The 55,924-nt window shown below is 69.4% G+C and carries 57 protein-coding genes and 2 pseudogenes (1 of these 59 running past the window's edge); 20 read left to right on the top strand and 39 right to left on the bottom strand.

The genetic code is table 11. The features are described 5' to 3' along the window. A protein-coding gene (locus ACFQ7Q_RS16670) for a hypothetical protein (protein ID WP_383555193.1) crosses the window boundary here: on the top strand, positions 1-497 show its 3' portion. Its footprint begins 61 nt before the window's first position; 497 of the gene's 558 nt are visible here — the last part of the coding sequence; its start codon lies off the left edge, out of view; the stop codon is at positions 495-497. Between the two features lie 74 nt (positions 498-571). Here the strand turns inward: ACFQ7Q_RS16670 and ACFQ7Q_RS16665 are convergent, their stop codons facing one another. The 7 genes and pseudogenes from ACFQ7Q_RS16665 to ACFQ7Q_RS16635 form a co-directional block, all read right to left on the bottom strand. Next, positions 572-1,084 carry a hypothetical protein gene (locus ACFQ7Q_RS16665; RefSeq protein WP_383555191.1) on the bottom strand — a complete coding sequence of 171 codons (513 nt, stop codon included), beginning with the start codon at positions 1,082-1,084 and terminating at the stop codon, positions 572-574. Between the two features lie 136 nt (positions 1,085-1,220). Then, a pseudogene (locus ACFQ7Q_RS16660) lies at positions 1,221-1,382 on the bottom strand (LexA family protein); the annotation flags it as partial. 474 nt (positions 1,383-1,856) lie between these two features. Beyond that, positions 1,857-2,723 (bottom strand): SDR family oxidoreductase, encoded by an 867-nt coding sequence (locus ACFQ7Q_RS16655; RefSeq protein WP_383555189.1) that lies wholly within the window; start codon positions 2,721-2,723, stop codon positions 1,857-1,859. A gap of 67 nt (positions 2,724-2,790) precedes the next feature. Then, the gene (locus ACFQ7Q_RS16650; RefSeq protein ID WP_383555187.1) at positions 2,791-3,258 is read right to left on the bottom strand and encodes a GNAT family N-acetyltransferase; all 468 of its coding nucleotides are present in this window, start codon (positions 3,256-3,258) and stop codon (positions 2,791-2,793) included. A gap of 69 nt (positions 3,259-3,327) precedes the next feature. Further along, positions 3,328-4,649: pseudogene (locus ACFQ7Q_RS16645) on the bottom strand (UDP-glucose dehydrogenase family protein). A 145-nt stretch (positions 4,650-4,794) separates the two neighbouring features. After that, positions 4,795-6,096 carry an aminotransferase class III-fold pyridoxal phosphate-dependent enzyme gene (locus ACFQ7Q_RS16640; protein ID WP_383555184.1) on the bottom strand — a complete coding sequence of 434 codons (1,302 nt, stop codon included), beginning with the start codon at positions 6,094-6,096 and terminating at the stop codon, positions 4,795-4,797. Between the two features lie 74 nt (positions 6,097-6,170). After that, the gene (locus ACFQ7Q_RS16635; RefSeq protein ID WP_383555181.1) at positions 6,171-7,433 is read right to left on the bottom strand and encodes a hypothetical protein; all 1,263 of its coding nucleotides are present in this window, start codon (positions 7,431-7,433) and stop codon (positions 6,171-6,173) included. A gap of 367 nt (positions 7,434-7,800) precedes the next feature. On the opposite strand from ACFQ7Q_RS16635, the gene ACFQ7Q_RS16630 reads away from it, so the two are divergent. Beyond that, entirely contained in the window at positions 7,801-9,096 is a 1,296-nt protein-coding gene (locus ACFQ7Q_RS16630; RefSeq protein ID WP_383555178.1) for a sporulation protein, read from the top strand. 38 nt (positions 9,097-9,134) lie between these two features. Here the strand turns inward: ACFQ7Q_RS16630 and ACFQ7Q_RS16625 are convergent, their stop codons facing one another. Continuing rightward, complete coding sequence (locus ACFQ7Q_RS16625; protein ID WP_383555175.1) at positions 9,135-9,806, bottom strand: hypothetical protein; 672 nt, start codon at positions 9,804-9,806, stop codon at positions 9,135-9,137. A gap of 112 nt (positions 9,807-9,918) precedes the next feature. On the opposite strand from ACFQ7Q_RS16625, the gene ACFQ7Q_RS16620 reads away from it, so the two are divergent. Next, entirely contained in the window at positions 9,919-10,071 is a 153-nt protein-coding gene (locus tag ACFQ7Q_RS16620) for a hypothetical protein (RefSeq protein WP_383555174.1), read from the top strand. 48 nt (positions 10,072-10,119) lie between these two features. Then, entirely contained in the window at positions 10,120-10,335 is a 216-nt protein-coding gene (locus ACFQ7Q_RS16615) for a hypothetical protein (RefSeq protein ID WP_383555172.1), read from the top strand. A 53-nt stretch (positions 10,336-10,388) separates the two neighbouring features. On the opposite strand, the gene ACFQ7Q_RS16610 is transcribed toward ACFQ7Q_RS16615, so the two are convergent. Then, a complete protein-coding gene (locus tag ACFQ7Q_RS16610; protein WP_383555170.1) occupies positions 10,389-10,664 on the bottom strand; it encodes a hypothetical protein in 276 nt (91 codons plus the stop codon). Between the two features lie 181 nt (positions 10,665-10,845). Here ACFQ7Q_RS16610 and ACFQ7Q_RS16605 point away from each other — a divergent pair, with 181 nt between their 5' ends. Both ACFQ7Q_RS16605 and ACFQ7Q_RS16600 read left to right on the top strand, forming a co-directional pair. Further along, complete coding sequence (locus tag ACFQ7Q_RS16605) at positions 10,846-11,781, top strand: Ku protein (RefSeq protein ID WP_383555167.1); 936 nt, start codon at positions 10,846-10,848, stop codon at positions 11,779-11,781. A 380-nt stretch (positions 11,782-12,161) separates the two neighbouring features. Next, the gene (locus ACFQ7Q_RS16600) at positions 12,162-12,515 is read left to right on the top strand and encodes a ferrous iron transport protein A (protein WP_383555165.1); all 354 of its coding nucleotides are present in this window, start codon (positions 12,162-12,164) and stop codon (positions 12,513-12,515) included. 118 nt (positions 12,516-12,633) lie between these two features. Here ACFQ7Q_RS16600 and ACFQ7Q_RS16595 read toward each other — a convergent pair whose 3' ends face one another. The 4 genes from ACFQ7Q_RS16595 to ACFQ7Q_RS16580 form a co-directional block, all read right to left on the bottom strand. Further along, positions 12,634-13,086 carry a lamin tail domain-containing protein gene (locus ACFQ7Q_RS16595; RefSeq protein ID WP_383555162.1) on the bottom strand — a complete coding sequence of 151 codons (453 nt, stop codon included), beginning with the start codon at positions 13,084-13,086 and terminating at the stop codon, positions 12,634-12,636. A 648-nt stretch (positions 13,087-13,734) separates the two neighbouring features. Further along, positions 13,735-14,145 carry a YcaO-like family protein gene (locus ACFQ7Q_RS16590; RefSeq protein WP_383555159.1) on the bottom strand — a complete coding sequence of 137 codons (411 nt, stop codon included), beginning with the start codon at positions 14,143-14,145 and terminating at the stop codon, positions 13,735-13,737. Between the two features lie 62 nt (positions 14,146-14,207). Next, positions 14,208-14,618: a DUF6415 family natural product biosynthesis protein gene (locus ACFQ7Q_RS16585; protein ID WP_383555156.1), complete on the bottom strand. Its 411-nt coding sequence runs from the start codon at positions 14,616-14,618 to the stop codon at positions 14,208-14,210. Beyond that, the gene (locus ACFQ7Q_RS16580; protein ID WP_383555153.1) at positions 14,615-15,019 is read right to left on the bottom strand and encodes a hypothetical protein; all 405 of its coding nucleotides are present in this window, start codon (positions 15,017-15,019) and stop codon (positions 14,615-14,617) included. The genes ACFQ7Q_RS16585 and ACFQ7Q_RS16580 overlap by 4 nt, the downstream gene beginning before the upstream one ends. Before the next feature lie 160 nt (positions 15,020-15,179). Here ACFQ7Q_RS16580 and ACFQ7Q_RS16575 point away from each other — a divergent pair, with 160 nt between their 5' ends. Both ACFQ7Q_RS16575 and ACFQ7Q_RS16570 read left to right on the top strand, forming a co-directional pair. Then, a complete protein-coding gene (locus tag ACFQ7Q_RS16575; protein ID WP_383555151.1) occupies positions 15,180-16,457 on the top strand; it encodes an XRE family transcriptional regulator in 1,278 nt (425 codons plus the stop codon). Next, positions 16,454-16,975: a GNAT family N-acetyltransferase gene (locus ACFQ7Q_RS16570; protein WP_383555149.1), complete on the top strand. Its 522-nt coding sequence runs from the start codon at positions 16,454-16,456 to the stop codon at positions 16,973-16,975. The genes ACFQ7Q_RS16575 and ACFQ7Q_RS16570 overlap by 4 nt, the downstream gene beginning before the upstream one ends. Before the next feature lie 3 nt (positions 16,976-16,978). On the opposite strand, the gene ACFQ7Q_RS16565 is transcribed toward ACFQ7Q_RS16570, so the two are convergent. After that, on the bottom strand, positions 16,979-17,413 hold the full coding sequence (locus tag ACFQ7Q_RS16565) for a hypothetical protein (RefSeq protein WP_383555147.1): 435 nt from the start codon (positions 17,411-17,413) through the stop codon (positions 16,979-16,981). Positions 17,414-17,933: 520 nt separating this feature from the next. Here ACFQ7Q_RS16565 and ACFQ7Q_RS16560 point away from each other — a divergent pair. Then, positions 17,934-21,395, top strand: coding sequence for a DNA polymerase III subunit alpha (locus ACFQ7Q_RS16560; protein ID WP_383555144.1), 3,462 nt, complete (start codon positions 17,934-17,936; stop codon positions 21,393-21,395). Next, a complete protein-coding gene (locus ACFQ7Q_RS16555) occupies positions 21,392-22,408 on the top strand; it encodes a hypothetical protein (RefSeq protein WP_383555141.1) in 1,017 nt (338 codons plus the stop codon). Before ACFQ7Q_RS16560 ends, ACFQ7Q_RS16555 begins: the two co-directional genes overlap by 4 nt. Before the next feature lie 305 nt (positions 22,409-22,713). Here ACFQ7Q_RS16555 and ACFQ7Q_RS16550 read toward each other — a convergent pair whose 3' ends face one another. The 4 genes from ACFQ7Q_RS16550 to ACFQ7Q_RS16535 all read right to left on the bottom strand — a co-directional run bounded on the left by ACFQ7Q_RS16550 (position 22,714) and on the right by ACFQ7Q_RS16535 (position 26,800). Next, a complete protein-coding gene (locus ACFQ7Q_RS16550) occupies positions 22,714-23,202 on the bottom strand; it encodes a hypothetical protein (protein ID WP_383555139.1) in 489 nt (162 codons plus the stop codon). A gap of 233 nt (positions 23,203-23,435) precedes the next feature. Next, on the bottom strand, positions 23,436-25,013 hold the full coding sequence (locus ACFQ7Q_RS16545) for a hypothetical protein (protein WP_383555137.1): 1,578 nt from the start codon (positions 25,011-25,013) through the stop codon (positions 23,436-23,438). A 279-nt stretch (positions 25,014-25,292) separates the two neighbouring features. Then, positions 25,293-26,261 carry a hypothetical protein gene (locus tag ACFQ7Q_RS16540; RefSeq protein ID WP_383555135.1) on the bottom strand — a complete coding sequence of 323 codons (969 nt, stop codon included), beginning with the start codon at positions 26,259-26,261 and terminating at the stop codon, positions 25,293-25,295. Then, complete coding sequence (locus tag ACFQ7Q_RS16535) at positions 26,258-26,800, bottom strand: hypothetical protein (protein WP_383555132.1); 543 nt, start codon at positions 26,798-26,800, stop codon at positions 26,258-26,260. The genes ACFQ7Q_RS16540 and ACFQ7Q_RS16535 overlap by 4 nt, the downstream gene beginning before the upstream one ends. Before the next feature lie 838 nt (positions 26,801-27,638). Between ACFQ7Q_RS16535 and ACFQ7Q_RS16530 the strand changes: the two genes are divergently transcribed. Beyond that, positions 27,639-28,496 carry a hypothetical protein gene (locus ACFQ7Q_RS16530; protein WP_383555129.1) on the top strand — a complete coding sequence of 286 codons (858 nt, stop codon included), beginning with the start codon at positions 27,639-27,641 and terminating at the stop codon, positions 28,494-28,496. A gap of 436 nt (positions 28,497-28,932) precedes the next feature. Here ACFQ7Q_RS16530 and ACFQ7Q_RS16525 read toward each other — a convergent pair whose 3' ends face one another. The 17 genes from ACFQ7Q_RS16525 to ACFQ7Q_RS16445 form a co-directional block, all read right to left on the bottom strand. Next, complete coding sequence (locus ACFQ7Q_RS16525; protein ID WP_383555127.1) at positions 28,933-29,538, bottom strand: hypothetical protein; 606 nt, start codon at positions 29,536-29,538, stop codon at positions 28,933-28,935. Positions 29,539-29,685: 147 nt separating this feature from the next. Beyond that, a complete protein-coding gene (locus ACFQ7Q_RS16520) occupies positions 29,686-33,186 on the bottom strand; it encodes a LysM peptidoglycan-binding domain-containing protein (RefSeq protein WP_383555125.1) in 3,501 nt (1,166 codons plus the stop codon). Positions 33,187-33,194: 8 nt separating this feature from the next. Next, complete coding sequence (locus ACFQ7Q_RS16515) at positions 33,195-33,656, bottom strand: TadE/TadG family type IV pilus assembly protein (protein WP_383555123.1); 462 nt, start codon at positions 33,654-33,656, stop codon at positions 33,195-33,197. Then, a complete protein-coding gene (locus tag ACFQ7Q_RS16510) occupies positions 33,653-34,111 on the bottom strand; it encodes a TadE/TadG family type IV pilus assembly protein (protein ID WP_383555120.1) in 459 nt (152 codons plus the stop codon). Before ACFQ7Q_RS16510 ends, ACFQ7Q_RS16515 begins: the two co-directional genes overlap by 4 nt. Then, positions 34,108-34,521, bottom strand: a complete 414-nt coding sequence (locus ACFQ7Q_RS16505; protein WP_383555118.1) for a TadE/TadG family type IV pilus assembly protein — start codon at positions 34,519-34,521, stop codon at positions 34,108-34,110. The genes ACFQ7Q_RS16510 and ACFQ7Q_RS16505 overlap by 4 nt, the downstream gene beginning before the upstream one ends. A gap of 50 nt (positions 34,522-34,571) precedes the next feature. Continuing rightward, the gene (locus ACFQ7Q_RS16500) at positions 34,572-34,760 is read right to left on the bottom strand and encodes a hypothetical protein (protein WP_351816449.1); all 189 of its coding nucleotides are present in this window, start codon (positions 34,758-34,760) and stop codon (positions 34,572-34,574) included. Positions 34,761-34,782: 22 nt separating this feature from the next. Beyond that, complete coding sequence (locus ACFQ7Q_RS16495; RefSeq protein ID WP_383555115.1) at positions 34,783-35,679, bottom strand: type II secretion system F family protein; 897 nt, start codon at positions 35,677-35,679, stop codon at positions 34,783-34,785. Next, positions 35,676-36,596 (bottom strand): type II secretion system F family protein, encoded by a 921-nt coding sequence (locus tag ACFQ7Q_RS16490; RefSeq protein WP_383555112.1) that lies wholly within the window; start codon positions 36,594-36,596, stop codon positions 35,676-35,678. The genes ACFQ7Q_RS16495 and ACFQ7Q_RS16490 overlap by 4 nt, the downstream gene beginning before the upstream one ends. Further along, positions 36,593-38,164 (bottom strand): CpaF family protein, encoded by a 1,572-nt coding sequence (locus ACFQ7Q_RS16485; RefSeq protein WP_383555109.1) that lies wholly within the window; start codon positions 38,162-38,164, stop codon positions 36,593-36,595. The genes ACFQ7Q_RS16490 and ACFQ7Q_RS16485 overlap by 4 nt, the downstream gene beginning before the upstream one ends. Next, complete coding sequence (locus tag ACFQ7Q_RS16480) at positions 38,157-39,026, bottom strand: hypothetical protein (protein WP_383555106.1); 870 nt, start codon at positions 39,024-39,026, stop codon at positions 38,157-38,159. The genes ACFQ7Q_RS16485 and ACFQ7Q_RS16480 overlap by 8 nt, the downstream gene beginning before the upstream one ends. Then, positions 39,026-39,715, bottom strand: coding sequence for an SAF domain-containing protein (locus ACFQ7Q_RS16475; RefSeq protein ID WP_383555103.1), 690 nt, complete (start codon positions 39,713-39,715; stop codon positions 39,026-39,028). The genes ACFQ7Q_RS16480 and ACFQ7Q_RS16475 overlap by 1 nt, the downstream gene beginning before the upstream one ends. A 35-nt stretch (positions 39,716-39,750) precedes the next feature. Then, complete coding sequence (locus ACFQ7Q_RS16470; RefSeq protein ID WP_383555101.1) at positions 39,751-40,575, bottom strand: ATP/GTP-binding protein; 825 nt, start codon at positions 40,573-40,575, stop codon at positions 39,751-39,753. Positions 40,576-40,601: 26 nt separating this feature from the next. Further along, on the bottom strand, positions 40,602-41,219 hold the full coding sequence (locus tag ACFQ7Q_RS16465; protein ID WP_383555099.1) for a hypothetical protein: 618 nt from the start codon (positions 41,217-41,219) through the stop codon (positions 40,602-40,604). Between the two features lie 628 nt (positions 41,220-41,847). Next, a complete protein-coding gene (locus ACFQ7Q_RS16460; RefSeq protein WP_383555096.1) occupies positions 41,848-42,348 on the bottom strand; it encodes a hypothetical protein in 501 nt (166 codons plus the stop codon). 102 nt (positions 42,349-42,450) lie between these two features. Beyond that, positions 42,451-44,118 carry an IclR family transcriptional regulator C-terminal domain-containing protein gene (locus ACFQ7Q_RS16455; RefSeq protein ID WP_383555094.1) on the bottom strand — a complete coding sequence of 556 codons (1,668 nt, stop codon included), beginning with the start codon at positions 44,116-44,118 and terminating at the stop codon, positions 42,451-42,453. A 5-nt stretch (positions 44,119-44,123) separates the two neighbouring features. Further along, on the bottom strand, positions 44,124-44,732 hold the full coding sequence (locus ACFQ7Q_RS16450; RefSeq protein ID WP_383555091.1) for an RNA polymerase sigma factor: 609 nt from the start codon (positions 44,730-44,732) through the stop codon (positions 44,124-44,126). Then, on the bottom strand, positions 44,726-45,034 hold the full coding sequence (locus tag ACFQ7Q_RS16445; RefSeq protein ID WP_383555089.1) for a hypothetical protein: 309 nt from the start codon (positions 45,032-45,034) through the stop codon (positions 44,726-44,728). Before ACFQ7Q_RS16445 ends, ACFQ7Q_RS16450 begins: the two co-directional genes overlap by 7 nt. 337 nt (positions 45,035-45,371) lie before the next feature. Here ACFQ7Q_RS16445 and ACFQ7Q_RS16440 point away from each other — a divergent pair, with 337 nt between their 5' ends. From ACFQ7Q_RS16440 to ACFQ7Q_RS16430, 3 genes are all read left to right on the top strand, one after another. Further along, the gene (locus ACFQ7Q_RS16440; protein ID WP_383555086.1) at positions 45,372-45,767 is read left to right on the top strand and encodes a hypothetical protein; all 396 of its coding nucleotides are present in this window, start codon (positions 45,372-45,374) and stop codon (positions 45,765-45,767) included. A 260-nt stretch (positions 45,768-46,027) separates the two neighbouring features. After that, positions 46,028-48,244, top strand: a complete 2,217-nt coding sequence (locus tag ACFQ7Q_RS16435; RefSeq protein WP_383555083.1) for an FG-GAP repeat domain-containing protein — start codon at positions 46,028-46,030, stop codon at positions 48,242-48,244. Positions 48,245-48,591: 347 nt separating this feature from the next. Further along, complete coding sequence (locus tag ACFQ7Q_RS16430) at positions 48,592-49,224, top strand: hypothetical protein (protein ID WP_383555080.1); 633 nt, start codon at positions 48,592-48,594, stop codon at positions 49,222-49,224. Between the two features lie 565 nt (positions 49,225-49,789). Here the strand turns inward: ACFQ7Q_RS16430 and ACFQ7Q_RS16425 are convergent. Next, positions 49,790-50,296 (bottom strand): hypothetical protein, encoded by a 507-nt coding sequence (locus ACFQ7Q_RS16425; protein WP_383555215.1) that lies wholly within the window; start codon positions 50,294-50,296, stop codon positions 49,790-49,792. Between ACFQ7Q_RS16425 and ACFQ7Q_RS16420 the strand changes: the two genes are divergently transcribed. Together ACFQ7Q_RS16420 and ACFQ7Q_RS16415 are read left to right on the top strand one after the other, a co-directional pair. Continuing rightward, positions 50,267-50,620: a hypothetical protein gene (locus ACFQ7Q_RS16420; RefSeq protein ID WP_383555221.1), complete on the top strand. Its 354-nt coding sequence runs from the start codon at positions 50,267-50,269 to the stop codon at positions 50,618-50,620. The two genes, ACFQ7Q_RS16425 and ACFQ7Q_RS16420, sit on opposite strands and share 30 nt — an antisense overlap. Before the next feature lie 68 nt (positions 50,621-50,688). Next, on the top strand, positions 50,689-51,576 hold the full coding sequence (locus ACFQ7Q_RS16415) for a replicative DNA helicase (RefSeq protein ID WP_383555077.1): 888 nt from the start codon (positions 50,689-50,691) through the stop codon (positions 51,574-51,576). Positions 51,577-51,701: 125 nt separating this feature from the next. On the opposite strand, the gene ACFQ7Q_RS16410 is transcribed toward ACFQ7Q_RS16415, so the two are convergent. Next, positions 51,702-52,145, bottom strand: coding sequence for a hypothetical protein (locus tag ACFQ7Q_RS16410; RefSeq protein WP_383555075.1), 444 nt, complete (start codon positions 52,143-52,145; stop codon positions 51,702-51,704). Between the two features lie 119 nt (positions 52,146-52,264). On the opposite strand from ACFQ7Q_RS16410, the gene ACFQ7Q_RS16405 reads away from it, so the two are divergent. The 4 genes from ACFQ7Q_RS16405 to ACFQ7Q_RS16390 all read left to right on the top strand — a co-directional run bounded on the left by ACFQ7Q_RS16405 (position 52,265) and on the right by ACFQ7Q_RS16390 (position 53,567). Beyond that, entirely contained in the window at positions 52,265-52,516 is a 252-nt protein-coding gene (locus ACFQ7Q_RS16405) for a hypothetical protein (RefSeq protein ID WP_383555072.1), read from the top strand. 123 nt (positions 52,517-52,639) lie between these two features. Then, positions 52,640-52,981, top strand: coding sequence for a hypothetical protein (locus tag ACFQ7Q_RS16400; protein WP_383555069.1), 342 nt, complete (start codon positions 52,640-52,642; stop codon positions 52,979-52,981). A 126-nt stretch (positions 52,982-53,107) separates the two neighbouring features. Further along, entirely contained in the window at positions 53,108-53,314 is a 207-nt protein-coding gene (locus tag ACFQ7Q_RS16395) for a hypothetical protein (RefSeq protein ID WP_383555066.1), read from the top strand. After that, positions 53,307-53,567 (top strand): hypothetical protein, encoded by a 261-nt coding sequence (locus ACFQ7Q_RS16390; RefSeq protein ID WP_383555063.1) that lies wholly within the window; start codon positions 53,307-53,309, stop codon positions 53,565-53,567. Before ACFQ7Q_RS16395 ends, ACFQ7Q_RS16390 begins: the two co-directional genes overlap by 8 nt. A gap of 272 nt (positions 53,568-53,839) precedes the next feature. Here the strand turns inward: ACFQ7Q_RS16390 and ACFQ7Q_RS16385 are convergent, their stop codons facing one another. Together ACFQ7Q_RS16385 and ACFQ7Q_RS16380 are read right to left on the bottom strand one after the other, a co-directional pair. Continuing rightward, entirely contained in the window at positions 53,840-54,520 is a 681-nt protein-coding gene (locus ACFQ7Q_RS16385; protein WP_383555060.1) for an HNH endonuclease family protein, read from the bottom strand. Between the two features lie 198 nt (positions 54,521-54,718). After that, on the bottom strand, positions 54,719-55,312 hold the full coding sequence (locus ACFQ7Q_RS16380; protein WP_383555057.1) for a hypothetical protein: 594 nt from the start codon (positions 55,310-55,312) through the stop codon (positions 54,719-54,721). Positions 55,313-55,924: the final 612 nt, after the last annotated feature.

Here is a 55,924-nt window from a genome sequence, read left to right as displayed (position 1 = left end):
GGGGCGTGACCGTCCGCCCAGGTACGGTCGCCGACACCATCGAGCGGAACATCCGCACCGTCGCCGAGCGGCTCGGGATCCAGGAGCGCTCCGCCTGGCGGTACTTCGACCCAGCCGGCCTCGCGGCAAGCATCGCCCAGCAGCGGCAGGCCGCCGAAGACAGCAGCGCGCCCGGCCAGGTGGGGCGTGCGCCGATGCCTCCCGTCGACAACCCCGAGCTCGCGCTGATCCTCGCAGGCGTGCCCGATGCCCTGGAGGAGAACGGCGGCGACCTCTACAGCGTCATCCTCAACGTCGCCGTCAACGCCTGGATGGCCGGACACATCCATGGCGAGGACGGCTGCACCGGCTGCCAGGACAAGCGACCCACCGGCACCGACTGGCAGGCCAGGATGGACACCATCACCGCGATGCAGCGGGACATCACCAAGTGGTTCAACCGCGAGGTCTGGACGGCCGCCCTCAACGACACCGGATACGGCGTGACCCGAACCTGACCCATTGCCCGTGAGCCGCCCTCCGCGCGCCCGTCTGAGCTGTGCCGGCTCGGGCGCTGGGCCCCGCGTCGGGCTCAGCTTCCCGAGCGGCGCTGCCGGTGGGCGCGGTGGAGGCGGCGGCGCCCCGGTGAAGGATCGGGCGGGGCCTCCGGTGAGGAGAATCCGCCCGGCACCGCGGCACGCTGCGTCGGCTGCTCCACGGCCGGGGCCGCAGGGGTGGGGAGTGCGGGCTTGCCCGCGGCCAGGATGGTGATGTGCTGGATGCTCTGGGCGCAGGCCTGGCAGACCTCGGCCAGGGTCCAGACCTGCCCGACGGCGGGGTTGTGGACGAGGACCAGGAGGCTGGGGCCAGCGCAGTGGACGCGGGTTTCATGGAGGGCACATTGGGTGCTGCCGCAGCTGCAGGCGGCGTTGGGGCGGGCGCCGGCGAGGCGGCCGTGGGCTTTGGCGTGTTCTGCGGCGAAGCGCCGCATGCTCGCGGCGTCTTTCGAGCGGGGCGGCATCCGGCACGCGGCGGTGCTGCAGGTGACGGACACGGTGTGATCGGGGTGGCCGGTGAGGCGGACCGTCCAGGTCCGTCCCGGCACGCGTGCTCCGGGCATCTGGGTCAAGTCGGGTCCCGTCGTCGTGCTGGTAGGGGCTGGCGTTCCTGGTGGCTCGTGAGGGAGCCGGGTGCGTACGCCGTTTCGCGGAAGGCCCGCCGACGGCGTGAGGCGCTCTGGGTCAGAGCGCGCGCAGGACGGCGATCACCTTGCCGAGAATAACTGCGCCGTCGCCGGGGATCGGCTGGTAGGCCGTGTTGTGCGGGACGAGCCAGACCTGGCCGTTCTCGCGACGCAGGCGTTTGACCGTGGCTTCGCCGTCCAGCATGGCCGCCACGATGTCGCGCAGCGCCTGCTCGCCCAGGCCGGTATCCGGCGCCAGTGCCTCGGCAGGGGCGCGGGTGCGGGTGCGGGGCGCAACGGCGGCCGGGTCCCGGCCGTCGCGCAGTACGGCGGCGAGCAGGTGGACCGTACGACTCGGCCTACTCATTCGTTGATCTCCAGGGCCGTGATTCCGCACGTTCCACCTGGCTACGGGGCGGGGCTTACGGGGCCATGGGGCCGTTCTTCCTTTCCGGGTGTGCCGACAGGACGTAGCGGGTGGCGGAGAGGCTTGGGACTGTTGATGATGTCAGCAGTGGTCTACGTGGCCCTGGTCCACCCGTCCGCGGCCGAGCCGCTGGCGGTAGGCGCGGCAGTTGTGGGTGTCCTGACCGGTGCCAGCGGCCTCATCGCCCGCGTACTCAGGCACTGGCGGTGATCCGCTTGGGCGGGCCTGAACCGTGTCTTTGGGCGATGCCGCAGTCAGAGAGTGGCGTCAATGCGGCACAGGGGCCGGCCTGCCCGTGGGCTTTGTCCTGGCGGGCATGGCACAGAACTGCCGGGCGCCGCGCAGCGTGGTCCGCAGGATCCGCTGTGTCGCCCGGCTGTCGAGGCGTACGTCGAGGGCGCCGGGCAGTGGGCTGTCGGCGCGTAGACCCGTGGGCAGCCGGGTGGCATCGAGTCCGTCGCGCTTGGCGATCAGGGTGCCAAGCTCATGGCGGCTGATGGCGTCCCGGCCCGCGAGGTGGTGGATACCGGCCGCGTCGGCCGCAGCCAGCTCCAGGAGGGCGGCGGCCAGGTCGGCAACATGCACCGGGCAGCGGATGTCGTCGGTGAACAGCACGCCGTCGCGGGTGCCCGCAGCGAGTTCGTGGACGAACTTCTCGTGGACCGAGCGGCCGTGGCCGATGATCAGCGATGTACGGGCGACGGCCGCCTTCGGGTGCACGGCGAGGATCCCGGTCTCGGCCGCCGCCTTGGCTGCGCCGTACGGGGTGACAGGGTCGGGAAGGCTGGACTCGTCGTAGTGGACTCCCGCACCGGAGAACACCGCGTCGCTCGACACGTGGACCATGCGGCATCCGTACCGTGCCGCCACCAGCGCGAGCCGGACAGGCCCCTCAGCCGTGGTCGCCCAGTCGGCCAGGCCGCTCGATGCGTTCACCACGAGCTGCGGGCGCACCTCGGCCATGACGGCGTCCACGCTTCCAGCATCCCGTAGGTCGAGGGGGCACCACCTAGTTGGGGAGGCTGGGCCGGGCCTGGTCGCGTAGGTCGCGACCGTCGTGTGCCCGGCTGCTGTCGTCTGTTGGACCAGCTCGGTCCCGAGGAAGCCGCTGCCGCCGACGATCAGAACTGTCATGGCGACACCGTAGACCGGCAGCACGGTTCAGGCGGTCACCCTGGAGTACGGGTGACCGCCTGCGTCGTCAGCGTGCCGGGTGGGGCTGCCAGATGTAGCGAACGTCCGGCTCACGCTCGTCGTTGCGCAGGCCATCCGTTCGCTCGACCTCGACAAAGCCGTGCCGCTGGTAGAACCGCTGTGCCGATTGGTTGACCTGGAACGTCCACAGCGTCAGTCCGTCAGGCTGCTGATCCTTGGCCAGGGACATGAACCGGTCGCCCAGCCCCCGCCCGCGCCAGGCCGGGTCGAGGTAGAGCTGCTTCATCTCCGCGCCGTTGAGGACCAGGACCCCCACCACAGTATTTTCGGTGGCTGCCACCCAGGTCTCGTACTGCGGCACGAGCACGCGCGAGAACCAGTCTCGGACTTCGGCGGCGTCGTGCGCGCAGCGCACTGACGGCAGTGCGGTGGCGAAGGACCGCAGCCACACGTTGGCCGCGGGGAGCGCGTCGGCGCTGCCCGCGCGGCGGAGAACGACGTCGTCACTGCTCACAACGCGAGACCTCCCATGCTTTCCAGGGTGTTGGTGACGTCTTGCCGGGCCTCCCCGCTCGGGGTTGGCCTACTTCTCGGGCCGGCCGATCTGCAGGATGCTCCAGCCCGTCGCACGCCATGGCGCGGGATCGAGGGTGGTGCGGCAGTCGACGAGCACGGGAGTTGCCGGGCGGTCCACCAGGGCCTGGGGGTCGACCTGGCGGTACTCCGGCCACTCGGTGGCCAGGACGACGAGGTCGGCACTGTCGAGGGAGCCGGCGAGGTCGTCGGTGTAGTCGAACTCGGGGTTGCGGATCATGGCTGTGGCCACGGCCTGCGGATCGTGGATGGTGACGGTTCCGCCGGCGTGCTGGAGCGCGTGGGCGAGGGCGAGGGCCGGGGATTCTCGGACGTCGTTGGTGCCGGGCTTGAACGCGGCACCCCACACAGTGACCCGGGCGCCGGCGACGGGGCGGTCGCCCAGGGCGCGGTGGATGAGATCCATGGCGACGTCTGTGCGGCTTTCGTTGATTTCCTCGGCGGCGCGCAGGAGGGCCGCGGCTTTCTCAGCGCCGAGCTGTCGGGCGGATGCAGTGAAGGCGCGGACGTCCTTGGGGAGGCAGCCTCCGCCGTAGCCGATGCCGGGCCTCATACCGCCGCTGCCGATACGGGGGTCGATGCCGAGGATGTCGACGATTTGGTTGACGTCGCCGTCGGCGGCTTGGCACATGTCGGCGACGGCGTTGATGTAGCTGATCTTGAGGCCGAGGAAGGTGTTGGCTGCGCCCTTGGCGAGCTCGGCGGTCTGCGGGTCGGTGACGAACAGGGGGACCCCGGCGTCCAGGATCGGCGCGTAGACGGTGCGGATGGCCTTCTCGGCTTCGGTAGTGGTGAGGCCGGCGATGAGGCGGTCCGGGTGGAGGGTGCCCTCGACGGCGTGGCCTTCGCGGAGGAACTCCGGGTTCCACACGACGTCGACCCGCTCGCCGGCTGGGGCCAGGCGCTGGGCAAGGGCGGTGACCTGACGAGTGGTGCCGACGGTGACGGTGGACTTCCCGACGATCGTGCACGGCCGGTCGAGGTGGGGAGCGAGGTGGCGGATGGCGCCGAAGACCTGTGCGGTGTCGTAGGAGCGGCCGTCTGCGTCGATGGGGGTGCCGACGCCGATGAAGTGCAGGTCGGCGAAGGTGGCCGCTTCGCGGATATCGGTGGTGAAGCGCAGGCGTCCGCTCTGGGTGTGTGCGGCGAGCAGCTCGGGGAGACCGGCCTCGTAGATGGGGCATTCGCCGGCGTTGAGCCGGTCGACCTTGGTCTGGTCGACGTCCACGCCGACGACCTCGTGGCCGAGCTCGGCCATCGCCGCCGCGTGGGGATGCCGAGGTGACCACAGCCGATCACGGAAACACGCATTGCAGGTGGTCCTTGTCTGGTCGGGGGCACACCGGTCTGAGTGTGCCCCCCGACGCTACCGGTTGGCGGGCGAGGCCCAAGTCGGGTCACTGACAAGTTCGTTGGGGTGTTCGACTGAGTGGGGTGGGGCCGGGTCGCCCAGTGTCTAGGGGGTGCGGTTCAGGGCGGTCACGGCCTCGGAGAGGGCCGTGACCAGGAAGGCGATGTCTGCGTCGGTCGAGGTGAGCGGCGGGGCGACGACCAGGCCTTCGCTCGTCGGGTGGCCCGCTCCGGTGAAGGGGTAGAGGAACACGCCGCGGTCCTCGACGGCCTTCATGAGGGGCCAGAGGGCGCCCTGGGTGACCTCCATGCCGTACAGGAAGCCGAGGCCGCGTACGTCCCGCACCGGGCCCACGCCGTTGAGGGCGTTCAGGGCGGCGCCGAGGCGTTTTCCGCGGGCGGTGAAGGCGGGCATGTCGATGGCTTCCAGCTCGTCGAGCACGCCGAGGCATGCCGCGGCCATGAGCGGGTGCGTGGCCATCGTGCCCATCGCGGGCAGCGGGTCGGCGTCCTTGTGCCGGATCAGCGGGGCGATCTCCGGTGACACCAGCACCGCGCCCACCCCTGTGTACCCGGCACCGAGCCCTTTAGAGAGGATCACCATGTCGGGCTCGCAGCCCTGCCAGTGGTGGCTGGCGAGCGGCGTCCCGGTGCGCCACAGCCCGGTCAGCACCTCGTCGTGGATGACGAGGACGCCCCGTTCCCGGCAGATGTCCGACACGCGCCGCAGGAAGCCGTCCGGGGGCACGTACGCGCCGCCGGTGCTCCCGTTGACGGGCTCGATCAGGATGGCGGCCACGTTGTGCGCGCCACGGCGGTCGATCTCCTTCGCGATCTCGTCGGCGCACGAGGCGTCGCACCGGCCGCCGTCGTGGCCGTGGGTCGGCGGGTAGGGCGCGGGGAAGGCCGGGCCGAGGCCGAGTGTGTCTTCCGGGCGGGGTCGGCGGGCGTGGTTGCCGGCGAGCCCGAGGGTGAGCGCGCTGTTGCCGTGGTAGCTCAGGGTAGAGGTGAGGATGTCGCGGCGCTGCTGTCCGTCGCGGACGCGTGTGATGTTCCGGGCCAGGCCCACCGCGACCTCGACGCCGAGCGTTCCGCAGGTGGTGAGTGCGACGGAGTCGTCGGGCCGGCCGACGGCGCGGCAGAGGCGGTCCACCAGTTCCATCCCGATGTGCGGCTGGACGACGGCGGCTCCGCCGAAGGTGTAGCGGGGGAACTGCTCGTCGATCCTGGCGCGGACCTTGGGGCTGTTCTGTCCGACGTTCGCGCAGAGCAGGCCGCTCGATCCGTCGAAGATGTGGCTGCCGTCCGCGCGGTGGAGCCAGGGCCCGTCCGCTCCCACGACTTCGAAGCTGGGCAGGGGCCGTGTCGACGTCAGCAGCCGTGCGCGGCGGGTCTCGTACTGATCCACGTGAAGGTCCTCCTCGAGGATGTGCTCTGGCGCGCACGGCCGAGCGTGCGCGGCCCGGGGAAATGGCAGCCGGGTCAGCTCGTGACCGCTGCCGGCTGCCGGTCGCGTTCGTCGATCAGCTCCTTGAGGCGGCTCAGCGCCTCGATCGCCCCGGCGCGCACGACGACGTCGCCCTCGCGGGCGCCCTCGATCGGGTAGGACTTGAACTGGCCGTTCTCCATCAGACCCTCGGGGTCGACGAAGAAGACCTTCAGGCCGAGGGCGCGGGCGCGGGCCTGGACCGCTCGGCGGTCGGCGTGTAGGCCGACGACGAGGATCGCCTTCGCTCGCTCGTCGAACGGCACGGGCGGGATCTTCTGGTCGTAGCGGCGCACGAAGCACTCCTCCAGCCCGCCGCGCGCGGCGAGTAGGTCGAAGTTGTGCTGGATGACGGGGCCGACGAGGTGCCCGGCGTCGTGCATCGCCTTGAGTACCTGGTGCGCGCGGGTCGGGTCGGCTTCGAACGCAGCCTTGAACATGGCGGTGAGCTGTCCGGCCTTCGCGGTCGCGTCGGTCAGCATCTCCTCGATCAGGGTGTCGTCCTTGGGCCGCATGGTGAACTGGTGCGACTGGGTGAGTGTGTTGTCCTTCCGCTCGGTGACCCGGTACACCTCGTGCAGGAAGTGCAGCGGCGGCACTCCCGCCTCGATGGACGATCCGCAGCCCAGCTCGACCATGAATGGCATGTGGTCCAGGAGCTCGGACAGGTCCGCGGCGATCGTCGGCTCGCCGCGCTGCTCCTTGATCCGCATTCCGCCGGCGAGGACGTTCCAGGGGAGCTGCCGGACGGTCCGTGGGACTTCGAACTCGTCGGTGATGAAGCAGATGTCGACGCTGCGGAAGTCGGGCGGGGTGTCGCGGTCGGCGCGCTCGTCCTGCGGGTGGTGGTCGTACTGGGCGATGGTGACCCGCAGGTCGCCCTTCCACCAGGTGCCGTCGTCCTTCGCCTTCCAGCGGCCCTGGCCGAGCCAGGCGTCGATCTGCGTGAGGTACGCGTCGATCTCGGCGGCCGGAGCGAGGACTGAGTGGTAGAGGTACAGGTTGGCCAGGACCAGGCGCGGGACCGGGAAGGTGTAGTCGAGGTCGTACTGGTTGCGGTAGTGCACGATCCGGCGCCGTCCCTGGTTGTCCTTGGACCAGCCGGACTGTTCGGCATTGGCCATCTCCTGGGTCCTGCGCCAGATGCCGTCCTCGTACCGCCGGTCCCGCTCGTGCGCGCCGCTCGGCGCGTAGTGGCGGTTCCAGGTCCTCACCTGTTCGTCTGTGAGCTGTTCGATCACGCTGTGCGGGAAGAACACGGTGCCTCCTCAGGTCACGTTGGGGGCTGGTCTGCGGGCGCGCAGGGAGCACGCCGCGCGGCCGTCGAGTACCGTCCGCAACTCGCCTCGGGGGTTCCGGCGGCCGGCACAGGTCCCAGGTAACCGGCTGCGTCCTGCGCGGTGGAGGCACACAGAGGGGGCTAACAGATCACAGCGCGCATGCAGGGTTCACCTGGGTCCCGACCGGGCCTACGCTCAATGACCCACCCCACGGCAACCAGGTCGTGGGACCCCGAACCAAGGGGGCTCAGTGGCAGCCACACAGCGGCGATCCGGGACGCCCAACGAAGACCTCGGGCGACTCATCCGGGCGTCCGGTGCAAGTCACAAATCTCTCGCCCACCAGGTGAACCGCATCGCGCGGGAGGCTGGACGGGAGACGAAGTACCTTCACACCAGCATCGCCAATTGGGTGAACCTGGGCATGATCCCGCGAGATCCCGTCCCGCAGTTCTTAGCCGCTGCGCTGGGAGAACGCCTCGGCAGGCGGGTCACGGTCGAGGAAATCGGCATGTTCACGCGCCAACGCGGCGATGGTGACATGGGGTTGGATTTCCCCCGCGACCCCACCGATGCCATCCGCGTCGCCGCGACCTACTGGAGAACCGTGGACCGCCGAAAGTTCCTCCGCAACGGCTTCGCCGTTACCGCCTTCACCACCCCCGTCACCCGCTGGCTGACCCAGCCCGCCGACGCGGCATCAGCCCACCAGGGCGGCCAGAGGGTGGGGCGCACCGACCTCGACGAGCTGTGGCAGGCCGCCGACGAAGCACGACTGTGGGACTCAAAATTCGGCGGAGGGAACTGGAAGACCAGCTCCGTCACCGAATGCCTGCGGCTGCGAGCGGCTCCCCTGCTGTCGGGCACCTATACGGAAACCATCGGCAAAGAGCTGTTCTCCGCGACGGCCGAGCTCTCCCGGGTCGTGGGATGGTCGGCGTTCGACATTGGACAGCACGAGGCTGCACAGCGGCACTTCGTCCAGGCGCTCCGCCTCGCCCGCGCAGCCGGGGATGTCCAGGCCGGCTGCTACATCATGGCAACAATGGCCCTGCAGACAATGCTGCGCGGCTATCCGCAACAGGCCGCGGATATGGCCGAGGGCGCCTACGAACGCGCGAAGAACGTGGCTGCCCCGCGCGTGCTCGCTTTCGTCAAACTGGCCGAGGCGCGCGCACACGGCCGCGCGGGCGACCACAAGCTGGCCGGCGCAGCGCTCACCCGCTCCGAGACCCTCCTCGGCTCCATCCTCCCCAGCACCCGGGATCCGGAGTGGCTCTCGTACTTCACACCCGCCCGGCTCGCCGCAGACGCGACCGAAATCTACGATGACCTGGGAAACCCCCAAGCGGCGTTCGCATGGAACGAGCAAGCCGACGCCATGCCGTCCGACCGGTTCACCCGCGCCGTCGGGATCCGCCTCTCGGTCCTGGCCCGCAGCCACCTGCGAGCCAAAGACCTCGAGCAGAGCCTCGCTGTCGGCAGCAAGGCCCTCACGGCCCTCCGGACAGTCTCCTCGACCCGGGCACACGGATACCTGCTCGACTACACCGCGTTGCTCGAACCCTGGAAGAAGAACCAGGACGTCTCCGAGTTCATCCACCGGACCCGGGGCGAACTCGCCATCACAGCACAGGGATAAGGCCCTGAGACTCAATGCATCCGGGAGGTCGCCGGGCTTCAGCAACCGGTCCCGGCGGGGTCCCGGAGGTACAGCATCTCCTCCACGCGGGCGCCAGTGTGGCGCAGGAACTCGACGGTCGCCCAGGCCCAGAAGGCGCGGTGCTCGACACGGTCGAGGTGGACGAGTCGGCCTTCCGCGTCGCGGGCAGCCGCGCCGGCCGCGTTCGTGCCCCTGGTGTAGGCGGTGCCGTCGAGGACGAACCGGCCGCCGGGCGGGGTGGCGCGGGCGGTGGCCAGGTGTGCTGCGCGCAGGCGGTGGTGGCCTGCGGCGGCCCGGGCGAAGGCATCCAGCACGGGAAGGCGCTCGCGGGTGCGCTGGTCCATGCGTGCCTTGGTCCGGGTGACGCGCTTACGGTCGGCGGTCTCGGCCACCTTGATCGGGCAGGGCGCCACCCACGGGCCCCAGCGCGCAGGTTCCTCGGTCGCCCAGCGGCCGATGTCCAGGTAGAAGGCGCGCACGGAGATGAAGATCATCACGCGTTCCACGACCGTCTCCTCGATGGAGCCGTCCGGGCGTCGGCGTCGTTGGAGGCGGGTGCGCAGGCGTTCCTTCCAGGCGGTGGCAACGTCGGTCGGCAGGTGGAGGGTGTCGATGCCGGCTAGCCACCTGAGCCCCGCTCCGGCCCCCGCCCACCCGGCGGGGGCGGGAGCCGTTCCCAGGCCGCCCACGGCCCCGCTACGACCGGCTGTCAGACCCGGGTGGCACCCTGGGCAGGCCCGGCAGCGCCCAGCCGATGCCGCTGCCGGGCCGGACACCCCCGAACCGATGAGCGGAGACCCCATGCAGAGCTACCGACTGGTCTGGACGAAGGACGGCGAGCGCAAGGAATCCGCCGTCTCCTTCAGCGAGTGCGCCGCCGAGACCTACCGGGGCTTCTACCAGGCCCGTGAGGGCACGACCGTCGAGATCATTCCCGTCAAGCCTGGGGAGTGACCTGCGGCACCCTGTATGCGCACCGTCGGGAAGTCGAAGGAGAAGCGCATGACGCACGGGCACAACCACAGGCCGGCTGACGTCGCCCCAGGCACAGTCATCCTGTGCGCGACGAGGGAGCTTCCGGGCGGACTCCAGTGGGCGCACCTGCCCGTGGACCGATTCCTGTGGGCCGCCGAGGAGCTGCGCGACGGCTTCCGTGCCCGGGTGCGGCGCACGGTGGGCGACCCGTCGGCGCCGGTCGAGGTCGTCGAAGGCGCGTAGCGCGGCTGCGGTCGGACCTATGCAACCGCGCTCAGCGGCGGCCACTCACATTCCTAGACTCGTGACTCCTTGCCCTCCACCGCGTCGGCGCAGCCTGCAATCCAGTTTTGCCGGACCAGATCAAAGTCCGGGTCGGAGAGGTCGGTGCTTCGAAGCAGCACATCGCACCGGGCTTCCACGGTCTCGCGGTCTTCGTCGCTCGGCGGCAGGTAGGCCCCGCCGAACGCGTCGTATCCCTTCCGATAGCTCGGCTCATCCACGGCCGGCGCGCTGCTGCACCCGGAGAGCAGGAGCGCAGCCAGTAACGTGGCCAACGCGATCCGTCCCATGGTTCCCCTCCTATGCGGGTCCAAAAGGGCAGCGTAGGGCGGACCGTCGACAGTCAGGCACTGAACGTCTTAGGAAGCGGTCCGCCGATCCAGGCGTCCCTCTCACCTCGTCGCGTGCGATCACGGTGAAGGTCTGCATAGTCTGGACGTCCCACCGCCAGGGGGGTTCCTGGAGGCGTTCATGCCTGCTGGCCGTCCGATCTGGAGCGGGGCCGTGTCGTTCGGGTTGGTCACGATCGCCGTGAAGCTCGAACCTGCGACCGAGTCGCACAACATCGCCTTCAACCAAATTCACAAGGCGGACGGCGGCCGGATTCGATACCGCAAGGTGTGCGAGATCGACGGCCAGGAGTTGTCCCAGGCCGAGATCGGCAAGGGGTACGAGATCGCGAAGGACCAGGTCATCCCCATCACGGACACCGACCTCGCCGAGATGCCCCTGCCGACGGCGAAGGCGATCGAGATCGTGGCGTTCGTCGACCGGGAGAGCATCGACCCGATCCGCCTCGGTGAGAGCAACTACTACCTGCGGGCAGACGGCCAGGTCGCCGCGAAGCCCTACGTCCTCCTGCGGAAGGCGCTGGAGCGCACCGACAAGGTCGCCATCGCCAAGTTCGCCCTGCGGGGCCGCGAGCGCCTGGGGATGCTGCGGATCAAGGGCGACGCCCTGCTGCTGAACTCGCTGCACTGGGACGACGAGATCCGCTCCTCCGAGACCCTCACCCCCGACGCAGCGGCGCCCACCAAGCAGGAGCTGGACAGGGCGCTCGCCCTGCTGGAGACGATGAGTGTCGAGCACCTGGACGACATCGAGCTCGTCGACCACTACCGCGACGCCCTGGTCGAGGTGATCGCAGCGAAGGCCGAAGACCGCGAGCCGCAGCCCGTCGAGGGCGAGCGGGCTCCGGCCGGAGCGGTGCTCGACCTCATGGCCGCGCTGGAGGAGTCCGTGGCCAAGGCGAAACAGTCCCGTGGCGAGAGCAGCGACGATGAGCACGCCACGGTGCACGAGATGCCCAAGTCGAAGAAGAAGGCCGCGGCGAAGAAGACCCCCGCGAAGAAAGCGGCCGCCAAGAAGACGACGGCGAAGGAGGCCGCGAGGAAGCGGGCTTCCTAGCCCTGCACGGCGAACGCTCCGGCGTGAGGTCCTGCGGCAGGCGCAGGCGGCATCCGGTGACACCGGAACCACGGTCGGTGCCGTCATGGTCGAGGCCCCTTCCACGCGGCCGTGAGCGCAAACGTGGCCGCCAACGCACTCCGCCATTGGCTGATCGAGACGGAGGCGTGGATGGAACGAGGCGCACCATATGACGGCCGCGAGGACATGCCAGAACTGCGCAACGCTGCGTCGGAGAAGCTCGCCCAGTACACGAGGACGACGACCCCGAATGCGCCGGAATCCTGAGTTCGCCATCCAGCATCCAGGATCAGGAACAGGCGCTGAGCTTGCTTTTTGTCTTCTGGCGCTTCTGAAGTGGTGCGGGCAGGGTGGGTGGCATGACAGACAGTTCCGCCTCTGTTCCTGCGGATGTAGATGATCGCCAGGCCATAGAGAACATCCTCGGTAGTCGCTTGAGTCAGGCATGGCCGGCGGGTGCATTGGCGCCGGGCGCCCGGGTCACGGTCGTTCGGGACTCGGGCTGGGACGGCCCTTGGCAGGTCGAGTTTCCCGGAACGATCGATGCCATGGGTGCACCCGTGCCCAACGAACATGCTCAGGCGCTCAGTGGCGAACTGCTGTACTGGGTCATCTTTGACGCGCCGCAGTACGACAGCGACGGGGACGGCCCCTATCGCAAGGCCCGGGTCTGGGGTCGGTACCTGCGGACGGAGCCTGAGCCTGCAGTTTAGGGATGCGGCAGGTCATGTTGCCGCGCTCGAATCGCTCGCCCACGCGCCCCCTGCTCGCTCGGGCGAGTCGGCGTGGTGCCCGTCCCGGGGCAGGGACGGGCACCGTGGTCTGCTGGGTTCAGCACATCTTGTAGTCGTGCCTGGTGGAGTTGTAGGAGCAGGTGTCGGCCTTGGTGCCGTTGGCCTTCTTCAGGGTGGCGGTGTCCTTGTCGTTGTTCCAGACGTACCAGGCACGGTTCTGGTAGCGGTGGGTGGAGGTGTTGGTGCCCTTGCCGGTGTGGACGGTGACGGTCTTGCCCTTGCCGAGGGTGTAGGTGCCGAAGGTGTACTTGTGGTTCGCCGCGTCGGTCAGGGTCCAGCCCTTGAGGCTGACGGCGGAGCCGGTGGTGTTGCGGATGACGACGTACTCGGCGTTCAGGCTCGCGTTCGCGCCGCGGTCGGTCCCGGGACTGTCGTAGTAGACCTTGTACAGGTGGACCGAGCCGGCTGCCTGCGCCGTGGAGGGCAGGGCGAGCAGACTACCGAAGGCCACCGCCGTGACAGAGGCGGCTGCGGTACGCGTACGGAGCATGAGTTCCCCTTCGATGATGAGAGAGCGCCGGACTTCCCCAATCTCGCCCGGCAGTTGATCACCGTAGAGAGCATCAGTCCGCGAACAGCACCGTGTTACCAAACACGGACAGAACGAACTAACGTGCGAAAGTGCAGATAAGGGGGAAGTCTCTGTCGGGAGACGGCATCGGCCCCGTCAGGAGTGGCTGACGGGGCCGAGACGGGCCTCCCAGTTGGCGGTGGTAGACCCATAGGAGGAAGCAATGCGGTTCGCTTCGCCATGAACAACGAGCCAGCCCATCCGTAGGCACGACCGAAGAGGACGACGCCTGGTCGGCGAAAAGGCCCCAGCGAACCAGAACCGGTCCGCTGGCTCGCAGCCGAGCGGGCCGGCCGGCTGACGCCGCAGCACCGCGTTCGCGCGGGACGGAGGCGTCCGCCGGTGTCAGGGCCGCATCTGGGGCTGTGGTTCCCGCTGGCGGTGCCTTCGGGGCGCCGGGTGCTCGGGGTGCGGGTCACCGGGCAGAGTGTGGCCGACCGGGCTGCCCTGTGATGGCCCCGCACGCCGGACTGGTTCGGAAGAAGGGGCCGCGAACGGGTCGGACCGTACGTTCATGGGTACCACGCCCACGCTCCGCCCGTCAGGGTCCAGCAGGCGCCCCATCCGTTAGACGAAGCGCAGCACCACGGCCCGGTCGAGGACGGTCAGCTCCGGCACCAGCTCGGCGAGTCGCTGCTCCAGCCGCTGTGCGTCGTCGAGCAGATCTTCGCGCGTCCCGGCGATGCAAGTCAGGCGCGACTGCACAGACTCGGTAACGGCCCTGGACAGGGCGATGGGCGCATCGACGTGGCAGCCGCCACCCGCGAACCACACGGGATAGTCCTCCGACCACACATACGCCACGCACACCGGCAGGCCGTAGGAGTTGTTCACCATGACCAGTTCGACCAGGACGTGGGCCTGGTCGAGCCGGGCATGCAGGGATGCGCAGTAGGGGTCGGTGACCGTACGCAGGGCGCCGTTCTTCGGTGGGAGCACCACCCGTGCGGGGCGCTCGTGATGGGCGGGGTCCTGCACCCGCGTGGTGCAGGACCCCAGACCGCGGGCGGCTTCGGGGGACGACAGCCGCCTGCGGAGCTTCAGGTCGTGACCGCCATGCAGTCCAGGACGGCCCTCTGGGCACGGTCGAGCGCGCGGTAGAGGGCCGCGACGAGCCGGGCGCGGGATTCGACGTGGTCAAGAGCCCTGCTCCGGCGCCGGGGAACCGTCAGTCGGCGTACGGCCTCGTGGCAGGCCGCCCGGCCGAGCACGGCAGCCTGGTGGTCCATGGGAAGGCGCCCGCACACGGTCCCGACCTCGGTGATCAGGAGACGGATATGGCCGGTGAGCTGGAGGGCGATCCGGTCGAGCTCTGCCGGAGGCGGGGTGCCGCACTGGCCTTCCCGCCAGCTCAGTGCCGCCTGTGCCAGGTTCTCGATCCGGGCCCGGTCGAGCGGGATGTCGTCGCCGGCCGTGCCGGTGGGGTCGTGGAACACGCTCCCTTGTTTCATGTGGCCGCCCCCTCGAGGACGGCTCCCAGGATCGGCTCGACGGAGGCGACGAACACGCCGTGGCGGTGGAGGTACCTGCGTTCAGCAGCCCACACCGACCACGTGAACCCGAAGTGCCCTGTGGCGGGTACCACCAGACCGTGAATCCGCCTCTGCTCGGCGAGCGAGCGAAGGCGGTCCCAGCCCGGCCGCGACTGCGGCCGTGTCTTCAGCGGGCAGCGGTCCGTGATCGTGCAGCCGTCGGGTACCAGCCAGCCGCGACGGTCAGCGAGGACGGCAGTTCGGGCCAGCAGCTCCTTCACGGTGTCGGCGTCGGGATCGGTCGCGTACAGGGCAACCGTGCTGATTCTTCCCGGCGGTAGGTGCCCAGGTCCGTGGCGTGTGAGATCGGTGTCGGACACGGCGTTCGCCCTCCGGATGTGTGTCGGCGTCTTGCTCCAGACAACCGCCCGAGGGCCATGGAAGGGCATATCGAAGCCGCGCGTTCTACCCGCTGCGACCGTAGCGAATTGACCGTTCCTTTACCTCCGGTGGAAGGGTCTGCGCCTCTACGGTGGGGGCGTGGCGTACGTACGGAACGAGGCGTTCATAGCCTGGATGACCCGCAACGACTGGACTGCGCGGGAGCTCGCCGCCGAGCTGAGCGCCATCACCAGGCAGGTCACGCAGAAGACCCGGTCTGAGGGCGAGCTGTCCGAGGTGACGGTACGTAAGTGGCGGTCAGGTGAGACGACATGGCCGCAGGGCAAGGCACGGATGGCTTTGGAGCAAATCAGCGAGCTGCCTGTGACCGCCTTAGGCTTCGCACCCCCCAACCGCCGCAAGAACCGCCCCGCCACGGAGGACCCCGTGCACCGCCGCTCCTTCCTCAACGCCGTGTCCGGCGCCGCAAGCTCGGTGGTCCTGGCCGGGGCCGCGCCCGCGGTCGGGAGCAGCGACGTCCTGCGGCTGCGGCAGCAGCTCGACACCCTCTTGGCCCTCGACAATCAGCGCGGCGGCCACGACACCCTGGAGCGCGCGGCGCTCGCCGGCGCCCGGGAAGCCATCGCGCTCCAAGCGAAGGCCGCCACCCAGCGCACCCGGCAGCGGCTGTTCTCGCTCGCCGCCGACTACACAACGACCGCAGCATGGTCGTGTGTCGACGCCCGCGAACACGACCGCGCCGACGCCCACCTCGACCGGGCCCTGCAACTGGCCGGTCTCGCCCAGGACCCAGCCGCGGCCACGTGCGTGTGGAACTCGGTCTCCATGCTCGCCAACCAACGCGGGAACCACATCCACGCCCTCGCCGCCGGTCAAGCAGCCCGGGCAACTGCCATCACCCGCCGCGACCCACTCTTCGCGAGCCTTGCGCACGCTCGCACCGCCATCGCCCAGGCCCGTCTTCCCGGCGAGCGCACGGCAGCCCTACGCGGACTCGGCCGCGCCGCTGACGCACTCGACAAGGCGGACATGACCCAGCCCCGGCCCAGCTGGGTGTCCTTCTACGGCCGCGCCGAGCTACTGGCGATCACAGCCATCGTCCACGACCAGCTCGGCGACGCCGACGTCGCGGAAGCCGCCTCGCACCAGGCACTCGCCGCCCTTCCCCCAGCATTCGTACGCAACCGCGCCCTCGCCACCGCGCGGCTCGCCCTCGCCCAGCTTCACCAGGGAGACATCGACCAGGCCGCTGCCACCACCGTAGACGTCTTCACCCTGATGTCCGGCAGCCCCCTGCCGGGCCGCCTGCGCACTCGCCTTGGAGACTTCCACCGCGACCTGATCACCACCGCCCCCAACTCGTTCGTCGCAAAGGACTGGGCAGACCGCTACCGCACCGAATGGAGCCGTCGATGACGGACTACACCCTGAGTCGCTACGGACGCGACGACCTGCCCACGATCCGGCAGACCCTCCTCGACGTCCACGCCGACGCCTACGGCGAGCAGATGCACGACCCCTTCCACCAACGCTTCCCCTGGTTCGTCGACACCTGGGGCAGCCTGTCCACCTTCGACTGCGTCATCGCCTACGACGGTGACGAGCCCGCCGGATTCGCCTACGGCGCCTCGGCGAACCCTGGCCGCGAATGGTGGCGCGAGCACCTCTCCCCGGCACCCAATCCGGACACGACCTTCGCCCTGTCAGAGCTGATGGTCCGCCCGAAGTGGCGCAAGACCGGGCTCAGCAAGAGCCTCCACGACCACCTGCTCCGCTCCCGGCCCGAGACCCTGACCGTTCTCCTCGTCGACACCGCCCAACCCCGCGTTCAGGCCCTCTACGAGGCCTGGGGCTACCACAAGGTCGGCGAACGCCAGCCCTTCCCCGACTCCCCTCGCTGCGCCGTGATGCTCCACGGCCTCCCCGAAGCGTGAAAGTCAGTCCGCCGCCGGGCGCAGCACCTGGAGGATGGACGGTGCGTCGTCGGCGATGATGTCGACCAGGACCCGCAGCGGCCGCAGTGCCGTGTCGGCGGCGTCGACCACCCGCAGGATGCTGGCCGCGTTGGCGAAGAGGCCGACGGTGAGACCAGTCGGCACGGACGCGACGGCGTCGCGCGCGGTGGTCATAGTCGTCTCGGACCACGCCGTACGGGCCAGGCCCTCCGCGACCTCCAACTCGCACAGGGAGGGCAGCCAGCGGCCCGCCTCGTAGTCGTCCGTCACGGCCGCGCACTGTTCGACCAGGGAGCGCCAGGCCATGTCCGCGTTCGCCAGATCGGCCGACCCGCGCCCGGGACGGCCGGTCCAGCACGGTGCGCACAGCGGCACCGGGCGGGCAGGCGGGCCGAGGCTGCCGTACTGGACGAGCACGGACCGCACGGGCCCGCCGGCGTCGTCGGGCGTCGTCTCGCACAGAGGGCAGACGGCGGGAACAGGCGCGAGCGTCCGATGAACTGCAAGGAGCGGGGATGAATCACACCCCACCAACGACCAGGCCGACGGCAGGTGCCCGCTCACTTCGAGAACGGGGAGTGTCGCGCTCTAAGGGGTGGTCCTCTTCGGCTTCTGCAGGGCCAGCACGGGCTCGCGGCACACCACACAGAGCGGGTTCCCGCCGAACCCATATCGGTGGGTCGGCTTGTGGCAACGCGCGCACAGCCCAACCTGGTCGGCCGGGCATGTCGGCGCCGGGGTGATGCGGGGGGCAGGGGTGCTCATGGGCGTGTCCTTCGTGAGTGGGCCGGGCCGCGCCGACGGGCCACATGATAGAACACCTGTTCTTATGTCGAGAGCAGCGACTCACGGTCGCGTGTTCGAATATCTGTTCGGTATTGTAGAGATCTAGCCAACCGGTTAGGACGCATTTGGGGGTCTTTGGCCGGAGGTCGTGATGGGCGGAGGTGTGCATCTGCATGTCGCGTCCGGCTTCTCGGCCCGCTACGGCGCCTCCCACCCCGGTGATCTGGTCGCCCGGGCCGCCGAGCGCGGCATCGGCACGGTCGCGCTGACTGACCGGGACACCGTGACCGGCGTCGTCCGGTTCGCGAAGGCCTCGGCCGCCGCCGGCATCCGGCCGCTCCTCGGTGTCGACCTCGCGGTCGCCCCCCACCAGCCCGCCCCCGAGCGGAACGAACACCGACGGACTCCGGTCCGCGGCGGCGCGCACGTGGTGGAGGCACCCTGGCGGGTGACGCTGCTGGCGCAGTCGGCGGCCGGGTGGGGGCGGCTGTGCCGGATCGTTTCCTCCGCCCACGCCGACGTCATCGGCGCCGCCGCCGGGCCGCCGATCGCGGACTGGGACGCCGTGCGGGAGTACACGGACACCGGTCTGACGGTCCTGCTGGGCCCGGCCTCCGAGCCGCTGCGTGCGCTCACCGGCGGTCGGCTGGACATCGCCGAGCGCCTGCTGGCGCCCTGGCGTGAGCTGGCCGGGGTGAACCTGCGCCTGGAGGTCGTGTGCTGGGGCCTGGCCGGGACGGGCCCGGGGTCCGTACGGCACGCCGCGCGGACGCTCGCGCTGGCGGACCGGCTCGGGATCCGTGCGGTGCTGTCGAACGCGGTCCGCTACGCCGACCCGGGTCAGCACCGGATCGCGGACGTCTTGGACGCCGCCCGGCTGCTGCGCCCGATCGACCGGAAGCGGCTGGACTGTGGCGAGCGCTGGCTCAAGGCGCCCGACGACATGGCCGCAGTCGCGGAACGCGTGTGCGCGGCCGCCGGATCCGGCCGCGGCCGCGTGGCCGCCCTCCTGGCCGAGACCGTCCGAACGGCGGACGAGTGCGTCGTCGACCCCGTCGCCGACCTCGGCCTGGGGAGCGCGCACTTCCCGGAGCCGGTTGTGGTCGGCGCGGACCCGGGGCGGGGTGGTGCGATGCGGCTGCTGCGGCAGCGGTGCGAAGCCGGCATGACCGCGCGCGGACTCGATCTCGACGTCACGGCGATGGACCAGCTCGACTACGAGCTCGGCATCATCGGCCGCCTGAAGTTCGAGCCCTACTTCCTTGCGGTCGCTCAGGTCGTCGCCGACGTGAGGGACATGGGCATCCGGGTCGCCGCCCGCGGCTCCGGCGCCGGCTCCATGGTCAACCACTCCTTGTTCGTGGCCACGGCCAACCCGTTGGAGCATCAACTGCTGTTCGAGCGGTTCCTGTCGGAGCGGCGGGCGTCGCTGCCGGACATCGACATCGACGTGGAGTCCGCACGCCGCCTGGAGGTCTACGACCGGATCATCGAGCGTTTCGGGAAGGAGCGGGTCGCGGTCACCGGGATGCCCGAGACCTACCGGGCCCGCCACGCTCTGCGGGACACAGGGCTCGCGCTCGGCCTGCCCCCGCACGTCGTCGACAAGGTGGCGAAGTCGTTCCCGCACATCCGGGCCTGCGACATCCGCGGGGCGCTCGCCGAGCTCCCCGAACTCCGGCAGCTGAACGCGGAGGCTGCTTCGTACGGGCGGCTGTGGGAGCTGGCGGAGGGCCTGGACGCGATCCCGCGCGGGATCGCGATGCACCCTTGCGGCGTCATTCTCTCCAACGCCACCCTGCTCGACCGCCTCCCCGTGCAGCCGACCCCGGGCGGCCAGTACCCGATGGTCCAGGCCGACAAGCACGACGTCGAAGACCTGGGTCTCCTCAAGTTGGACGTGCTGGGTGTGCGGATGCAGTCCGCGATGGCCCACGCGGTCGGTGAGATCCGCCGTACGACAGGACGGGCCATCGACCTGGACAACCCCGACCACGTCCCCCTCGACGACGTGTTCGCGTTCAAGATGATCCAGGACAGTGACACCGTCGGGATGTTCCAGCTGGAGTCACCTGGCCAGCAGGATTTGGTCGGCCGGCTCCAGCCCCGCGACCCCCAGGACGTCATCGCCGACATCTCACTGTTCCGGCCGGGCCCGGTCCAGGGCGGGATGCCCGCGCTCTACATCGCCGCCCGCCATGGCGCCGAACCGACCTACCCGCACCCCGACCTCGAGCCGGTACTCCGCGATACGTACGGCGTGACGATCTGGCACGAGCAGATCATCGACATCCTCGCCGTCATGACCGGCTGCGACCGCGCGCTCGCGGAGGTCGCCCGCCGTGCTCTCGGCGACGAGAAACGGCTGCCGAAGCTGGAGGCGTGGTTCCGTACGAAAGCCGGTGCCCGCGGCTACGCGCCGAAGGTCCTGGATGAGGTGTGGGAGATCGTCTCGTCGTTCGGGGCGTACGGGTTCTGCCGCGCGCACGCCGTCGCCTTCGCCGTCCCCGCCCTCCAGTCCGCCTGGCTCAAGGCCCACTACCCCGCCGCGCTCTACGCCGGGCTCCTGGAGCACGACCCGGGGATGTGGCCGCTTCGCGTGATCGTCTCCGACGCCCGCCGTCACAACGTGCCCGTGCTGCCCGTGGACGTGAACAAGTCCCGGCCCCAGTACACCGTGGAGGAGACCGACAACGGATCCGGCGTCCGGCTCTCCCTTGCGTCGGTGAAGGGCATCTCAGAGGACCAGGTCGCCCAGATCGCCGCCGGCCAGCCCTACAACTCCCTGCAGGACTTCTGGCAGCGCGCCCACCCGGCGCTGCCGATCGCCGAACGCCTCATCCAGATCGGCGCGCTCGACCAGCTCAAGGGCGACCAGACGCGGCGTGACCTGCTGCTCCAGGCATCCGAGCTCCACCGTCACACCCGCAGCCGCCCCGGCGCCGGTCAGCTCCCGATCGACGACGCGCTCGTCACGGCCGGCCCGTCCGGGCTGCGGGAGATGACCAGCCGGGAGCGCCTGGACGCCGAGCTCGGCGTGCTGAAGATCGACGTGAGCCAGCATCTGATGGAGCACCACCACCGGCTGCTGAGGGAGATCGGCGCCACCGACGCCAAGCACCTGCGCGCGATGCATCCCGGGCAGCCCGTCCTCGTCGCCGGCGTACGCGCCTCCACGCAGACTCCGCCGATCCCATCCGGGAAGCGGGTCATCTTCGTCACCCTCGAAGACGGCTTCGGCCTGGTCGACATCGCGTTCTTCGAAGACTCCCACGAGGCGTGCGCGCACACCATCTTCCACAGCGGGCTCCTCCTCGTACGGGGCACCGTCGAGGCCCGCGGCCCGCGCCGGACCATCGTCGGGCAATTGGTCTGGGACCTGGAAGAGCTCGCCGCCGCCCGCCGCGACCACGGACCCCAGGCCGTCCTCGACCTCCTCGGCCACACCACGCCCGCCCCCACCCCAGCCCAGACGGCCGACGCTCCAGCCCGGACGCTGACGAACGGCACCGCCGGCGCGCGCCTCCACCCCTACGCCGACCTTCAGCCCGCCGGCACCCGCTCCGCCGACCTCAACAAGCTCGGCCACACCAGCCCCGGGAGCGCCGGATGACCACCTCACCCCGCACGATCCTCCGCATCCACTTCCACCTGCCAGATGCCGACCATGGTCTGTACGAACAGCTCCTGGCCCTCCTCGAAGGCATCACCCCGCAGGTCGAGGCACACCCGGCCGACTACTCCGCCGACGTCTCCCTCACCGGGGCCCTGAGGTACTGGAAGCAGGACGCGGCCGGGCTCGTGGGTGTGATCCGGCTGCGGGCACTCGCCCTCCACGGCGTCCAGACGAGCGCGGGCGCGGGACCGAACCGGATGATCGCGGCGATGGCGGCCGCCATCACGCCGCCCGGCGCCGCCACCATCGTCGGCAACACCCCGTACGACATCGCGGCCTTCCTGCGGCCCCGGCCTGCCGCCGCGCTCCCCGGCATCGGCCCTGCGGCCGCCCGAGCCCTGGACCGCCTCGGTATCCGAACCGTCGGCGACATCGCCGACGCCCCGCTCGCCACCCTGCAACGCATCCTCGGCACCGCCGCCGGCCGCCAGGCACACGACCGGGCACTCGGGACCGACGACCGTCCGATTGTCCCCGCTGCCGCCCCGAAGTCCCTCTCCCGCACACACCGCTTCGACCGCGACGAACTCGACCCCGAGCAACACCACCGGGCCGTCCTCGGCCTCGTCGAGCAGCTCGGCGCCCAACTCCGCCACGACCAGAGCATCGCTGCCGCGCTCACCCTCAACGTCACCTACGCCGACCGCACCACAACCAGCCGCACCCGCACCCTGACCGAAGCCACCGCCCACACCCCCGCACTCGCCAGCACCGGCCGCGAACTCCTCGCCTCGCTCGGCCTCCAGCGCGCCCGCGTCCGCGCCCTGTCCGTACGGGCCGAACGGCTCCAAGCCGCCGAGACCGGCACCCACCAGCTCACCCTCGACATCCGCGACGGTAAAGCCCGCGACCTGGAGACCGCACTCGACCGCGCCCGCGCCCGGTACGGCCAAGGCGCGGCCGGCGCCGCGGCCGCCTATCGACGTATCAGCAGGACAACTCCGGCGTAGCCGAGGACCGGGCCGGGGCCGCTTCCGCTCCCACCGCGTCCGGCGTTGAGGCGGTTGGAAGAGCTGAGGACGGACACCGTCTCGCACGGCGCCCCCACGCTGACTGGGCGGGCTGCCGTGTCTCCGTCGGGTCCGGCTCGATCGGCCCGATGGCGCGACCGGCGGGTACATCCCGATCGCCTGGGTGTGTGTTCTGCACACCCGAAGGCTGCCCAGCTCAGCCGTCCTGCATCACAAGATCAGCGACAGAGCCGATGAACGTGCTCAGCGAGATGACAGGCTGTTCGCTCGGCTCGGTGGGCGGATCACCAGAGGCCGAAGAACCGGCTCCACCACGTGGGCCGCGCCGCGAAGTGCTCCAGCGCGCTGGGGCCCTCGTAGTCGCTCTCCAGCAGTTCTTCGGGGACGCTCACGTAGCCGAGCTCAGTCAAGGCCTGCTCCACTGTGGCTAGGTCAGCGGGATCCAGCGCGCCCTCCTCACGGGCTTCGTCCGTGCCGAGGAAGGCCCCCGGATTGTCGGCGCATACCTCGGCGAGGGAGCCGAACTTGCTCACGCAGACCACGATCCGTGTTCCGCAGATCGTCGCGTCCGCGGGCACGTGGATGCGCCCGTACTCACTGGAGTCCTGGGTGTCCCGCTCGGACTCGCACGGGGCTCCGAAGTCCGCTTCGAGCCGGCGGATCAGACCGCTGAACGCGAGGCCGGTCGCGGCGCGGTCGTAGTGCTGCGGTTGTTCCAGCCGCTCGGGGTCGTCGAGTTCGCGCAGGAGGGCCAGCAGTTCCGTCTCGCTCATTGCCATCCGCCCATCCTGCCGCCCGGCGGGCGGCAACAGGGGCAGTGCGGGAACTCGTAGCGAGACAGGCATGACCGTGCCCGTTGCACCCCAGTGACTCCTCCCCTCGTGAAGAGGGGGCTTCTCGCTATGCCAGATTGGCTTTGCGACGGGCCAGCCCTGCCCGTAGGACGTTCAGAGCACCCACTGTGTCGGCGTCGCGAACGGGGGGCGCCTTGGGCCGAACTGCGGTTTCAGAGGCGGGGCTCTTGCCGAAGAGTGTATTCCTCGGCCAGTTTGCGGCGCGGTCCGTGTGGTTTGCCCGGAGTAAGGCACCAGGCCCCGGCTTCCTGGCTGCAGACGGGGCAGGTCACGTCGTAGACCTGCCACACAGGCCGGGCTTTCCTCTGCTCCCTGTGCCGTTCTTCCCGCTCGTTGATGATGAGCTGCAATCGCTCGTCATGCGGCAGTTGCCGCACCCGACCGGCACGGTCCCCGCCCAAGACAACACACTTCTGGCCACGGCCCGCCTCACAACGGGGACATAACTTCTTGGTCCAGTACGCCTTGCCGACCTGGTTGTGCAGGGGCACCTGCTCTCGCGGCCTGGGCGGGGAGGATGTCTGGGACGAGGTGGGAAGAGACCGGGCGCGTGCGCTCCACAGCGCGATCTCGGTCTGTCGGTGCGCCCCGACCTTGCCGATCTCGTTGGCCTCCCGGCACAGCTGCTTGACTCTGGACCTCAAGAGTTGCGGGTCTGTGTTCGCTGGGAGGCGGTTGAGGTCGGCGACGAGACCGTCCAGGCGCTCGTTTGCGGCCGACGCGACGGCGGCCAGGTAGTTGGTGGCCGTGCGGACCGCGTGTTCCTCCTCCTCAGTCCGGTCCGCCTTGGTGGCCGCTTTGACGTCGGGAAGGAGCGACTTGACCCTCCTAGTCCTCCGGTTGGCGACGGCCTGGTTCAGGTCGGCACACAACCTTTGGCGGGTCTCCGCTTCCTTCTCTATCCAGAGGGAGGCGTTTCGCAGGGCGGCATCCAGTTGGCCCTGGAGGTGCGGGCTCACGCCGGACAGCTCGGTGATCTCTCGGCACACCGATTCCGCCAGGTCTGTGGACTTGATCCGGCGGGCGTAGAGGAGCCGGCGCAGCAGCTCCTGCGCCTGGACGTCCTGCGCCGGTGCCTCCTGCTTCCTTCCCGGGGACCATCGGGTGGGAGGAGGTGCACTGCGGGCCTGGACGATCCGCTCGACTGCCGGTGTGGACAGACCCCGCTCGGTGATCTCGCAGTCGTCCAGGGCGAACCATTCGGTGGGCCGTGCGAACGCCTCGGTGCCGATCCGCACCCGGCGGGTGGTGCCTTGGCTGTCCAGGCGGATGCGGTGCACGTACCAGCGGTGGATCAGAGTTTCCGGGTCCACTGGAACGGACACTCCGAGTACCGGCTCGTGCTCGGCGTCCCAGTCTGGTGCCACCTCCTGGTCGAGGTGCACGCGCAGCCTCCTGTGCGGGAGCTGGATGTCGACGACCGATCCGATCGGCACCCCGTTCGGCTGGACGAAATCGAAGCCGGCCTGCGTGCCGCGAGCGCGCAGCCAGGCGTCGGCCGAGGCCTTCACATACAGGTGGTCAGCGCTCGCCACGCCGCGGGAACGGCGTCCGCACAGGTGGGGGTGCCCGTCGGGGCCGGGGTAGTGCGCGAAGTGGCAGACCCGGTCGGTATACAGCTTGGTGGTCAGCTGCAGACCACAGCCTCCGAGCAGCAGCCCGCACCAGAAGGTGTCCTGCTCGTGCCGCTGGCGGAAGGCGTCCAGCTCGATCGCCTCCAGCGGCAGCATCAACGGCTCCTCGGAGTCCGCGTGGCCCAGAACCGCAGTCTGGATCTGCCGCCTGTCCCCCCGCATGACACCCCTTTCCTCTCAACTCATCGTCCCAGTTCAAGGGTTCTCTCCACAGCTGACCAACGCATTCACACCGTCAGCGTTGGTGGCGGCGCCCAGCAGGTGTTCAGGCCCATACGCCCGCCCCGCCACGTGTGTGGCATGGGCTCCGTCCGAGACCAGGAGCGCTACCACCGCAGTCGGAGCCAGCCCACTACCCGGCACGACGTTGCGGCGCTACCGGCCGCGCAGAGCCCCGGTCAGCTCCTGGTGCCAGCGCGCGCGGCGCAGGCTCTGGGCCGCGGGCTCGGGGCCGAGCGCGACGGCCTGGTCGGTGACGTCGTAGGTGACGCGGTAGGCCATGACCTGGGCGGCGAGATCCATCCACTCCTGCGTCCGGTCGGCCGGCGCCACTGGGCCGAGGACGGTGACGAACCACATCGGCAGCAGGGCCCTGTCGCGGATCGCGTCGGCTAGGCAGCTCCGCAGCATCCACTCCAGCTTCCGCTGCGCCTTGTCGCCTGCGTCGAGGACTGAGGCCTTCGCCGAGCGCAGCTTCTCGTCGCGGGCGAGAGCAGCCCGGGCCTGTTCGGCGGCGGAGGCGGAACTTTCCGCCTGTGCCGCGCGACCGTCGGCGACTTGCCGGGAGGCGTTGAAGTCGACCACGGCCTGCTTGAACGCGGGTGAGGTCCTGGAGGTCGAGGAGAGGATCCTGGCGGCCTCGACCACCTTGGCCTGGTGTTCGTCCCGCTCTTCGACGGCGCTCTCGTGCGCGCGGATCCGGGCGAGGTGGGTGGCGCGCCGGGCGTCGGTGAGCAGGTCCTCGCGGGCCTGGGCGGCGGTGGAGGCGGTCTTGGCAAGTTGTTTCCACTCCGGCTCGACGGTGTCGAGGTCCGCGGCCGGGGCACCGCCGTTGGCCAGGAGGTGGCCTTCGAGGAGCTGGATGCGGCCGGTGAGCCGCTTGACGGCCTGCTCGACGCCGGCGATCTCGCTGCGGACGTCGCTGTCAAGTTCGTCGAGTTCGCCCTGGACGCGGCCGATGTCGTCGCGGATGTCGCGCAGTTCGTAGTCGAGGTCGGAGACGTATCCGATCTTCGACTTCAGTGTCTCAACGTCGTCCTCGACGGAGGAGGTGCGGTCCTCCACCTCGCCGGTGCGGCTTTCCAGCCGCCGGATCTTCGGCCCGTAGTCGCTGACCTCGGTCACCGGGTGCCGCCCTTCTTCGTGGTCGTGTCCTCGACGACGGTGCCGAAGAGGGGAACCCAGGCGGCCAGGATCAGCAGGATGAACCAGGCGCTGATCACGCCCAGGGTGACGAGCACGACCAGCACACCGACCACGTGCACGGCGAATGCGGCGACCCTGCGGGCCATGTGGGCGTCGGCGTCGACCTTCTGGATGGAGCCGACGAGCGTCCCCAGCAGGTGCGGAATCAGCAAGACCAGCCACCCGCCGGACAGGTCCAGGGCGAAGACGAGCACGACCATGACCGCAGTGACGACTGCCTGCCCGCGCCAGGACCAGAGCACGATGCGTTCGCTCAGCTGCCGCGCCGGCTCGGCCAGCCGCTGCGGGATCGTCCGGTCGTACTCCACCAGCTCGCCGACGGCACTCACCAGCTCCGCATACCCGGCCGCGAAGCGGTCCTCATCGCCGGACGCGCTCAGCACCCGCGAACGGCGGTCGCCGACCCGCTGCTGCAGCTCGGCAAACCGCCGATTGATCTCCTGCTCGGTACTGCCCACCAGGTACCCCCACCCGCATCGAACTTCCACCGCCCGGGAGCCTTCCCCGCGCGGCGCCCCGCCATCAGCCGTCAAACCGGTCGACCGTACCGGCCGTTATCAACCGGACGCAGGTTGATCGACCGCAGTGGCCGAATCTGATCCGGAGGGGTCCTGGACGGTCTTGTGGGGTCGACATCCTGACGGACGACGGAGAACTACGCCTTTGGCTGGGGAGTGCGGGCAACAGCCGCTGGGGGCGCGCAGGACCGAGGCGTTGGAACCCGTGGTGGCTGGGGGCGTTGCTGTTATCAGTGGAGGGCCGTCAGTCTGTGCTGGCGGCTTGGTGGCTGCGGCGGCTGGCATCGGCCGAGCTGTAGAAGAGAGGCAACCGTCGCTCCTGTTCGTGGGTGACGTCGAACCCTGCGATGCGTGCCGCGGCTGGGTGCTGAGGATACTTCTTGTCTCCCGAACAGACTGCATGTTCCCGGCCGTACTCAAAGGAGGCGGCCGACGGAGTCGGGATAGGCAGGAGCCGTTTCACCGGCCCCGGGCCGTCTTCCGTTGCTTCAGCGGGCCCGCTTCCTGCATACTCCGCTGGCCCCCCCACGCATGGCTCCTCCCCGACCTGCCCACCCGGTGCCGGTGAAACGTGCCGCTCCAAGATCCATTCCACTGAACAGGACCAGGCGTGACCCCTGCCGAAGTATGTGCGGCCCTCGTCGTCTCAGGCACTCTTCTCTGCCTGGGGACGTTCCCTCTGCGCCCGCAAAGCAGGTTGCTCGCCGGGCCCGATCCGGCCCTGTGGCGAGCAATCGTGCTCGCGTGCTTCGGCCTCTGGCGACCCGCCGCACGGCTGATGACCCAGACTGGGCAGGACTGGGAGCGACGGAGCCTGTACGCCGAGGCCCTGGGGCGCGCTGGGGGCTGGCTGTGGCCGCTGTGGGTACGGGCGTGGGAGCGGGCGCGACCAGGTGACCCGGATGCGGCGCTGGTCCGGGCCCGGGCACAGGTGCACCACGCGTGGCGGTGGCGTGGCGGTCGCTACGCGAGTGCCACTGCGGCGTGGCGGTTCCGGCGGTTCCACAACGCCTTGTTCACGGCGCGCGAGAACCTCCACAACGCAGCTGTGCTCAACCCGGACGACCCAACTCCGCATGCTGCCGAGATCTGGCCGGCGCTCGGGCTCGGCTACACCGACGACATGATGCGCGAGCTCTGGGACGAGATCGTCAAGCGCGCACCGCACCACTTCGAGGCCCACTACAACGCGCTCCAGTACTGGAGCGGCAAGTGGCGGGGCTCGCACGAGAAGGCGCAGGCGTTCGCGGAGGAGGCCGCCGATGAGGCCCCAGCGGGCACGCTGTTGGCCGCGCTGCCCCTGTTCGCCTGGTACGAGACGTATCTGGCGCGTGAGAACACGCAAGCCATCGACTCCCCGCGGGTTCGGGCTTTGGTGGACGCCGCGCTGGTGGACCTAGAGGCGGCCGCCGGACACCCCGCTGCGCCTCGCGTTCAGCACATGGTCGCGTACTGCCTGACCAAGCAGGGACGTCACCGCGAGGCACTGCGCCACTTCCGCGCGGTGGATGGCTGGGTCGAGGCACTGCCCTGGCGGTACCAGAACTACCAGCGCCTCGCCTACCGCGGCGTCCGTACCGCTGCCGCCCGCGGCGTCGTCACCGATTCCGTCCGGCGATGGTTGCGGCGCAGCTGACGTTGCTCCGTCCTTCAGAACCCGGCGTCGGCGGCCGTTTTGCGTCCTGCGAACGGCGCCGCCCGTGGGCAGACAAAGGGCAAGCGAGAGCCTCGCCGACGGGGGCGGCGAGGCTGCAGCCCAGTGTGGCAGCAGCGCGCCGCAGACGTGCCCGTTTGCCGCGAGGAGCGCGACAGCAGCGAGGCGCACGTCGACGGCCAGTCGGCACCAGGCCGCGCCGCGCACGCCGCCGCTGGAGGTGAGGCCGGCCGACTGCAAGGCCGAGGAGGCAACGGAGACGGGAGGCCGAGGAGAGGAGGGCGAAGCAAGGGAGGGGCGACAGAGCGAGCAGGCAGCGCCGGGCCGTCAGGACAGCAAGCCTCTTCCTCCGACTCGCGCGTTGACCTCGATCAGCCGGGGCGTCGGTCCGTCCGCCATGCTGGCACCTGGCGGCGCTTCAACAATCCGCAGTGGCGTACCTTGTCGCCGGCTCCGTACCGGCGCCGGTGTCGGTATCGGGAAGCTCCCACCGCGCTTCACGCCCTCGGGAATCCTCAATGATCAGAATTCCCCCCTTCTCGAGCGGATTGAGAGCTGTGATCGTTTTGCGCGTCTGTCCGGGTTCTACCTCGACAAAGGGAGAGAGGTCCTTGGTGCAGTTCTGCCAAGGCGCCTCGCGGTAGTCCCGTTCCTCTACGGTTCCTGACGCGCCTTCCCACCTGATGGCCGCGTAGGTCACGCCGTCGAGCCGCCCACCGGTCTTTGAGGTGAGGGTGAGCGCGACGGCCATGGCGTGATAGCTCATCAGGGGGAGGCTCTTGTCCTTGGCCAGAGCGTTTCTGTATGCGACTCCGGTGAGCGTCACTCGCATCGGGTTGCCGTCCATGTCGCTGATGGTGATGGTCTCGCCCACCTTGCGGGTGAGCGGATCGCCATCGTCAGCGTTCTCATTGCCGTTCCCCTCGTTGCCCTGGGGCAGGGGGCTTGGCCCCTCATTCGTTGAACAGCTGGCGGTGCCGACGAGCACCGCAGCCAGTAGTGCCACAACGCGGGTCCTCTTCACGTGTTCAAGACTCCCTGGATTGGATGGCTTGCTGACCGGAGAACGCAGGGCAGGCTTCATCGCCCGTGGGGTACCGCACTGCGCGGTCACAGCGCCGAGCGAGCGACATAGGGGTGGGCCTCTCCGCCCGTACGGACTCGCTCCGCCTCACCGGAGGCTGATGGGCTTGGGCAACAGGGTTCGTAGCAGCTGCGCCGTCTCTGCCTCCATGTCGACGCCGCCGCCGAGGCCTTCGTTGATGCGGGCCAGGCGCGCTGCGGCTTCACGAAGGGCACCCATGTCTCCGGCGCCGTGGTGGGCGAGGAAGACCTGGCGGTGGAGGAGTTCGTTCTCCTCGGCAGCAAGGAGGCCCTGGTGCGCGGCCCAAAGGGCCCCGGTGTAGTCCGCGGCTTCCCGTCGGCGGGTGGACAGTTCGTAGGCGACGTCGGCGATGGCGGAGACCATCTCCTGGATGGCCGGCTCAGCCCAGGCGTAGCGCTGGGGGTCGATGGCGGCGAAGGGCCGGCCGCGGACGAGCGCGAGAGCTCGGCGCAGGGCAAGGTCGCCGTCTTCATCGTGGCGGGCGAGGCCGATGCGGGCAAAGTTCTGGAAGCTGCGCCAGTCACAGGTGACGGCCTGGGCTAGGCGGTAGCGGCTGTCGCCGGTGTCCTGGACGCGCGGGAAGTACGCGTCGCCGTCGGGGTTCTTCCCGAGCCAGGAGCGGGTGCGGCTGATGACGCTGTTACGCATCTCCTTGTTCACCAGGCGGCCCGGCCAGAGCGCATCGTCGATGGCGTGGTGGTCGGCTCCGGGGTTGAGAACGAGGTAGGAGACGAGCTCGACGGCCGCGTTCAGACGGTTGGAGTCGATCCGGCCTGCGGCGCCCTCGATGACCACTCGCCCGAGCAGGCGTACGGTCGGCGCCGTGTCGTGCGGCGTCTCGGCGCGCTCGGCGGCTCGGCCCGGGGCGGGAACCGGGAGCCGACCGTCGGCCACAAGGCCTTCTGCGGCCGGATTCTGCTGGTCCTTCTTCAGTGCAGGGGTCGCCGTCGGGACAGGGACGTTTGCTGGCTTGGGTGCGGCCTGAGGGTCGTTGAAGTCAGTGCGAGTGGGAGCACTTGTGCTGTGTTCGCCTTGGTCGTCTGGTGTCTCCGCCGTGGGGGCCGGGGGCGGTTCAGGTGCCGGTCCAGTCTTCTGGGTGGGCACGCTGGTCTCAGCCTGTGCGGTGTCCAGCTCCTCCTGTTCGACGTCGGCGTACTCAGAGGGCATGCCGTAGCCGTCGGCATCAGCGAGCGGCTCGGCTTCGGGTTCGCTGTCGTCGCCGCTCGCATCCTCCGGCACCTGTGAGGAGTCCTCCTGGTCCGGCCTCCGCTGCTGGTCCTCCTCTTCCTCGTCCTCTTCGTCGAAGAGGTTGTCCAGCCACTCGTCGCGTGCGGGTACGTCGGTGGCGCTGGCGGACAGGGTGAGCAGCTCGATCGCGTCGGCGAAGTGCGGGTCGGTCAGGCCCTGGAGTGTGATGGGCAGACCGGAGCCGGGCAGGACGATGGTCTCGTCCGGGCCGACGCACCGGAGCGTCCAGCCCTCATTCGGGGCGAGGTCCGCTGTCTCGCTCGACGTCACCACCGCGCTGGCCACCCTGGGCTCGGCCGTGATCAGGCCGAACAGCGCCTCGGTCTCGTGGCCTTCCGACAGTTCGGTGGCGAGGAGGACGTGGGGCGTCCACGAACCGCCGGCGTCGTCCTGCAGGCGAGCCGTACGGAGGGTGGGTACGCCGAGCGCGGCCAGGGCGCGGCGCTGGTCGGCTGTGTGGCTGGCCAGCTCGGCAACTGCGTCGGCCAGCTCGTCTGTGCGGGCGACCCGTTCGGGGGCTGCGTCGTCAAGGCCGGGGGCGGTGCCGGCCAGCGCGGTGATCTCCAGATGGCCGGGCAGGGGGGTGCTGGCGAGCTCGACCGCGATGGCCTGCAGGACGTGGCGGGCGTGGTTGGCGTCGCCGTCCAGGTGGAGGACACCGACGTACTCCAGGTCAACGAGGACCAGTCGGCCGGCTCCGTCCCAGCCCAGGGAGACCAGCGCGGGGTAGGGGGCGTCGGCGCCCTGGAGTGCCTCCTGGTCGGCGAGGTCGGGGCTGGAGGCAGGGCAGGTCCACAGGTCGGTGCGGCCGGCAGTGCCCGAGAACGGCTTCATCGGCGCGGTGTCCTGGTCGAGGTGGAGTTCGACCTTGTGCTCGTGGAGGACGACGGCAGTGACCACCGGCAGGTCGCGGCCGGCGGCGGCGAGGTTGAGGGCCAGGGTGCGCAGGGTCGTGTCGAGGAGGTCGAAGCCGGTGGGGTGCTGGGCCGCGCGCAGGCCCTGTTCGGTGGCTGCGGCGCTGCCGGTGGGCATGGGGATGCGGCGTCCAGGTCGGCGGCGGCGCTGCTGGAGGATGCGGCGGGTGGCGAGCGTGCCGATGAGAGCGGCGGCCAGGGCGCCAGCTCCCTGCCAGACGGCGGCGGGTGCCAGGGCTTCGTCGGCGCCCTTCGTGTGCTGGGCGGTGTCCGTCTTCTGACTGTCCTTGGCAGGCGTGGAGGCGGCAGTGGTGGGTGGAGTGCTGGGTGTGGACGCGGTGGGGGCTGGCGTGGCGGGCTTCGAAGGTGCGGGGGCCTCGGGCGTGAGGGTGTCCCTCGGCGTGTCCGGCTTCGGCGGCGACTTGATGTCCGGGGCGGGACGGGTGTCTGGGGCGGGGGCGGTTGCCGTGGGGAGGGTGAGTTCCTGGCCGGGGAGGATCAGGTCAGGGTTGTCGAAGGTGCCGCCGCCGGGGAGCGGGTTGCCCTTGTTGACGTCGAAGATCTTCGGCCAGTTCTCGGGATCGCCGTGGTCGTCGGCGATGCTCCACAGGCTCTCTCCGGGCCGTACGGTGACGTGTTCGGCCTTGGCCGGGGCGGGCTTGGCGTCCGGGGAGCCGGCCTGCGCGGGCTGCTGGACGGGCGGGGCCGTCTCAGGAGCGGTGTGGGTGGGTGCCGTGGCCGGGGTCGCGGGCTTGGCGATGCCGGCGTCGGCGGGGAGGCGGATGACTGCGCCCTTGGGGAGGAACTGGTCGCCTGCCACGAGCTGGGAGACGCTCGGGTTGAGGGCCGCGATGTCCTTCCATCGCGGGCCGCTGCCGAGGTACTGCTCCGCCAGGTCCCAGGGGAGCTCGGAGTCCGAGGTGACGGTGTGGGTGGGCCAGGTGTCCTGCTCCGGTGTGGCCGCTTGGGCGCCAGTCGTGCTGCCGGTTCCCGCGGCCTGTACGGAGGTCGCCGCCACGGCCGGACCGGGGGTCGCGGCCGATGCGGCGGTGGGCGCGAGGAGCACGATCGCCCCGATGAGGAATGACGCCAGGGACTGCAGTCCGCCAAGTCCCTTGATCCGCGGCGCGGAACGGCGCCGCAGGACAGCGACGAGTTCCACCAGGACCGAGAACGTGAAGGCCGCCCAGGCAATCCAGCCGATGCAGGTCAGCACGACCAGGAACAGGGAGCCGTCGTCCTGCTCGAGCAGACTGAAGCCGCCCGCGAGTTCGGTCGGCTGATGGCCCACCTTCAGCAGCAGGTACGGGACTCCGCCGACCAGGCCCACCAGTACGGCCAGGCCGAGCAGGGCCCGAAGGAGAGCGCCGGCGGCGCGCAGCGGGGCGGGGGTGCGGTGGGCCATGATGCGGCTCAGCCTCCAGCTTGGGTCTGCAGATGTGCTTTCGCGGTGCCGGTCACGCTGATCGTTGCGGCGCCGAGGAACTGCGCGAAGTAGGTGTCGTAGGAGTCGTTCACCGTGACGGTCAGACTCTGTCCGCCGTCGGTGATCTCCACGCTGCCCTGCACGCCTGCGGCGGACAGGTAGTCCTGGGCGGCCCCCACGGCGGCGTCAGGGTCGATCGTGATCGCGGTTCCCTCGATCGCCTGCGCGGGGTCGAGCTGCTGGCCGGCGGTGCGGGCCGCCTCCTGGGCGATGGAGGTGGCCCGGTTGGCCGCGTTGAGCGCGCCGCCGCCGTCGATGAGGAGACCCATCACCATCAAAATCGCCAGCGACGACACAGCGAAGAACGTCGACATGCTCCCCCGGTCGCGGCGGCGCCCGGTCAAGGCCGCCCGCCGCCGCACCACGATGCGGTGAACGATGCTGCTCATGTGCGGCCCCGGTATGTGTCGATCGGACTGGTCCACGACGCGGTGAGCGTCTTGGCTCCGGGCAGTCCCGGCAGCCCGATGTCGGAGAGGTTCGCCGTGCAGGCGATCGTCGCGGTCACGTTCGCCTCCACCCCCAGGTCCAGGCCGTAGCCGGCCGTGTCGACCACCACGCTGGAGGTCTGACAGGTGATCCCCTCCCCCTGAAGACTGCGGGCAGCAGCGGCCTGCGCCTCAGCCTGCGCACTGCCGGCGTCCCGCTCCAGAGACGCCGCACGGGCCGCAGCACGGGCCGCCGCGTCGACGGCACCGTCGGCATCCGTCACCCGCCCGAACGCAATCATCAGCAGGAGCAGCCCGATCATCACCGGAGCAAGGATCGCCGTCTCCACCGAGTAGGAGCCCCGGTCGCGGCGGAGCCCCCGCGCGAGGCGATGACCGTTAGTGCGGGCCGTCATGGGTTCGTCCATCGCTCGATCGGTGCATCGGCGTACTGGACGACGTCCAGTGTCAGGCCGGGGACCAGGGTGGCGACGTGGCCGCGCACGGTGATGCGGATCTCCTCCGCGGTGCTGCCGGCCGACGACACACTCGCCCCTTGGACGCTGCCGCCAAACCGGTTGAGGAAGGTCTGTGCCTGGGCGACTCCGTCGCCTTCGCCGGCGCCGAACTGCCGCCCTGTCTCAACGCCCTGGCGGGCGGCGGACTGGGCGACCTTGCGCGCGTGGTAGTACAGGCCGACCTGGATGGCGGTGAAGATCAGCGCGAGGACGACGACGGCCAGCACCGCGAACTCCACACTGCCGAAACCGCGGTCGCCGCCCTGCAACTGGCGACGACGGATGAAGCCTCGCAGACCCTGCAGCATCCGTGCTCTCACGCCCTTGTCCTCCCCTCGTGGTCGTTGGTAGTTGCTGGTCAGCCGCCGTTGATGATGCCGATCTTCTCCATGAGCTTGGTGCGGATGGCGAGGACCAGCAGGCCGGCACCGACGAGCAGCGCGCCGGCGATCAGGGCCAGCTCCGTGGAGGTCTGTCCGGCGTCCTTGCCGGCCTTGAGCGCCTCAAAGCGGCCGCGGATCCACACGGTCAGGGTCTGGATGTCCATGGGTGTTCCCCCTTGTTTCTGGTCAGCTTCCGAGGATGGTGATCGTGATGGGGATCATCACGAAGACGAGCATGAGGATGACGCCCGCGGTGACGGGCAGGATCATCGCGGCGCTCGCCGCGTTGGCCTGGGCCTTGGCGTCGGACAGCAGCGCGATGCGCAGTTGCCGGGCCTGGGCCTGGAGGGTGGTGTAGACGGCCGCTCCGTCACCGGCGAGTGCGAGGGTGTCGGCGGGTCGGGTCAGCTCGGGGATGTCGAGCTCGTCGCCGAGCTGCTTGAGCGCGTCCCAGACGGTGACGCCGGCGAGGTCGGCCTGGTGGAAGACCTGCCGCATGCGGACGAAGATGAAGCCGTCGCCGACCTCGGCTGTCTGGGTCAGGGCCTGCGCCGCGCCCGAGTTGGCGATCCGTGCGAGCGCGACTCGTTCCAGGTAGGACGCGGCGGCGTGCCGCACCACGAGCCGGGCCGCCGCCGCGTCCCGGGCGATCTCCTTGCCCGGCCAGAGCCAGAACAGGCCGGCCAGGGCCAGGGAGACGAGTGTGGGTAGCGCGAACGAGAGCGGGCTGCCGGCCAGGGCGAGCAGAGCCTGAAGGAGTTGGGGCAGCAGAAGGCCGTACAGAGCGAACAGGAACCGCTTCCCGAGATGCTCGGCCGGGCTGATGCGCAGCAGGTTCAGGTCCCGGACGGGCAGGGTGATCCTGCCACCGAACTCGCCGAGCAGTCGGGCCCCGACCCGCTCCTGCAAGGTGCCGGTCGAACTGGGTGCGGCCGACGGCAGGAGGGGTCCGCTGGTCTTGGCGACGTCGAGGCGGTCCAGGACGGAGGCGAGGTCCCGGCGGGCGGGGAGCATGGCGCGGACGGCCAGGCCGATCAGGGCGCCGGCGGCGGCCGCTGGCAGGACGGCTTCCATGGGGATCATCGCGTGCCTCCCGTCATGGTGAGCTGTGCGTTCGCCGGCAGCGGGTCGATGAGGCGCGGGTCGGGGGCGGTGCGGGCGATCTTCCGCAGCCAGCGCAGGGTGTATGCGAACAGTCCGCCGAGAACGGCGAGGACGATCTGGCCGAGGGGTGACTGGTACCAGCCGGACCAGGCGTCGTTGAGCATGCAGCCGACGACGACCACGCAGATGACCATGGAAACCATGCGGGAGGACTTGCGGACTTTCGCGCGATCGGCCTCGATGTCGCGGGCGTCAGCGGCCTGCTGATGGATCGTGACGGCCAGGGCCTCGAGCGCGTCCGAGAGGCCGGGCCCCTTGTAGACGGCGTGGGACTGGAAGAGCAGGACAACGTGGTCGCTGACGCCGTCGGCGAGCTCGTCGGCGAACAACGCGAAAGCATCCTCGGCTTCCATGCCCGAGCGCAACCGGTCCGACAGCGCCCGCACGTTCGGCGCGATCGGACTCGGCGCCGCCTTCGCGGAGGCACGGATCGTCTGCGGCAGGGAGATACCGGCCTGGTGAACACCCGCGAGGTGGTTGAGCCACTGCCCCAGCGCCTCGAGGCGCTCAATACGCTGAGTGGCGGCGGTCCCGGGGTTGAGGACGTAGGGCAGGCCGAGGACCGCGGCGCCGGCGAGAATGCCGTGGACGGGCCAACCGGTCCACGCCCACACCACCAGCGTCACGATGCCTGCCGTGGTGACCAGGTGGCGCCAGCGGCGCTGCCACGATTCCGGGAGCTCCGCTTTCGCGCGTTGGATCCGGCCGGTCATACGGGACGCGGGCTTGGCCGGGTCGGGGATACGACCGCGCAGTTCCCTCACGGCGGCGGCGAGGGCGAGGAGGGTGAGGACGGCGCAGCAGGCGGCGACGAGGGCGAGCTGGGAGGTGGTCATCGGCGGCCTACCGTCTGCAGCGGGCCCATCCACGCGCCGTAGGGGTTGTCGGTGAGCCATTGCCGGTTGAACAGGCCGGTGCGTTCGAGGTCGTCGATAAAGCCGGGCATGTTCCTGAAGATGGCGCGCGGCTCGCCGCCCTGGGGGGCGAACAGTTCGGTGGTGACGGGGCGGCCGCCTTCGCCGACGACGTCGTGGACCTCGTAGATGGTGCTGACGAAGCGGTGCTTGCGGCCGCCGATCGCGGTCTCGTCCAGGTAGGTCAGGTAGACGACGAGGTCGATCGAGGAAGCGATGAGGTGGTGCGCGGCTTCGGTCTGCATTCCGGCTTCGGTGCACAGCTGCACGAGGCGGCTGATGATGGCATGCGGCCGGCGGACGTGCAGGGTGCACATCGAGCCGGAGCCCCCGGAGGACATGGCGTTCAGCATCGGCACGATCTCGGTGGAGCGGACCTCGCCGACGATGACGCGGGTGCCGTTGAAGCGCAGGGCGGTTGGGAAGATGTCCTCGAGGGTGACCTCGCCGGCTTTGTCGCCGCCGCGGATCTCCCCGTTGGACTGCCGGGCTTCGAACGCGAACGTGATCGGGCCGGGCTTCGGACCGGGCTCGTCCAGGTACAGCTCGCGGTCCGACTCGAGGGTGATCAGCCGCTCCGAGGGTGGGATCTCCCTGCCGAGTGCGCGTAGGAGTGACGTCTTGCCGGCGCCCATGTCGCCGACGACCAGGATGTTCATCTTGGCGTGTACGGCTGCGGTCAGGAACCGCTCCAGGATCGGGTTGATGGATCCCCACTGGACCAGTTCGGCGATGCCGTGCTGCCGGATCCGGTGCCGGCGGATGACGACGGAGGGCCGGGTGGTGAGCAGGCTCGCGGTGACGCGGGAGCCGTCGGGCATGCGGAAGCCGACCATCGGGGTGGCCTGTGTCAGGGAACGCTCGCCGTGTCCGGACAGGCGGGCCATCCTGTTGACCCACGTGATCAGCTCTTCGTGGGAGTCGGCGACCTTCTCTATCGTCTGGCGGGGACGGTCGTGATACTCGACGTGGGCGCGCAAGCCGTCGACCATCACGTCCTCGACGCCCTCCTGATCGAGCAGTGACTGCAGGCGTCCGCCGCGGTACATGGAGTCGAAGACCGCGGTGCCGATCGCAGCTTCCTGCTCCGCGGTGAGCGGGGTGTTCCCCTGGGCGTACTTGGCGGCCCAGTCGGCGACCGCGTTGCGCACCAGTTTCTTGGCCAACGCGCGCCGGTCGACTTCCTCGAGGAGCTTGTCGGGGTCTTCCGCGCTGAGCTGCTTCGACACCAGGGCCTGCAGGTCTTCGATCACCTCCCAGCCGACGGGGATCTCGCCGGGCATACCGGCCAGCCTGGGCATGGCCGCCGGACCGGCTGCGACTGTCGGGGCTGCGGGAGCGGGAATGTCCGCCGCCGGTGGGTGCGTGGAGGCAGCGGGTGGCTGCGGGCGGTTCTGGCCGATCCGGCCGGCGAGGAGCCCGGCGATGTCCTCCCGGCCCATCGGTGCCGGGTGGCCGTTGACGCCGGGGCGCTGGTGGGTGTCAGCCACGCGCCCCACCTCTCTCGCTCAGGCGCTGCAGGACGCCGGCCAGCTGCGGGTTCGCTGTACGGGGCGGGTACTGCTGCTGAATCGCACGGCGGGAAGCGGCGGCTTCGAACTGCTCGGTCGCGGTGCGCGCATGACGCAGCAGCGGACTGCGTCCGTAGCCGCGGGGCGGCCGGCCGCCGCTTGCGAAATACCCGGCTGTGGCGGGGTCGTGCGGCAGGGCGGCCAGGACCGGCGCCTGCAGGGCCTCGGTGACCTGATGGGCTCGGTAGGGGCCGTCCTCGATAAGCAGCAGACCCAGTGCGTCGGGTCCGCTGCCGCGTTCGGCGAGTTCGGTGCGCAGCGGGTCCATGACGTGCCGGGCGAGCGTGAGGGACTGCTCAGTCCCCCGCACGACCAGGAGGACCAGGTCGGCCTGGTGCAGCAGCGGTGCCGGGGTGAGCGTGGCGTGGAGGCGACCGGACTCGAGGGCGAGGCGGCCTGCGTCCACGAAGACGTCGTATCCGGCTTCTTCGGCCAGAACGTGCATGACCTCCGACAGCGCCGGCCATGTCCGGCCCAGGGCAGCGGCCTGGGCAGGGTCGGTCAGGCCCGTCAGAAGCTTGCGGTGCCCGGCCTCGTCCATCGGCCACAGGTGGGAGGCGAAGGCCTGCGCGAGCGCGTCCGGGCCGGTGCGCTCGGCGGCCGCCAGGTGATAGAGACCTACACCGGCACCGACTTCGCCCTGGAGGAACCCGGCCCTGATGGTGCCGCCGGCCGGATCACACTCGGCGAGCAGGCTCGGCCGCTTCGAAGCGAGAGTGAGGGCGAGCGCGGAGGTGGTAACGCCGCAGGACTTCGCCGAGACAAGAGCAGTGACCGGCATCAGCTGCTCCGCGGTTCACGCACGAGGGCGATCCGGCCCTGGGAGGCACGGGTGGCCAACAGCGGCCCGTCAGTGGGCGCAACGGCGAGATTGACCACCACGTTGCCAGAGGCGTCCGGGCGGGACACCGTGACGACGACGGCCTGGATAGTCGAGGGCGGCGCCTCGGCATCCTTGCCGGTCGGCTGCTCGCCCTGGGCAGGCGTGGTGACAGCGAGGACCTTGTCACCGGGCGCGAGCGTGCCTGCCGGAGCCTGGCCACGCTTCACCTGAACACCGACCTGCTGCTTGTCATCCCCCAGACCCGTACCGGGTGCGAGCTGGGAGGTGGTGAGCAGGCCGCCCTTGCGCAGGTCCACAGCCGGCCGCTTGCCGACCATCGACGTCTTCTGCGCGGCCGGGACCGGGGTGAGAGCGACGTCCGCGCTCACCTCGGCCACGATCAGATCGGCAGACGTCAGAGCCTGGCCGGCCGGAACATCGCGGGCAATGGCCAGCACCTTGATGCGGTCGCTCGCAGAGGTGACGGCAGCGGCAGCACCGAGCCCGGCAAGGACGGCCAGGACGATGCACAAGGCAGCAACCGACCAACGACGCTCCCGCTTGACCGGGGCCGTGGTCGTGATGGGGAGCTCAGAGCGTGCCGGGGCGGCGGGGCGCGGCACCGCCGGGGCGGCGGGGGATTCCATGCGGGGAATGCCTCTCGATTTGTGCAGAGGGAGTTCTAGTTGAGGACCTGGACCTCGGCGACGGCGATGTCCACGGCGCTGGTGCGGGCCTCGGTCAGCTGGCCGGTCGGACCGCTGGTGGCTGTCCAGTCGATCGTCCAAGTGGACGTCGCCGTCACGTGGTACTTCCCCGAGGCGGTGATCGAGGAAGGGGTGGTGTAGCGGTGGCCGCAGTCAGGCGATGGCTTCTTGCCGTACTCCGCCTTGTAGGGAGTGCCGGCCGTGGTGCAGGTGACTGTCTTCCCGTCTCCCATGGACCACACGATTCTGCTGACCTTGGCTGTGGCCCTCACGGTGATGCCGCCCGCCGAGGCGCTGGCCACGTTCGGGCCATAGGTCTCAGGGCCCTTCTCAGTCCACATATAGACAGGCATCCCGACCACTCCCTTGCCGCCCGCCTTGGGGGTGATGCCGATCTTCGGGGCGCGCAGGCGCATCTTGTCGAGGGCTTGCTGGGCCAGAACGGCCGGGTCGACTGCTGCTGCCGGAGGCCCTCCAGGGCCGCCGTATACGAAGCTGGTGAGGGGCCCGCAGGTTCGTTCGTAGATCGCTCCGCCTTCGGAAGGATCGTGGCCCTCCCAGAAGGCGCTTCCGGCTGGCGGCTGCGGGTTGGCAAGCGCGTACGTACAGGGCGGAGGCTCCGTGGGATTCTTCGCGGGCGTTGTCCCGGTTCCCCCGGACGCACCACCGCTGCCGCCATGACCGCCTTTGCCGGGTACTTCGATGCCGACACAGAAGAAGTCATCGCAGTTGCCGGCACTGGGGTTGCCATCGGCTGCAACAGCGCTGGCACTCACAAGGATGGTGGCGAGGGCCAGCACTACTCGGGCCAAGCCCCGCTTTGGGGTTAGCACGCCTGGTCCTGAGGCTCGTCCTTGATGACTCGCCAGCCCTCCGGCCATCGCTCGAACGTGCTCACGATGACGTACTGGGTTCGCCGCCCCTCAGGCAGAGCCACCTTCTTCTTTGTCTTGCGGTCGATCAAGTCCCACTCGGAGACGTCGAGGCAGCTCGTCAGGGTGGCACTGGGCACCTTGCTCGAGAGGTCGCTCTTCGTCACGGTGGAGCTGGAGATTCGCACGGTGCCGGTGGTGGACCGACCGGCCTTGCTGTGGTTGGCGATGTTCTTCTCGGCCTTCACCAGGGCGAGGCCTGCAGCGTACTTTGAGAGGTCCGTTTCCTTGGCCGAACCCAGAGCGTACGCCTTCTCCATCTGCGCCCAGTAGTTGTCGTAAATGTGGATCAGCTGGGTCTTTGTCTGGTCGACAGAGTCGGATGGGGTGGGCGTGGGCGCTTCGGTCGCCGACCCGCTGGTTGTGGGCGTAGCGGACGGCTTGTCGGACGGCTCGCTGACACCGCAGGCTGAGACACCCGTCATAGCGCTGGCCACCAACAGCACAGCTACTGCGCGCGTGCCGTTCCATTCGCGAAGTAGTGCTCGCCTCGTCCGCGCCGACAGTGCCACTGCGCCCTCCCCGTGTTCTCGCCTTGGTCTGTCGACCTGCGTCCCTAGGCCTGCGATCTTTCGCCTCTGTGGCCTCAGCCACCACAGGTAGTTGATCTGTTCCCATACGTTACGCAACGATCCTTCAACGGCCCAGCCCGTTCCAGCAGTTCAGGACTGCCGTCGGCTTCGGAACCGCCACATTTGCACATCCCGTGAGAGGTTCAGTCGAATTCAGCCAGTGGTTCCCGGCCCGCTGGAGGGCGCAGCATCGAATATGTCAACTCGCCGGTACTCCGGTGCGGCAAGGAACAGGCGCACGCCGCCGTTCTCGAAGACCAGATCCGCGGGGCCGGCGAGGAGGTTTGTGCTCCACCGCCCGCTGCCCACTCGGCCGGCGTCGGAGGTTGTCGTGCAAGCGTGTCCCATCGGTCCCAAGGTTGTCCCGCCGCACCTGAGCCTCGCCGGCGGCGGAGCGCTGAAAGGCGGCCCGGAGGCGGCGTCTTCCTGTCGATGTCGGCCCGCCTGCGCGCCGCCTTCCCTTCGATCCGCCGGCCGATGTGTACGAGGACGGCCAGCCGCAGTCGTCCGGCCGCCGCCTCCAGGACTGGGATCAAGTTCGAGTGACGCGCGGACGCAGGAATGCAGTTCAGGGGGCGACCTGGGAGGCGTGGATCCGGCTGACGGCTCTCAAGACCTCTTCGCGGTTCTTCGCTCGCTTGATCCATACCGGAAGGCGGGCTACCAGAGTCATCGTCGGTCCGGTGCTGTGCCAGAGCCCTCGTTCTCGCAGCGACGCTTGGACGTATCGGCGCATCAGGTCGAGATGCTCGTGGTTGTACGCCCACAACCACCCATGCCGGGTCTCAACCTGGAGCCACAGCGGCATACCGAAGTACGGATCCGTCGCGGGTTGAGCCGTGCCCCTGGGCATCATGACACGACGCCCGTTCCACACCCGTGACAGTCCGCAGCCCCGGCAGACCATACGTCGCGGCCTGAACAGAATCCGACCTCCGGGATCGGAGTCCCCGGGCGCTAGAACGACTCGAGCGGCCTTCGTGCAGCCGGGGCATCGCACAATGATCGAGCTGATGAAGTCGTACTCGGTGCTGCGCGGATCCTGGAACCGACCGGAGAGCAAGTTCATGCGCTGAGTATGCAGATGCCCCGCAGATCAGCGCATCCCGATTCGACCACGCGCAGTCCCGTCGGCCTGGCTGCTAGAGCTTGGAGAGGTTGAAGAAACGGGCTAGGGCAGGGCGCGTCGAGGGGGAGGCTCAGCCTGTGACCATGCACCCCCTTCTTGCTGCTGCATACCGTCCGTGAGCAGGTGGGCGAGGAGGAGTCCGGTGGCACGCCTACTCAGGACGGTTGCGGTGTCGATGAGACGGAGGTGTTCCTCGACGGGCAGGGACAGGGCGACGCTGGAGGCGCGGCCGGGCAGGCCGAGGGAGAACGCGACGCAAAGGACGCTGTCCGAGTATTCGAGCAGGTCGAACTGGGCGGAGTGTGGGCCGGGTCCGTCGAGTTCCTCGATGAGTGCGCGCCGGCTGGTGATGGTCCGGCCGGTGAGCTGGACCGAGGGGTAGCGGGTGAGGTGGTCCATGCGGGAGGCGAAGTCGAGCTGGGCCAGGAGGCTCTTACCGTTGGCGCTTGCGTGCCCGGTGTCGCTGAACGGGGCCACCTCCTCGACGGGGGGTGCGGTCGTGCTGAACGCGGCCTCCTGGACCGTGATCTCGCCGTCGGTGTAGGTGCTGAGGTAGACCGCCGCGCCGAGCTCGTCGCGCATGGAGGCGAGCGTGTCCTTGAGGAGTGATTGGTCCGGGTCGGCGCGTGTGGCCAGGGCCATGAGCGGTCCAGGGAAGTGGGCGCCTGCGATGGTGTCGACGAATCGCTCGCTGCGCAGCCAGTCCAGCAGCCGGACGACGGAGTTCATTGGCATTCGGGTCCGCCGGGCGAGTGTGCGGGTGTCGATGCCGTCGGCGTGGTGGATGAGAAGGAGCATGTCGCGTGCCCGTTGTGTGGTCTGCCACCGTGCGGGGACCACGGCGGGGGTGGTGCTGTGGCGTGCCATGTCGGTGAGTACGGCCGGGCGCAGGGCGCTGGCTGACCACCAGGGCTCGCCCCGCAGGTCGATGGAACCGTGGATGGTCAGGGGTGTCGTGGAGGCTGTGGGACTCAGGTCGGGAACTGGCAGGGTCAGCCCGCCGGCCAGTGCGGTGAGTGAGGGCCGCTCCGGCGCTGTTGGGGAGGGCGGTGCGGGACCGTACTGCGTGGGCAGCACGGGGGCGGGGACCAGGACGAGTCCGGTCCGTCCCGGCTGCCGTTGCTCGTCTTCTGGTCCGATGGCCAGGGGGGCCTCCTGAAGGATGTCTGTCTGCCTGACGGCATCGGGCAGAGCGGGGTGCGGGTCTGCATGAACGAGGTGAAGGGGGATACCGAGCAGGCGTCGTAGCTCCTCGAAGAAGAACGGGTCCTCGGTCTGCAGTGGAGGGGTAGCACTTGGGAGGCGGCCTGCGGCCGCGGTAAGCAGCCGCTCGGCGTCACCGTGTCCGTGCCGGGCAGCCTCCTCGACAAGGAACCATGCGTCCTCCGTCCAGCTGGTGCTGGCCCGCAGCACGACCAGGGCAAGCCGGAACAGTGCACCTGGATGCCCGGCGGAGGCCGCTTCACCCAGCCAGTCGGCGGCGGTGGACAGCTCACCCCGGCTCAGCGCCTTGGATCCCAGCCGGTAGAGCGAATTCACTCGCTCTCGCCCGTCCGCGTCCAGGTCGTACAGGTGCGTCTGGGGTCCGAAGTCGCCGCCTGGACGGTCCCAGAAGTCCGGCGGCCCGGCAAGCTGGTGCATGAGCGTCATCAGCTCTGCGTTGGCCTCCGGCGCCGGGCGGCCGCCGCTGTCCTCGTTGAAGCGGCTCACTGCCCTCACCTTTCCTTCTCCACGTGTCGTGTCGTCTTCTTCCGGTGCCCGTCCCGGATGTATCCGCCGAGCCTTCCGCGCAGCTCGATCAGGGCCGTGTACCGGTCCCGGTGGACTCGGTCCGTGCCTATGCCCAGGACCTTGGAGATCTGCGTGTCGCTCAAGCCCTGGCTCTGAAGCTGCACCACCTTGCGGGGCCGGCTCAGCGGCATGGCGTCGATCGTGGGGACGACCAGCTCCTCCAGCGGATCGAAGTCGTCGGCCGGCCGCCGGCCGTGGACCGCCACGACGAGCCCGGTGTCGTCCAGAGGGTCGAGCCGCGCGTGGGCACGCAGGGTGTCGATCGCCAGATTCCTCGACGCTCTGCGCAGGTAGGCCGCAAGCTGCACCTCGGGGCCCAGCTGGCCGTTCAGGACCTTCCTCGCCACCCTCAGGTACGCCTCGTGGGCCACGTCCTGGCATGCCTGGTACGAGAGCTGACGGTTCATCTTTCTGCGCAGGATCCGCGGTTCCGCCGCCATGAACGTCTCGTAGCAGTCCCGCAGCCGCTGGACCAGGTCCACGTCGATGGCCGGGCCGGGCTCCTCCCTTGGAGCCTCGTCATCCACTACCACGGGCCGTGCTCCTTCGCTGATGGCAGCGCCTGCCCGTCCTCGCCGCCGGCCTCGCTTACGTGCACGGTCACCGACAGCGCGGTGTGGGGTGGTTGGCGCACGCGGATCTGGACTTGGACGGAGGGGGAGCCGTGCGCCGGGTGCTCGACGCACTCGGCCACCGGTCCGCCGAAGACAGGGCGCTGAGGGATCCGGGCACCGCGCTGCCGCCGGTCCCAGTACACCTGCACCAGGGCGGCCGCCGATTGCACCGCGGCCGCGATGACCGGGGCAAGCCCGGCCCAGTCCAAGGACGACGTCATGTGAGTCGCTCTCCATCTGAGGTATCAGAGGCGCTCGGGCTGCGCCTTCGGCCCCTTGACGGTCCAGCCTCCCTCGTTCTCCTGCCGGGACCGGAGAAAACCGAAACTGGCCGGAACGACAACCTTGCTGATCGATCCTGAACAGGTTTCGCGTCGGACGTTGCGTTCCATCACCGCGGCGCCGGCTGGGACGAACTCGCGAGGCACGTGGCTGCTCCGCGCGTGCTCGCCATCGCCGCCAACCCGTCTCCAAGGCACACGTTCCGGCGAACCTGTGCAAGGCAGCGCCGAAGCTCCGCGGGTTCCGGCCAGAACTCGGATGCTGCATGATCGAACGATGCTGGTCGAACTGGTGAAGGTCGCAAAGTTTCCCTGGAGCCCATGGCTGGCCCAGATCCGGACCCCGTTCGGAGGGACAGCGGTCCGATGGTGCGGTGACCGCGCCACGAAGCCGGGTAAGTACCACGTCGAATGGACGGTCGACGAGGACATCGCCTGGGGGCGGAACGCAAAACCGGCCGTCGGCGTCGGACCGGGAGTCCGGCCTGGCGGGCACTGCGTTGTCCTGCGCGGTCGACTGAGCCTCACAGTGGACGGCGCCGCCATGCTGGACTTCGACGGCAATCAGATCCTGCTGGACCTCGCCGATCCTCTGCCCGAAGGTGTTGCCAGCACATGGGTCGAGCTCTTCATCGAGCGCGAGAAGATCGCCCTCTACCCGTACGAACTCTGACCCGACGGCGAGAACCGCGGACGCCTCCAGCAGCGCCACGCGGGACAGTCCGCCACCGCGGCAGGGAGCAGCCAGCTTCTTAACGTCGGGCCAGGTCGAGGGCGTGTGCACGGAAAAGGAGTCTGGGTTCTACGCCCTCTGGTACCGCCCCACGTGCACTCGCGTGGAAGAGGTAGCGGGGGCGTACAACCTTTGCCGGAGATCGGGAGTCTGACCCGCGCAACGCATGGTGCGTCTGGTCTTCCTGAGGAGAACACGCCTTGTCCCACGCACGTCCCGCCCGTCGTCGGCTCGCCGCAGCCGTCGTGACCGTGCTCACCGTCACCGTCGGCTCCACAGGGTTGACCGTTCCGGCGGTCGCTTCTCCGGCCGGCGAAGGTACGACGGACGTGTCGGCGACACAGGATGTCATCCCGTTCCCACGCAACATGCAGGTCTACGGGGTCACATCCACGGGCTACCTGACCGTGAATCCGAGGTATCTGGAGGACACGGCCTGGATTCGTGCGTCGGATGGCAGCTCCGTGGCGTGGCGGTTTGTCAGGGCCCAGGGCACGGGTCTCAGGGACATCGTGGCCACCCGCACATATCAGGCATCCCGAGCCGTCCTCACCGACCTGGCGACCGGGGAGGAACGGCTTTCTGTCTACCTTGGCTCCAGCGGCGTCGAATACGCGGGCGCCGCTGGCGAGGCCATCTTCACCATGGTGGGCAACGCGAGCGGAGGCAAGGACCTCCGCATGCACACCCGAGTCGCCGACCGCGTGACGACGACCGGCATTCCGGCTGACGCCACGAGCATCGACGTCAGGGCCGGCACGCCCGATCACGCCCTGCTGACCTATAGCACCGGCACGGGAACCACGGTCAAGAAGTACGTGGCCATGCTCGACCTGGCCACCAATGCCGTGACCGAGACCTACGAACTGCCCGCCGCAGCGCAGGAGGACCTTGCTGTCTCTGCGACCCACCTGGCCTGGGTCGAGTCCGGCGAAGCAGATCAGGTCACGGTCGTGGTGGTCGATCGCTCCACCGGTACGCGACAGCGTATGGGGGTCGGAGTGTCGCGAGGTGAGGTCGAGGTCGGCCTGGTCGGGGACTGGGTGACCTATGGCATGCGCGGTGGCCTGACATCGTTCTGGCCGAATGCCCTGTACGCCCTGACCGCACGCAGCCTGAAGGACGGGACCACCACCCACAAGCTCCTCGACCACGTCGAGTCGGCCGCCGCCGCACCCGACGGCGCCCAGGTCGTCCGCGGCGGCACCGTCGAGCAGGGCGAGGGCATCTACCGGATCACCCCCGGCGCCGACGGCGTCCCGACCACCACGCTCGTCGGCAGCACGGGCGAGCCCACCAAGGTCACCCTGCTGGGACACAAGATCCCCAGCACGATCGACCTCGACCAGAACCAGGGCACAGCGCGCCTGGAGTGGACCGTGTCCCGGCTCAACGTGCAAGTCAAGGTCACCCTGCGCCATGTGCGCACCGGGCTGGTCAAGGAGTTCAACGACGTCCAACCGGCCAATGGCGTCATACGCTTCGACTGGATGGGCGACCTCTCGAATCTCGGGCGCACCAACAGTGCATACAACGGCGACTACACCTGGCATATCAGCGTCGCGCCGATGAACGGCATCGGCCCCACCGTGACGTCCTCCGGCACATTCACGGTCACCCGCAAGCCCGCCCCGCACGACTACAACGACAACGGCTCCCCGGACCTGCTCCTGCGCGACGGTTCGGGCCGACTGTGGGATGCCGACTCCCACTACGACCCCTACACCAACGGAATCGGGCAGCTGAGCTCACAGGACAAGCTCATCGGCAGTGGCTGGGGCGGCTACAGCGCGACCGAGGCCGCCGGGAACATCGGCGGAGCGGCCCACGCGGACCTCATCGCCCGCGACACCACAGGCGCCCTGTGGCTCTACCTCGGCAACGGCGACGGCACTTTGGCCACCCGGTACAAGATCGCCACGGGTTTCGGCGGCTACAACAAGATCGCCGCCGGAAGCGACCTGAACGGCGACGGCAAGGCCGACCTCGTCGCCACCGACGCGGCCGGCGCCATGTGGCTCTACAAGGGCACCGGGAACTGGCGCAGCCCCTACACGACCCGCGTCAAGATCAGCACGGGCTGGAACGGCTACAACCAGATCACCGCCACCGGGAACATCGCCGGAGGCGCCGCCGGTGACCTCGTCGCGCGCGACAGTGCCGGCGTCCTCTGGCTCTACCTCGGCAACGGCGACGGCACCTTCGCCACCCGGGTGAAGATCGGCTCCGGCTGGGGCGGATACAGCCACATCGTGGGAATCGGGGACGCCGACCGCGACGGGCGCCCCGACCTGTTCGCGACCAACTCCGCCGACCGCGGGGCGTACCTGTACAAGGGCACCGGAAGCTGGAGGGCTCCTTTTGGGGCGCGGCAGGAAGCCAACGTGGCCGGCAACCGGCCTACCTCGGTGGCCTGACAGCAAGGCGCGAGAGTTCTGGGGTGGGACCTAGTGAGCACGTCCCACCCTGGCACTCTGCGGCGGTGTGTGTTCGGTCGCGCTCTTCGACGGCCCGCTCTCGGCCGCGGCGAATACGACACCCTCGGCGGCGGGCCCATCCTCCGTGTCGGGGGTGTAGCCGAGACGGAGCGCGGTCTGGCAGGGGTGTCGTCGGTCGGTTCGGTCATGCCCGGGGCGCGGACGGGCCGGCCGGTCGGGTCGATGCCGGAGGCCGTGGCTGGGCGGATCCAGTCCAGGTCGTAGGTGATGCGGCGCAGCCGGGCCTTGAGGCCGCGCTTCTTGTCCTCGGGGAGCTCCCACGCGAGGTGGATACGGGTGGGGAAGTCGGCGCCGTCGCCGTCCTCGCCAATGACGGGGAAGTAGAAGCCGGGGTCGTACGTCTTGAGCCGGACACACTGCTTGGCCGGGTCCCAGGCCAGCAGGTACACCCCGTCGCCGAGGGAGACGGCCTTCCGTTCGGTCTGCAGCATCCGCATCGGGAGGAGTTCGTCCTCGGCCCACTCCCGCAGAAGTTCCTGAACCCGTACGGCGGCCGCGGCCTCCGCGTCGGCATCGTCGCTGCCGTCCTGTTCGGCGCCGGGTACGACGATGCTGTGCTCACGGCCCAGGACGGGGGAGACAAGGGTGTCGACGAACATCGACGGGTCGCCGAACTCCCTGCGCCCGCGCGCGGCATCCCCGTCGCGGAACTGGGAGAGTTCGCCGGCCTGGTTGTTGTCGTAGGCGGCGAGGAGCTTGTATGCGGCCAGGCGGCGTTCGTCTGCCGCAGGAACCCAGGAGGCTGCGGCCTCGGGGAACGCCCGCCGGTGCGGCATCCCGAGGTGGTCGCTGTAGATCGGCTTGTAGTTCGCCCATCCCCAGGCGTCGATGATGACGTCCTTGACGCCGCTGAACAGGCCCACGGGTACGCCTCCGCTGACAGGCCCCGCGCCATGTGATCAGCGTACGGGCCGCCACGAACTGGCTTCCCCCGGCTCGAGGTCGACGATGAGGTCGGGGCAATTTCGGAGATCGCCGTACAGAGGCGACGGCGGCGTCATATGTTCGTGCTGCTGCGGTGACCCAGTGTCATGAGCTGATCTCCCTCTCGCACTTACCAAGAGGGAGGAGAGCGATGGCTCGACATGCTAAACCGCGCAAGAAGAGGGCCCTGAACTGGGACATCATCATGTCGCTTCTGGTCGTTGTAGGCGGTCACCTACTCGACCAGTGTTCAAGCGGCTGAGGACCCAGCACAGGGCACCTACCCGGCCCCGGGGCGGCTCACGCCGTCTCGGGGCTTCGTCGTACCACAACCCAACGCACTAAGTAGTGCGCTGGACGGGCAGGTGCCAATCTATAGGTGGTACCACCTTGCGCGGGCCGTCTTGCAAACTTTGTGTCTCATGATTTCAGTCCGCGATTACAAGTCGCGATTACAGTCCGCCGCGACATATTGGCAATGTTCGGCGCTCAATGAGCCCAGTTCGGGGTCCGTGCCGTCAGAAGGGCTGTCAGAGCCCTCTACGGGAGCGTCTGCCCGGATCGGCCCCTCCCGGCCAGCCGGTTGTCACCGTACGAGCGGCTCGTAGCGGGCGCCGCGGCGGGGTCAGCGAGCTCGGTGAGGGCATGGACGGCTGCGTCCATGCGGTCGAGCGAGTCCATGCCGGGGATCCAGGTGACCATCTGGCCCTCGAGTTCGACGTGCTCTCCGACGTGGTGGACGAGGCCCTGCTTGTAGAGCTGGGCGATCGGTTCGGCGCGGAGTCTCTTGCCCTGCTTGGCGTTGACCTCGATGATCGCGGGGATCAGCATCACCTTCGTCTCGCCCTCGCGTTCGAGTTCGGCCCATGCCTGGCGTACGACCTGGGCGGCCATGTCGCCGCCGAAGTTGTTCTCCACGATGATCGCGTCGGCCTGCCGCTGGATGGCGAGGAGGCAGACCTCGGTGCCCCAGGTGTCGGCGCCCATGGTGCGGGAGCGGTCGTCGAGGACGTACAGGTGGCCGTCGGCGTCCTTCGCGGCGCAGATGAGGCCGACCTCGTCGTTGCGGATGGCGTCGCCGCCGGCGTGGTCGACAGCGGCGAGGCCTGCCGGCTGTGCGAGGTCCGTGCGGCCGACTGGAAGGCGGCACAGACCCGGAAACGCCAGCCGAGCAGCCCGCCGCCGGTCGAGCCGACCTTGCCCGCGGTGCCGAGCCAACGGGCCGCAGCACGCACGACCCCGCTTCTGAAGGACTGCACCGGCCCGTACTGCAACCGCTCCATCCCCGGGGCCGGCGACGACCTGTGCAGCGACTGCCAGGACGCCACGGCCCAGCCGCCTGCACCGTTCTATCCAGCCATTCACGGGTGACGCGCGACGTGCTCATCACACCGCGCGTCACCATCAACGAGCACCCTGCACCGGACCGAAGGAGACCCGTGGGAACCGAAGCCGAACAGGACAGCATTCAGTCGCTGGGGGAAGCCATGTCGGACGCACTCGACCGAGTCGAAGCCGTCGGATCGAAACGACGGCCCCTGGCAGGGCTCAGCACCGGATTCACCGACCTCGACGCTCTGACCGGCGGTCTGATGCCCGGCACCCTTACCGTGATCGCCGCCCGCCCCTCGATGGGCCGCAGCACCCTGCTCTTGAACCTGTGCACCCACGCCGCAGTCAAGAACTCGGTACCGACACTGCACGTCAGCCTTGAGCACTCCGTCTCCGAAACCACCCTCCGGGTCAAGTCCGCCGAAGCCCGTGTCGCGCTGCATCACATGCGTTCCGGCCTTATGACCGATGACGACTGGACTCGCCTCGCCAAGGTCATCCCCCAGATCGCAGAGAACCCCCTGTACTTCTGGTCCCCTGCCCGCATGAACGCCTCACAGCTCACCGACAGGGCCCGCGAGGAAGTCGGGAAGCGGCAGATCGGGCTCATCGCCATCGACGGCATCCAGGACATCCGCCCGATGAAGCGAAGCGACCTTCGTGAACGAGAGGTCGGTGACGTGGTCCGCGACCTGAAGTCTCTGGCCAGGGAACTCAACATCCCGCTGGTCTGCACATCCCACCTGAATCGCGGCGCCGAGACACGAGCCGACCGCGTACCGATGCTCGACGACCTCCGCGAGTCCGGCGCTATCACCTACGCAGCCGACACGATCATCCTTCTCCACCGGCCCGACCACTACGACCTGGCCTCCGAGCGGGCCGGCGAGGCGGACTTCATCGTGGCCAAGCACCGCGACGGGCCCACAGCGAGGATCACCGTCGCCTTCCAGGGCCACTACAGCCGCTTCGTCCAGTTCGCTCCTACGGCCTGAACGCCGCGCGCCGAGGCAGACCTAGCTCCGCGGGCACGGTGGCCGGCGGTGGTTCACCTTCGGGTCAGTGCCTCGTCGGCCCGCCCAGCGCCCCTCGTGCCGCGCTCTGGACGGGGGCGCTGCCGTCAGGTTTCGTCGAGGGCGCGTCGAATGGCCTCGATGTACGCCGCTCGAGCAGGCTGTGGGTCCTCGCCACCGTCGTCGCTTTCGTTGACCGCCGCCAAGTAGCCAAGTGCGGCATTTGCCACGTAGCCGGGCCCTTCTACCTCCACCAGGTAGTACGCGTTCAGGGACCGTGAGATGTGCTCAGGAGAAGGGTCCAGCTCCTGGTCGTGACCAGCGGTGAGCAATTCGGCGTACACCTGGCGTCGCCGTTCATCCGCTCGTGTCCGGCGCTGCTCATCCAGCGTGGCCTGGACGGTGGCTATTAGCGCGTTCGCCTGCGCCTGGCCGGCCGCCTCAGCCGCGGCGGCCTGGCGGTGGCCGGCCTTCCACGCGAAGAACCCCGTCACGCTGCTGCCCAAGATGGCCGACCCGGCGGCGATCAGGGCGATCCCCCACTCACTCATGGCGCCGATCTTCCCACCCGCCCCGCTCGTTCCGGCGGCCGGTTTTGCGCCCTTGTGGCCGGACCTGGCGGCCCGTCACCTTCGATGGCAACACCCGTGTCGATCACGAGGGGGACCTGTTGGCCAATCCGACCGCACCCGAACCCCGACCCTTCACCCTGTGGACCGGCCGCGCGCTCCTGCACTGGGCGCGCCTCCTCCAGCGCACGGTCGCATCCCATGACCGCCGCAAGGCCCTCGTCGCCCGCCGGAACGCCGCCATGCGCTCAGCACACGAACGCGGCGTCGACCGGGAGACCATCGCCCGCACGATCGGCCTGACCCAGGCCCATGTCGGCCAAGCGCTCCGCGGGGAGCCCACGGTCGACTAGTGCGCGTGCCAGGCCGACGGGTGCTCAACCGCTGGTGGACGGCCCGTCGGCCCGGGTTCCCTTCGCACCCCCATACGAGCCGTAATCACCAGGTTCCGTCACAAACCCCGCTACGGTGGGTGCGTGTCCCACGGCAGATCAGGCACCGGCCACACCAGCGACGGCTACCAGTTCCTCGACAAAGACCCGGGCGACCGGTTCATCCTCATGGACCGGCTCTTGTTCGGTCTCGGCATGGTCATGTTCACCCTCGGAACGGCAATGATGATCTGGGGCCTCTTCCACACCCCCACAGCCGCGACAACCACCCTCGGCGCCGCAGAAGCCAAGAGCGATGCCGTCTCGCAAGTCAGAGAAGCGATCGGAACAGCAGCCGACTTGACCGGCCTGCTCTCGTTCTACACAGGCTGGCGATTGGGACGCCGCGCACGAAGGGGCGACTCCGGCAACGGACCTCGCCACTGAACCGGCAGGTCTCGGAGAAGCTTCAACGGTGTCGGTGGTGGGCGCTAGGCGGAACCTCCTGAACCGTGCCCTCGCCTGGCGGGCTGCGCTAGCCTCAAGGCGTACCCGACCGTGGTGGAGGCCCCGATGGCGCACCTGATCTTCAGCGAGGCCGAGCAGCGCGAGCTCCGCGAGTCCGCGCGCGCCGAGTTCCCCCAGAACCCGGCCCTCGCCTACGTCCTCGAGAACCTCGCCTCCGAAGGCATCGACCTCGACAGGTGCCGCGACTGGGACGACATCCGAGCCGAGAAGGGCCTGCCGCCGCAGAACGGCGAGGCACCCGAAGTTGCCTAAGCACTCCCGCGGCGGCCGTCGGCCGCGCATCGTGTTCATCGAGCCGGCCGAGACCCAGGTCCGCACCCTCACCACCGTGCAGGCCGCACAGCTGGACGCGGCGTTGAACGAGATCGCCGCCGACCCCACGGACGTGAAGGCGCACGCCACCGCGTCGGCGCTGCGCGACTACCAGCACTCCGGCGTCCGGATCGTGTTCTACGCGACCGCGCTCGGCAGCATCCTCATCGTCACTTACGTCGAGGTCGACTGACCTGTGCCCTCCGATCAGCACGAGCCCCGCGATCCCTCCTCTGGTGTCCTGCTCACTCCCGCCCAAGCGGCACTCCGCGCGAAGTGCCTGGAGCGCTTCTGGGAGAGGTACGCCGAGATCCTCATCCGCATGTCGCACGATGGTCGGCTGGCTCAGGTTCCTGTACCTGCCCCTCCGCCAGTTCAGGGCAACGGTTAGCCCGGTGGGCGCGCCACTGGGACCACCCCCGGCGCCGAGGGTTTGAGGCCCCGGCGCCGGGCGAAGACGTGCGGTTACGGGGCCGGCGTGTAGTGGACGACGGTGCTCTCGCACGCCTCGGCGTACACCTTCAGCGCGTCCGCCTCCGCCTGATCCGCCGTCAGGCCCCAGCGGAGCTTGGTCGCAGTCCACTCTCCGACGTACCGGCAGTGCGCGTCCGGGAGCGGCGGCATCCACTCGGCCGGGTCCCGGTCGGCCTTCGCCCGGTTCGACCGGGCGGTCACCGCGACGAGGCTGGTGGCGGCGTCCTGGTCGTTGGCGTACGCCTCGCGCCGGGCCGCCGTCCAGGCGCTGGCGCCGGAGTCCCACGCTTCGGCGAGCGGGACCATGTGGTCGATGTCGAGCTTGGCCGGGTCGGCGACCTCCTGGCCGTCGTAGTACGACAGCCATTCCCCTCCCGACAGCTTGCAGCCGGCCGCCACGGCCGGTGCCTCGGCGGCCTCGTCGAGGAGGACCTCCGCGCGGGTGTTGCAGCCATCAGTCTTGTCGAGGCCGGCGTTCCAGTGCTTGAAGGAGTCCCGCTGGTATCCGGCGCGGGACTCGTCGGCGATCTGGACGAGCTCCAAAGCGTCGGCCAGGGCGAGGACCTCCGCGCGCGCCGGCGCGGCGGGCGCTGCCTGCGCGGTGGCGGGGACGGCGAGCGGGGTGAGGGCGAGGGAGAGCGCGGCGAGGCCGCGGGCCATGTTCTTGATCACGAACGCTGGGATATCGGCCAGCACAGGCTCTAACCAGCGGTTTCGCGCACGGCTCAGCCGAGCGGGTGAAGGAGTTCACCGGGGAAACGGTCCGTCACGCTGCCGCACGGCCGCTTCCGGCGGGCCAATATCGAAGCCGCGACTCCCAACGGGTACTACTACACGCCATGTCGGCTACGTGGACAGCGCCTGGGGGCCTCAGAGCTCGCAGTCTTCGGCGCTGAGATGCGCACCGCTGTAGCTCAATTCCGCCGCGTTCCCGGTTGGCTCTGCCCCCTTGATGGGATTAAGGGTCTCGTCGAAGGTCCACCACGTATCACCTGTGCGGAAGTACGCATACCAGTCTTGCTCGAGGAAGACTTGAAGTTCGTCCGTCCCCAGCGGGATAACCGTGCGCGTGCAAGGAGGGACGAAGTCGAGACTCACGAGCTGCTCGTTCACCTTGACGTGGAACGAGTTCACCCCGCTCTTGTCCTTGTTGACGACGTATAGGTAGCCGCCAAGTTCACCCTTGGGATCCGGCAGCAGCCAGGAGCTGACCTTGGGCCGACCTTCCTCCTCGTCCCGATTTTGCTCCATGACCGTCTGCTGCTGGGCCAGTCGTGTCTGTTGGATGGCAAGCTCGGTCTGGTCCTCCTGCGCGCCTGACTGCTTAACCATCGCGATGACGGAGACGACCAGTGCGGCAAGCGCGAGAGCCACACTCCCGAACTCATGGACCAACGAGACTCTCCAGCGCGACTCCTCGCCAGCGCCCGGTTCTGGTCCGGCGTCTGTGCCCGTGGTGCCCATCACACCTCCTTACGTCCTCTCCCAAGATCCGCTGCATCCCGGAGTGGAGCAGAGAGGACGCGCCGAGTGGGTGAGAACACCTCTGTGTCACCGACGAAAGAATTGACCATGGCACATCAGGAGGATGGCCTGTCGGCACTCTTGGCGGAGTACGTGTCGCTCCACGCGGCCCAGCCGCTGAACGCGGCGGCCGAAGTGGCTGCGGGCTTCGGCTTCGGCCTGGTCGGCCGTGAGCCCCCAGCAACACGTAGCTGCGGGACGAGGCCTCGCGTCAGCCGCTCAGAGCGTCGTCACGGCCGGTGTCGCGTGGCCGCGGTCCACGGCATCTCTGACGGCCGCTGTCGATGTTGCTCTGCGCGCGCCGGTAGGCGCCTCGGCTCGGGGGCCCGTCGCTCGGTTTCTCCGACGTGGGGGCTCACATCCTGAGTGCGGCAGGCGTGCTGCCGGGGCTCAGTGCTGCGGGCGGCTGTGGTGCGGTGCCCGTCCCGGGGCAGGGACGGGCACCGTGGTCTGCCGGGTTCAGCACATCTTGTAGTCGTGCCTGGTGGAGTTGTAGGAGCAGGTGTCGGCCTTGGTGCCGTTGGCCTTCTTCAGGGTGGCGGTGTCCTTGTC

Origin of the sequence: Streptomyces sp. NPDC056527 (genome assembly GCF_042794475.1) — a bacterium.
Taxonomy (GTDB): Bacteria; Actinomycetota; Actinomycetes; order Streptomycetales; family Streptomycetaceae; genus Streptomyces.
Note: the sequence above shows the minus strand (reverse complement) of the source record. Positions and strands in the feature narration are given on the sequence as shown.

Coding starts and splice junctions, on each gene's coding strand:
- ACFQ7Q_RS16655 (WP_383555189.1), bottom strand. CDS start 2,723: ATGACAGTTCTGATCGTCGGCGGCAGCGGCTTCCTCGGGACCGAGCTG.
- ACFQ7Q_RS16620 (WP_383555174.1), top strand. CDS start 9,919: ATGCAGAGCTACCGACTGGTCTGGACGAAGGACGGCGAGCGCAAGGAA.
- ACFQ7Q_RS16615 (WP_383555172.1), top strand. CDS start 10,120: ATGACGCACGGGCACAACCACAGGCCGGCTGACGTCGCCCCAGGCACA.
- ACFQ7Q_RS16610 (WP_383555170.1), bottom strand. CDS start 10,664: ATGGGACGGATCGCGTTGGCCACGTTACTGGCTGCGCTCCTGCTCTCC.
- ACFQ7Q_RS16605 (WP_383555167.1), top strand. CDS start 10,846: ATGCCTGCTGGCCGTCCGATCTGGAGCGGGGCCGTGTCGTTCGGGTTG.
- ACFQ7Q_RS16600 (WP_383555165.1), top strand. CDS start 12,162: ATGACAGACAGTTCCGCCTCTGTTCCTGCGGATGTAGATGATCGCCAG.
- ACFQ7Q_RS16595 (WP_383555162.1), bottom strand. CDS start 13,086: ATGCTCCGTACGCGTACCGCAGCCGCCTCTGTCACGGCGGTGGCCTTC.
- ACFQ7Q_RS16585 (WP_383555156.1), bottom strand. CDS start 14,618: ATGAAACAAGGGAGCGTGTTCCACGACCCCACCGGCACGGCCGGCGAC.
- ACFQ7Q_RS16570 (WP_383555149.1), top strand. CDS start 16,454: ATGACGGACTACACCCTGAGTCGCTACGGACGCGACGACCTGCCCACG.
- ACFQ7Q_RS16560 (WP_383555144.1), top strand. CDS start 17,934: ATGGGCGGAGGTGTGCATCTGCATGTCGCGTCCGGCTTCTCGGCCCGC.
- ACFQ7Q_RS16555 (WP_383555141.1), top strand. CDS start 21,392: ATGACCACCTCACCCCGCACGATCCTCCGCATCCACTTCCACCTGCCA.
- ACFQ7Q_RS16550 (WP_383555139.1), bottom strand. CDS start 23,202: ATGAGCGAGACGGAACTGCTGGCCCTCCTGCGCGAACTCGACGACCCC.
- ACFQ7Q_RS16545 (WP_383555137.1), bottom strand. CDS start 25,013: ATGCTGCCGCTGGAGGCGATCGAGCTGGACGCCTTCCGCCAGCGGCAC.
- ACFQ7Q_RS16530 (WP_383555129.1), top strand. CDS start 27,639: ATGACCCAGACTGGGCAGGACTGGGAGCGACGGAGCCTGTACGCCGAG.
- ACFQ7Q_RS16520 (WP_383555125.1), bottom strand. CDS start 33,186: ATGGCCCACCGCACCCCCGCCCCGCTGCGCGCCGCCGGCGCTCTCCTT.
- ACFQ7Q_RS16515 (WP_383555123.1), bottom strand. CDS start 33,656: ATGAGCAGCATCGTTCACCGCATCGTGGTGCGGCGGCGGGCGGCCTTG.
- ACFQ7Q_RS16510 (WP_383555120.1), bottom strand. CDS start 34,111: ATGACGGCCCGCACTAACGGTCATCGCCTCGCGCGGGGGCTCCGCCGC.
- ACFQ7Q_RS16505 (WP_383555118.1), bottom strand. CDS start 34,521: ATGCTGCAGGGTCTGCGAGGCTTCATCCGTCGTCGCCAGTTGCAGGGC.
- ACFQ7Q_RS16500 (WP_351816449.1), bottom strand. CDS start 34,760: ATGGACATCCAGACCCTGACCGTGTGGATCCGCGGCCGCTTTGAGGCG.
- ACFQ7Q_RS16495 (WP_383555115.1), bottom strand. CDS start 35,679: ATGATCCCCATGGAAGCCGTCCTGCCAGCGGCCGCCGCCGGCGCCCTG.
- ACFQ7Q_RS16490 (WP_383555112.1), bottom strand. CDS start 36,596: ATGACCACCTCCCAGCTCGCCCTCGTCGCCGCCTGCTGCGCCGTCCTC.
- ACFQ7Q_RS16480 (WP_383555106.1), bottom strand. CDS start 39,026: ATGCCGGTCACTGCTCTTGTCTCGGCGAAGTCCTGCGGCGTTACCACC.
- ACFQ7Q_RS16475 (WP_383555103.1), bottom strand. CDS start 39,715: ATGGAATCCCCCGCCGCCCCGGCGGTGCCGCGCCCCGCCGCCCCGGCA.
- ACFQ7Q_RS16460 (WP_383555096.1), bottom strand. CDS start 42,348: ATGAACTTGCTCTCCGGTCGGTTCCAGGATCCGCGCAGCACCGAGTAC.
- ACFQ7Q_RS16445 (WP_383555089.1), bottom strand. CDS start 45,034: ATGACGTCGTCCTTGGACTGGGCCGGGCTTGCCCCGGTCATCGCGGCC.
- ACFQ7Q_RS16440 (WP_383555086.1), top strand. CDS start 45,372: ATGCTGGTCGAACTGGTGAAGGTCGCAAAGTTTCCCTGGAGCCCATGG.
- ACFQ7Q_RS16410 (WP_383555075.1), bottom strand. CDS start 52,145: ATGAGTGAGTGGGGGATCGCCCTGATCGCCGCCGGGTCGGCCATCTTG.
- ACFQ7Q_RS16395 (WP_383555066.1), top strand. CDS start 53,108: ATGGCGCACCTGATCTTCAGCGAGGCCGAGCAGCGCGAGCTCCGCGAG.
- ACFQ7Q_RS16380 (WP_383555057.1), bottom strand. CDS start 55,312: ATGGGCACCACGGGCACAGACGCCGGACCAGAACCGGGCGCTGGCGAG.